Source organism: Novosphingobium sp. DS6-6, assembly GCF_057784975.1.
In genome coordinates this window covers 173,015-221,020 of the sequence record NZ_JBYNTS010000007.1, presented here as the reverse complement: position 1 = coordinate 221,020, position 48,006 = coordinate 173,015, and the positions used below count along the sequence as shown (strand labels likewise).

Annotated in this window: 53 protein-coding genes, 1 tRNA gene and 1 pseudogene (1 of these 55 running past the window's edge); 24 read left to right on the top strand and 31 right to left on the bottom strand. The window is 65.8% G+C overall.

Features of this window, described 5'->3' with window-relative positions:
• Nucleotides 1-105, top strand: a pseudogene (locus AC3EDY_RS10930) (IS630 family transposase); the annotation flags it as partial.
• 336 nt (nt 106-441) lie between these two features.
• Here AC3EDY_RS10930 and AC3EDY_RS10925 read toward each other — a convergent pair.
• The 7 genes from AC3EDY_RS10925 to AC3EDY_RS10895 all read right to left on the bottom strand — a co-directional run bounded on the left by AC3EDY_RS10925 (nt 442) and on the right by AC3EDY_RS10895 (nt 6,308).
• Complete coding sequence (locus AC3EDY_RS10925) at nt 442-792, bottom strand: hypothetical protein (protein WP_488572523.1); 351 nt, start codon at nt 790-792, stop codon at nt 442-444.
• A 131-nt stretch (nt 793-923) separates the two neighbouring features.
• Nucleotides 924-1,310 carry a type II toxin-antitoxin system VapC family toxin gene (locus AC3EDY_RS10920; RefSeq protein ID WP_488572522.1) on the bottom strand — a complete coding sequence of 129 codons (387 nt, stop codon included), beginning with the start codon at nt 1,308-1,310 and terminating at the stop codon, nt 924-926.
• Entirely contained in the window at nt 1,307-1,540 is a 234-nt protein-coding gene (locus tag AC3EDY_RS10915; RefSeq protein WP_488572521.1) for a type II toxin-antitoxin system Phd/YefM family antitoxin, read from the bottom strand. Before AC3EDY_RS10915 ends, AC3EDY_RS10920 begins: the two co-directional genes overlap by 4 nt.
• A gap of 125 nt (nt 1,541-1,665) precedes the next feature.
• Nucleotides 1,666-4,683, bottom strand: coding sequence for a MobF family relaxase (gene mobF / locus AC3EDY_RS10910; protein ID WP_488572520.1), 3,018 nt, complete (start codon nt 4,681-4,683; stop codon nt 1,666-1,668).
• Nucleotides 4,680-5,444, bottom strand: coding sequence for a hypothetical protein (locus tag AC3EDY_RS10905; protein WP_488572519.1), 765 nt, complete (start codon nt 5,442-5,444; stop codon nt 4,680-4,682). The genes mobF and AC3EDY_RS10905 overlap by 4 nt, the downstream gene beginning before the upstream one ends.
• A gap of 355 nt (nt 5,445-5,799) precedes the next feature.
• A complete protein-coding gene (locus AC3EDY_RS10900; protein ID WP_488572518.1) occupies nt 5,800-6,066 on the bottom strand; it encodes a hypothetical protein in 267 nt (88 codons plus the stop codon).
• Nucleotides 6,066-6,308, bottom strand: coding sequence for a helix-turn-helix transcriptional regulator (locus AC3EDY_RS10895; RefSeq protein ID WP_488572517.1), 243 nt, complete (start codon nt 6,306-6,308; stop codon nt 6,066-6,068). The genes AC3EDY_RS10900 and AC3EDY_RS10895 overlap by 1 nt, the downstream gene beginning before the upstream one ends.
• Before the next feature lie 185 nt (nt 6,309-6,493).
• Between AC3EDY_RS10895 and parS the strand changes: the two genes are divergently transcribed.
• Nucleotides 6,494-7,015: a type II RES/Xre toxin-antitoxin system antitoxin gene (parS, locus tag AC3EDY_RS10890; RefSeq protein ID WP_483660875.1), complete on the top strand. Its 522-nt coding sequence runs from the start codon at nt 6,494-6,496 to the stop codon at nt 7,013-7,015.
• A complete protein-coding gene (locus AC3EDY_RS10885) occupies nt 7,012-7,497 on the top strand; it encodes an RES family NAD+ phosphorylase (RefSeq protein ID WP_483660878.1) in 486 nt (161 codons plus the stop codon). The genes parS and AC3EDY_RS10885 overlap by 4 nt, the downstream gene beginning before the upstream one ends.
• 1 nt (nt 7,498) lies before the next feature.
• Here AC3EDY_RS10885 and AC3EDY_RS10880 read toward each other — a convergent pair whose 3' ends face one another.
• From AC3EDY_RS10880 to AC3EDY_RS10870, 3 genes are all read right to left on the bottom strand, one after another.
• Nucleotides 7,499-8,491, bottom strand: coding sequence for a hypothetical protein (locus tag AC3EDY_RS10880; RefSeq protein ID WP_488572516.1), 993 nt, complete (start codon nt 8,489-8,491; stop codon nt 7,499-7,501).
• A 29-nt stretch (nt 8,492-8,520) separates the two neighbouring features.
• Nucleotides 8,521-9,672: a tyrosine-type recombinase/integrase gene (locus tag AC3EDY_RS10875; protein ID WP_488572515.1), complete on the bottom strand. Its 1,152-nt coding sequence runs from the start codon at nt 9,670-9,672 to the stop codon at nt 8,521-8,523.
• Nucleotides 9,673-9,811: 139 nt separating this feature from the next.
• Nucleotides 9,812-9,904, bottom strand: a tRNA-Ser gene (locus AC3EDY_RS10870).
• Between the two features lie 239 nt (nt 9,905-10,143).
• Here AC3EDY_RS10870 and AC3EDY_RS10865 point away from each other — a divergent pair.
• The 3 genes from AC3EDY_RS10865 to AC3EDY_RS10855 all read left to right on the top strand — a co-directional run bounded on the left by AC3EDY_RS10865 (nt 10,144) and on the right by AC3EDY_RS10855 (nt 13,286).
• The gene (locus AC3EDY_RS10865; protein WP_488572514.1) at nt 10,144-10,923 is read left to right on the top strand and encodes a DUF1134 domain-containing protein; all 780 of its coding nucleotides are present in this window, start codon (nt 10,144-10,146) and stop codon (nt 10,921-10,923) included.
• Between the two features lie 121 nt (nt 10,924-11,044).
• Entirely contained in the window at nt 11,045-12,220 is a 1,176-nt protein-coding gene (locus AC3EDY_RS10860) for an amino acid aminotransferase (RefSeq protein WP_488572513.1), read from the top strand.
• Between the two features lie 22 nt (nt 12,221-12,242).
• Complete coding sequence (locus AC3EDY_RS10855; protein WP_488572512.1) at nt 12,243-13,286, top strand: NAD(P)H-dependent flavin oxidoreductase; 1,044 nt, start codon at nt 12,243-12,245, stop codon at nt 13,284-13,286.
• 21 nt (nt 13,287-13,307) lie between these two features.
• Here AC3EDY_RS10855 and AC3EDY_RS10850 read toward each other — a convergent pair whose 3' ends face one another.
• The 6 genes from AC3EDY_RS10850 to AC3EDY_RS10825 all read right to left on the bottom strand — a co-directional run bounded on the left by AC3EDY_RS10850 (nt 13,308) and on the right by AC3EDY_RS10825 (nt 17,505).
• Nucleotides 13,308-13,931, bottom strand: a complete 624-nt coding sequence (locus AC3EDY_RS10850) for a riboflavin synthase (protein ID WP_488572511.1) — start codon at nt 13,929-13,931, stop codon at nt 13,308-13,310.
• A 39-nt stretch (nt 13,932-13,970) separates the two neighbouring features.
• Entirely contained in the window at nt 13,971-14,960 is a 990-nt protein-coding gene (ribD, locus tag AC3EDY_RS10845) for a bifunctional diaminohydroxyphosphoribosylaminopyrimidine deaminase/5-amino-6-(5-phosphoribosylamino)uracil reductase RibD (protein ID WP_488572510.1), read from the bottom strand.
• On the bottom strand, nt 14,944-15,432 hold the full coding sequence (locus AC3EDY_RS10840) for a hypothetical protein (RefSeq protein ID WP_488572509.1): 489 nt from the start codon (nt 15,430-15,432) through the stop codon (nt 14,944-14,946). The genes ribD and AC3EDY_RS10840 overlap by 17 nt, the downstream gene beginning before the upstream one ends.
• Before the next feature lie 98 nt (nt 15,433-15,530).
• A complete protein-coding gene (locus AC3EDY_RS10835) occupies nt 15,531-16,268 on the bottom strand; it encodes a M48 family metallopeptidase (RefSeq protein ID WP_488572508.1) in 738 nt (245 codons plus the stop codon).
• Entirely contained in the window at nt 16,265-16,819 is a 555-nt protein-coding gene (locus AC3EDY_RS10830; RefSeq protein WP_488572507.1) for a YcgN family cysteine cluster protein, read from the bottom strand. Before AC3EDY_RS10830 ends, AC3EDY_RS10835 begins: the two co-directional genes overlap by 4 nt.
• Nucleotides 16,816-17,505 (bottom strand): SCO family protein, encoded by a 690-nt coding sequence (locus AC3EDY_RS10825; RefSeq protein ID WP_488572506.1) that lies wholly within the window; start codon nt 17,503-17,505, stop codon nt 16,816-16,818. Before AC3EDY_RS10825 ends, AC3EDY_RS10830 begins: the two co-directional genes overlap by 4 nt.
• 163 nt (nt 17,506-17,668) lie before the next feature.
• Between AC3EDY_RS10825 and AC3EDY_RS10820 the strand changes: the two genes are divergently transcribed.
• From AC3EDY_RS10820 to ssb, 5 genes are all read left to right on the top strand, one after another.
• Complete coding sequence (locus AC3EDY_RS10820; RefSeq protein ID WP_488572505.1) at nt 17,669-18,229, top strand: ankyrin repeat domain-containing protein; 561 nt, start codon at nt 17,669-17,671, stop codon at nt 18,227-18,229.
• Nucleotides 18,230-18,251: 22 nt separating this feature from the next.
• Nucleotides 18,252-18,941, top strand: coding sequence for a COQ9 family protein (locus AC3EDY_RS10815; protein WP_488572504.1), 690 nt, complete (start codon nt 18,252-18,254; stop codon nt 18,939-18,941).
• A gap of 74 nt (nt 18,942-19,015) precedes the next feature.
• Nucleotides 19,016-19,261 carry a FeoA family protein gene (locus AC3EDY_RS10810; RefSeq protein WP_488572529.1) on the top strand — a complete coding sequence of 82 codons (246 nt, stop codon included), beginning with the start codon at nt 19,016-19,018 and terminating at the stop codon, nt 19,259-19,261.
• Entirely contained in the window at nt 19,258-21,117 is a 1,860-nt protein-coding gene (feoB, locus tag AC3EDY_RS10805; protein WP_488572503.1) for a ferrous iron transporter B, read from the top strand. The genes AC3EDY_RS10810 and feoB overlap by 4 nt, the downstream gene beginning before the upstream one ends.
• Before the next feature lie 86 nt (nt 21,118-21,203).
• A complete protein-coding gene (gene ssb / locus AC3EDY_RS10800) occupies nt 21,204-21,743 on the top strand; it encodes a single-stranded DNA-binding protein (RefSeq protein ID WP_488572502.1) in 540 nt (179 codons plus the stop codon).
• Between the two features lie 58 nt (nt 21,744-21,801).
• On the opposite strand, the gene AC3EDY_RS10795 is transcribed toward ssb, so the two are convergent.
• Nucleotides 21,802-24,051, bottom strand: coding sequence for an LPS-assembly protein LptD (locus AC3EDY_RS10795; protein ID WP_488572501.1), 2,250 nt, complete (start codon nt 24,049-24,051; stop codon nt 21,802-21,804).
• 195 nt (nt 24,052-24,246) lie between these two features.
• Between AC3EDY_RS10795 and AC3EDY_RS10790 the strand changes: the two genes are divergently transcribed.
• The 4 genes from AC3EDY_RS10790 to ndk all read left to right on the top strand — a co-directional run bounded on the left by AC3EDY_RS10790 (nt 24,247) and on the right by ndk (nt 26,885).
• Entirely contained in the window at nt 24,247-25,716 is a 1,470-nt protein-coding gene (locus tag AC3EDY_RS10790; protein ID WP_488572500.1) for a leucyl aminopeptidase, read from the top strand.
• A gap of 3 nt (nt 25,717-25,719) precedes the next feature.
• Nucleotides 25,720-25,881 carry a DUF2256 domain-containing protein gene (locus AC3EDY_RS10785; protein WP_488572499.1) on the top strand — a complete coding sequence of 54 codons (162 nt, stop codon included), beginning with the start codon at nt 25,720-25,722 and terminating at the stop codon, nt 25,879-25,881.
• 66 nt (nt 25,882-25,947) lie between these two features.
• The gene (locus tag AC3EDY_RS10780) at nt 25,948-26,379 is read left to right on the top strand and encodes a DNA polymerase III subunit chi (protein ID WP_488572528.1); all 432 of its coding nucleotides are present in this window, start codon (nt 25,948-25,950) and stop codon (nt 26,377-26,379) included.
• A gap of 83 nt (nt 26,380-26,462) precedes the next feature.
• Nucleotides 26,463-26,885: a nucleoside-diphosphate kinase gene (gene ndk, locus AC3EDY_RS10775; protein WP_488572498.1), complete on the top strand. Its 423-nt coding sequence runs from the start codon at nt 26,463-26,465 to the stop codon at nt 26,883-26,885.
• A gap of 102 nt (nt 26,886-26,987) precedes the next feature.
• On the opposite strand, the gene cls is transcribed toward ndk, so the two are convergent.
• The 3 genes from cls to purM all read right to left on the bottom strand — a co-directional run bounded on the left by cls (nt 26,988) and on the right by purM (nt 30,642).
• The gene (gene cls / locus AC3EDY_RS10770; RefSeq protein WP_488572497.1) at nt 26,988-28,421 is read right to left on the bottom strand and encodes a cardiolipin synthase; all 1,434 of its coding nucleotides are present in this window, start codon (nt 28,419-28,421) and stop codon (nt 26,988-26,990) included.
• Between the two features lie 49 nt (nt 28,422-28,470).
• A complete protein-coding gene (gene purN, locus AC3EDY_RS10765) occupies nt 28,471-29,472 on the bottom strand; it encodes a phosphoribosylglycinamide formyltransferase (protein ID WP_488572496.1) in 1,002 nt (333 codons plus the stop codon).
• A gap of 63 nt (nt 29,473-29,535) precedes the next feature.
• Complete coding sequence (gene purM, locus AC3EDY_RS10760; RefSeq protein WP_488572527.1) at nt 29,536-30,642, bottom strand: phosphoribosylformylglycinamidine cyclo-ligase; 1,107 nt, start codon at nt 30,640-30,642, stop codon at nt 29,536-29,538.
• A gap of 69 nt (nt 30,643-30,711) precedes the next feature.
• Between purM and AC3EDY_RS10755 the strand changes: the two genes are divergently transcribed.
• From AC3EDY_RS10755 to AC3EDY_RS10735, 5 genes are all read left to right on the top strand, one after another.
• On the top strand, nt 30,712-32,010 hold the full coding sequence (locus tag AC3EDY_RS10755; protein ID WP_488572495.1) for a heavy-metal-associated domain-containing protein: 1,299 nt from the start codon (nt 30,712-30,714) through the stop codon (nt 32,008-32,010).
• A 136-nt stretch (nt 32,011-32,146) separates the two neighbouring features.
• Complete coding sequence (locus tag AC3EDY_RS10750) at nt 32,147-32,758, top strand: HdaA/DnaA family protein (protein WP_488572494.1); 612 nt, start codon at nt 32,147-32,149, stop codon at nt 32,756-32,758.
• Nucleotides 32,759-32,789: 31 nt separating this feature from the next.
• A complete protein-coding gene (gene epsC, locus AC3EDY_RS10745; RefSeq protein ID WP_488572493.1) occupies nt 32,790-33,464 on the top strand; it encodes a serine O-acetyltransferase EpsC in 675 nt (224 codons plus the stop codon).
• A 26-nt stretch (nt 33,465-33,490) separates the two neighbouring features.
• A complete protein-coding gene (locus AC3EDY_RS10740) occupies nt 33,491-33,838 on the top strand; it encodes a DUF2794 domain-containing protein (RefSeq protein WP_488572492.1) in 348 nt (115 codons plus the stop codon).
• A gap of 124 nt (nt 33,839-33,962) precedes the next feature.
• Nucleotides 33,963-34,172 (top strand): hypothetical protein, encoded by a 210-nt coding sequence (locus AC3EDY_RS10735; protein WP_488572491.1) that lies wholly within the window; start codon nt 33,963-33,965, stop codon nt 34,170-34,172.
• Between the two features lie 12 nt (nt 34,173-34,184).
• Here AC3EDY_RS10735 and AC3EDY_RS10730 read toward each other — a convergent pair whose 3' ends face one another.
• The 6 genes from AC3EDY_RS10730 to AC3EDY_RS10705 form a co-directional block, all read right to left on the bottom strand.
• A complete protein-coding gene (locus tag AC3EDY_RS10730) occupies nt 34,185-35,579 on the bottom strand; it encodes an ABC1 kinase family protein (RefSeq protein ID WP_488572490.1) in 1,395 nt (464 codons plus the stop codon).
• Nucleotides 35,576-36,760, bottom strand: coding sequence for an FAD-binding domain-containing protein (locus AC3EDY_RS10725; protein WP_488572489.1), 1,185 nt, complete (start codon nt 36,758-36,760; stop codon nt 35,576-35,578). Before AC3EDY_RS10725 ends, AC3EDY_RS10730 begins: the two co-directional genes overlap by 4 nt.
• Before the next feature lie 55 nt (nt 36,761-36,815).
• A complete protein-coding gene (locus AC3EDY_RS10720) occupies nt 36,816-37,424 on the bottom strand; it encodes a DUF4328 domain-containing protein (protein ID WP_488572488.1) in 609 nt (202 codons plus the stop codon).
• 58 nt (nt 37,425-37,482) lie between these two features.
• Nucleotides 37,483-38,583, bottom strand: coding sequence for a branched-chain amino acid aminotransferase (locus AC3EDY_RS10715; RefSeq protein WP_488572487.1), 1,101 nt, complete (start codon nt 38,581-38,583; stop codon nt 37,483-37,485).
• A gap of 375 nt (nt 38,584-38,958) precedes the next feature.
• On the bottom strand, nt 38,959-39,084 hold the full coding sequence (locus AC3EDY_RS10710) for a hypothetical protein (protein WP_488572486.1): 126 nt from the start codon (nt 39,082-39,084) through the stop codon (nt 38,959-38,961).
• 29 nt (nt 39,085-39,113) lie between these two features.
• On the bottom strand, nt 39,114-39,665 hold the full coding sequence (locus AC3EDY_RS10705; protein ID WP_488572485.1) for a hypothetical protein: 552 nt from the start codon (nt 39,663-39,665) through the stop codon (nt 39,114-39,116).
• A 25-nt stretch (nt 39,666-39,690) separates the two neighbouring features.
• On the opposite strand from AC3EDY_RS10705, the gene AC3EDY_RS10700 reads away from it, so the two are divergent.
• The 3 genes from AC3EDY_RS10700 (at nt 39,691) to AC3EDY_RS10690 (ending at nt 41,550) form a co-directional block, all read left to right on the top strand.
• Nucleotides 39,691-40,518 carry a TlyA family RNA methyltransferase gene (locus AC3EDY_RS10700; protein ID WP_488572484.1) on the top strand — a complete coding sequence of 276 codons (828 nt, stop codon included), beginning with the start codon at nt 39,691-39,693 and terminating at the stop codon, nt 40,516-40,518.
• Nucleotides 40,519-40,621: 103 nt separating this feature from the next.
• Nucleotides 40,622-41,176, top strand: a complete 555-nt coding sequence (locus tag AC3EDY_RS10695) for a TspO/MBR family protein (protein WP_488572483.1) — start codon at nt 40,622-40,624, stop codon at nt 41,174-41,176.
• Between the two features lie 113 nt (nt 41,177-41,289).
• Entirely contained in the window at nt 41,290-41,550 is a 261-nt protein-coding gene (locus AC3EDY_RS10690) for an accessory factor UbiK family protein (protein ID WP_488572482.1), read from the top strand.
• Between the two features lie 43 nt (nt 41,551-41,593).
• On the opposite strand, the gene AC3EDY_RS10685 is transcribed toward AC3EDY_RS10690, so the two are convergent.
• Together AC3EDY_RS10685 and AC3EDY_RS10680 are read right to left on the bottom strand one after the other, a co-directional pair.
• The gene (locus AC3EDY_RS10685; RefSeq protein ID WP_488572481.1) at nt 41,594-42,928 is read right to left on the bottom strand and encodes a PAS domain S-box protein; all 1,335 of its coding nucleotides are present in this window, start codon (nt 42,926-42,928) and stop codon (nt 41,594-41,596) included.
• An 82-nt stretch (nt 42,929-43,010) separates the two neighbouring features.
• Nucleotides 43,011-44,219 (bottom strand): trans-sulfuration enzyme family protein, encoded by a 1,209-nt coding sequence (locus tag AC3EDY_RS10680; protein WP_488572480.1) that lies wholly within the window; start codon nt 44,217-44,219, stop codon nt 43,011-43,013.
• An 85-nt stretch (nt 44,220-44,304) separates the two neighbouring features.
• Between AC3EDY_RS10680 and AC3EDY_RS10675 the strand changes: the two genes are divergently transcribed.
• Entirely contained in the window at nt 44,305-45,663 is a 1,359-nt protein-coding gene (locus AC3EDY_RS10675) for a glycosyltransferase family 39 protein (RefSeq protein ID WP_488572479.1), read from the top strand.
• Nucleotides 45,664-45,718: 55 nt separating this feature from the next.
• Here the strand turns inward: AC3EDY_RS10675 and AC3EDY_RS10670 are convergent, their stop codons facing one another.
• The 3 genes in view from AC3EDY_RS10670 to recO are tightly spaced (at most 12 nt apart) and all read right to left on the bottom strand, a layout consistent with a single transcriptional unit that may run on beyond the window.
• A complete protein-coding gene (locus tag AC3EDY_RS10670) occupies nt 45,719-46,843 on the bottom strand; it encodes a glycosyltransferase (protein ID WP_488572478.1) in 1,125 nt (374 codons plus the stop codon).
• Nucleotides 46,844-46,855: 12 nt separating this feature from the next.
• Nucleotides 46,856-47,911 carry a 3-isopropylmalate dehydrogenase gene (gene leuB, locus AC3EDY_RS10665; protein WP_488572477.1) on the bottom strand — a complete coding sequence of 352 codons (1,056 nt, stop codon included), beginning with the start codon at nt 47,909-47,911 and terminating at the stop codon, nt 46,856-46,858.
• 12 nt (nt 47,912-47,923) lie between these two features.
• Nucleotides 47,924-48,006 carry the end of a DNA repair protein RecO gene (gene recO, locus AC3EDY_RS10660; RefSeq protein ID WP_488572476.1) on the bottom strand. Its footprint extends 535 nt past the window's final position, so the window shows 83 of its 618 coding nt (coding positions 536-618); the start codon falls outside the window, past its right edge — the gene reads right to left on this strand; the stop codon is at nt 47,924-47,926.

The window sequence follows — 48,006 nt, the reverse complement described above, 5'->3', positions numbered from 1 at the left end:
CGGACTGTCCCCGAACTCTGGGATGCCATTCGCGATGCGCTGCCACGCTTCACACCCCACGAATGCACAAATTACTTTATCGCAGCAGGTTATGAGCCAGAGTGATCGGAATCTGCTCTAGGGTGTTGGCTTGGAGCCGCTGGCATGGCGCATTCTCCTTTCGCAGCCAAGAATGGCGATATCTGCCAGATTGGCAAGATTTCCGGACCAGCGCTGGTGGTCAAAAAACCTCCCGCCCTTCGGCAATGTTGAGCAGCTCGGAAAAGACAAACGTTGCCGGCGCGCGTCCCGATGCTGGAACTAATTCGCGCAGCAGCCCAGTAGCTCATCATAGGCAGGTGGGCGATCCGCGTGCTGCGATTGATGATCATGGAACAAGGTTTTGCCTACATCAAACTGACTTGGTGTTCACAGACGATCATCAAACCCGATGGCTGGATGCTAGGCGTGAATGCCAGCGTCGACCGCGTCGATATAGATCAACACCTCGCCCGCCCGGTTGCTCTGGACCAGATGCATCGCGGTTTGGCCGGAGAAACCCGGCAGCGGTTCTGAGCGGTACCAGGCATAGGCCAGCAGGGGTGAACCAAGGCGGGGCTCGACCTTGCCAAGCACCTCGACCATATGGCGGATGCGGCGCTGGGTGCGGGCGGAGGTGATCCGGTCCTTGCGCTGGATGGCGTCCTTGCCGAGGCCGAGCGTGCTGGCGAGTTCATCGCTGGTGGTGCGCAGCGCTGCGGCAATCTTGCGCGGGGCAAAGGTGCCATTCTCTGTGTAGGCTTGGATCGACATCGCAATGCTCCGCTGCTTCTCGCTCAGTATAGTGCCTCAGCTGACGTGAACCAAGCTGCGGACGACCTGATCGTGGCGTTCACCGCCCGGCCCTTGGCCAAGCCAATCAGGGGCAGATCCTGATGCGGAGGTCACCACAGCCGCTTGATGGCAAACCCGTCAAACAGCGCCTCATTCGATACCAGCACCATGTCTTCCGCCTGCGCCTGAGCGATCAGCAGACGATCGAACGGGTCCTTGTGGGCGATGTTCATCTCGCCCGCGAGCCTCGCATGGTGGACGCTGATCGGCAGTTCGCCGAAGCCCTGTTCGGCGATGATCGCCTCGAAGTCCTGTGCCAGCACCGCCGCGCCGGGCAGCTTGCCGATCCGGAATTTGGTGGCGATCTCCATCGCCGAGGCGGCGCTGACAATGATCTCGTTGGCCTCATCGGCGATGGCATCGCGGGCGCGGCGGCTGAGAGCTTCGTCACCCGCCAGCCACCAGATCAGCGCGTGGGTATCGAGCAGAAGCCTCAAGCGAGGCCCCACCCTTCAAGCTCATCGTTGGGCAGCGGCTCATCGAACCGGGTGTCGACCGTGATCTTGCCCTTGAGCGCGCCGAAGCGGCGTTTGCCGCGCGGGTTCACCGGCACCAGACGCACGGCCGGCACATTGCCGCGTGCGATAACGACTTCACCGCCCGCCAGAGCATCGGCGATCAGGCGGGACAGGTTTGTCTTGGCATCGTGAACCGAGAACTGAGCCATGGGACTACTCCTTGGCTAAGTATATAGCTAAGCCAATGTCTGGAAGCAAGAAGGGTGTCGACAGGCACGGGACTGGTTCGCGCCCATGCTGCTCAAAGCATGTGGGATCATCGGGAAAGACGTTCTCACCGCCCCCGCTCCATATCGCGCTCGCGGTCCAGCTCACGCCCACCCGATCCGCGTCCGGGTTCGCTGCGGTCCAGACCTTTTTCCAGCGTGAGTTCGCGCTCCTTGTTGGTCAGGACCGCCCATACAAACTCGGGCCCGAGCGCCGCACCAAGTCGCCGTAGCTCGTCCGTCATAACGGGATCGCGCTTATCCGGTTCGTTCGCAACCGCTTGCCCGCGCGCAATTTCGATGGCGCTGGTCTTGTCGCCGGGGTTGCGCGCCACATCGCGCTCGATCTTGTGCGCGTCGTCGACGATCAGGATGGCGTCGCCCGTGAATCTCGTCGCGGCGACGAGGAATGAGCGCGTGCTGTTCAGCAGCCGCTCGCTCTCGCTCAGCACCATGATGCCATCCTTCGCGGTCATGCCCTGCGCAATGTGGGCGTTGACCGTGTAGGCGAGGTCGAGCCGTTCCAGCATCGGGTCGCCGTGCTTGAGGTCGATCGCCTCACCACCCTTGGTGGATACGGTAATGCCGTGTTGGCCGACGCTGTCGACCTTGGCCACGTCACTATTGGCGAGGCCGCGCGCATGATCATTGGTAGTCCAGCGGATCGGATCGCCCGCGTGCAGTGCAATGCGCTTTTCGGCAAAGACCGACACGGCATCGTGCGGCAGGTTATGGGGTAGACGCCCCGGGGTGAAAGTCTGCACCCGGCCATCCTGCATCTCGAGCCTGACCCGATCGCCATCATGGCCGAGCACGCGGCCGCGCTCGCCTCGTGCAATGTTCTGGGCGCGCAGGTTGCTGTTGAAGTTGACGATGTGTCCCTCACGGTAGGCCCGTATCTGGCGGGCGCCTTCCCTGGTGATCGTCACCCGATCGAGGACAGTCTGCACATGAGCCTGCTTGCCGAGCTCGCCCTTGTCGGCGCGTTGTTCCTGCACCGCGGTGTTGAGCGCACTGCGCATGGCACGGCTCAAGGTGAGAAGCAGCGTCTGCTCGCGCTCCTCCGGTGACCGGCTGACCCAAATCGCTGCAGCGGTTTCAACACCTTCAAGGCGCGGTAGTTCGAGCGTGCGATCCTTGAGGGCGGCGAAGGCGCCTGGCAGATCCTCGCGCTCAAGTGCCGCAGCAACTTCCTTCATCTGAGGCGAGGCAGCGCGAAGGTTTTCGGTAACGGGCGAGGTCGGAGTGCCGCGCTCCTGCGCTTGCTCGAAGGGCTTGCCGGCCGCAATCGCTTGCAATTGCTTTGTGTCACCGATCATCACTAGCCGCTCGGCTCCCGCGAGATTGGCGAGGCGGACCAGCTTTTCGAATTGCTCGGTGCCGACCAGTGAGGTTTCGTCGACCATGATCCAAGCGCCGCGCAGCTCCCTTGCCGTGTTCGCGGCTTGCTCCGGACTGGCGGTGCCATCCAGCACCGGACGGTGCCGTGCGAGGAATGCGGCGACCGATTTGCCTTCGACGCCAAGCTTTTCGCCGAAATCACGCGCCGTGCGGGTGGCAATCGCCAGCGCATGCACCTGTGTGCCCTCTTCGCGCAGGAGCGCCGCGACCGGCACCAGCGCCGCCGATTTGCCTGTGCCAGCCCCGCCTTGCACCAGATGGACTCGGTCATTGGTCGCAAGAACGTCAACAGCGGCGCGTAGCTGCCCCGTGTTGAGCGGCCGCATGCCGAGGTTCGCCGCCGCTTGCTGAGCGCGCAACGCGGCTGCCGGCCGGTCGGCGAGTGCTCCAACCGCTCCATGCCCTGCGGCGATCTCATGCGCGGCGCGTTGCTCCAGCGCCAGCATGCTGGCAGGCGTTACCATCCGCTCATTGCCGAGCAGCAGGCCTTTGTCCTGCAATTGCGCGATGCGCGCCTCCACGAGATCGGCATTGATCGGGCCGCGACGTTCGAGAGCCGCACGCACAAGATCGAGGCGGCTGAACCCGGCTTCGTTCTCGCCGAGATCGCGTATGGCAGAGGCCACGGCTTGCGCCGCCGCGAAGGCCTGCGGAACGAGGGCCCCCTTGCGCTCCGGCACCAGCGCATCCCCAGAGCGCGGGGTCAGGCCCATTGCCGCGGCCACCTCCAGCCCTTTTGCATGGATGCCGCGAACCCCCTCAACCATCCGCGACCAGAATGTTTCTCCGCGCGCCGACAGCTCAATCGCCGCCGCAATGATCGGCTGCAGATTGAGCCCCACCTGCGCCGCCTTCTCAGCCCATACCTTTCCGCGCTCGTCACGATCCATCGCGGGTTCCTTGTCCCGCCGCGTCGCCAGGGCGGCGATTTCCCGTTCTCGCGGGGAGGAGCGACCATCCTTGTCCAGCGCGGCGAGGATCTGCGCGCGGCGTTCCGAGAAGGCCTCGATCTGGGCGCGCGAGATGCCTGCGATCTCGAACTCTCCCAGCACGGGATTGTTGCCCGGCACGAGTTCGTAGCCGAGTTTCTCCAAGCCCTCGCGCAGATAGGCGTTGTGCACGGCACCGAGGGTGCGCTGATGCTGGTAGATCTCGTCATTCTTGAGCGCATGCCATTTGCCGTCGCTGGCCAGCGTTGCACCGGCCACCACCGCGTGGACGTGCAGTTGCGGGTCCAGTTGGCGGCTGACATCATGGGTGAAGGTGGCGACGAGAAGGTTGCCGGTGTTTTCGGTCACCTGCCGACCGTCCCGCCAGACGCGGGCCTGCGCGAGGTTCTTTTCCGCCCACACGAGCGTCTGGGCTACGGAAGCCCGAAACGCTTCCACCACCCGGTGATCCTTGCCGACGAGCGCGACGAGGCTGACCGATTTTGGCGCGCTGAAGGTCAGATCGAGGCCGGCGCGGTGCTCGCCGCGACTGGCATTGATTTCACTGCCGTCAGGCAATTTGCCTTCCAGAATGCGCTCGAAGGTGGCGGTTTCAACCTTGCCCTCAAGGCCCAGCGCCTGCGCGCCGCGTCCCTGCCAAAGGCTCTGATCGGTGCCATTCTCCAGCGAATAATAATTGTCCGAGGCGTAGTACTCGGCGGCACCGGCAGATGCGACGGGTCCGAGCGACATCATGGCTTCGGCTTGTCCACCATAGGCACGAGTACAGGGCAGGCTTTGGCACCATGCTTGGCCTTCCAGAGTTCGCACATGGCCTGATCAGCGCTGCCGTACATCGCGCGCGCCATCGGATTGGCGATCCAGGCATCTGGGGTGAGACGCGCGAGCGTTGTGATGACAACGGCTGCCGCGAAAAGCGCAGTGATGGCGCCGACGCAGAGTTGCCAGGCAGGCATGCGCCAATCTGGTGCAATCTCATATCTGTTGACGGTGCGCGGCGCCTTCGCAGCGGCTTCGATGACGTCGAGCTTTGCGTTGAACCCGGCGATCCAATCCGGCGAGATTGCCGCCGACATGACCTGTTTGTACAGGTCTTCGACCGCTTCCAGATGCCCATCCAACAATTCTGAAAAGGGCGTTGCGCCTTGCGCGAACCGGGCTGCCAGCATTTCGCCGAGCCTGTTCATGGCCTCCCGGTTAGCTTCGTCGGTCGCATGGAATGCTTCCACCAGTCTCTTCTCACGTCGCTCCGCCGCGCGCAGGATGCGATCGAGGTCGATGCTGACTTGCTCGACTTTCAAGGCCAGGGTTACGGCCGTGCCGGGGTCGATCGGCAGTTTCGGCGGCTCGAACATCGCTCTGCCCTGTTCGCCGGCGCGCACCGCCTCCTCCGCAATGGCGCGCAGCAGGTCGGGACGAGACAGGCCGCGACCTTCCGCGACCGCGTCGAGGTGGGCGAGCAACCGGTCCTCGTAGGCGACATTTACCTGTGCCACCGCACGCGCTCCCAGATCACTGAAATAGGCGAGAGATGGCGGAAATCCCGGCTTCTACGAGGGAAGTAGGCACAAGCTCTACGCCGCAGCCGCAAACCGCAGAGCTTTTGCGGGCAACCTAGAGTTCTACCTAGGCCGTAGAACCGCAGAATTCCAGGACTTTCTGCTTCCCTTGGAGCAGCTAGGCAGTAGCGTGGTGCGTGCAATTCACTTTGCTCACTCAAGCCATGTGAAGTTGGTCTTTGGAGGTCTTGGGAACGTCTGGATTTCCCGTGGGGGTCGCGGCGGCTATTACGCCGCAACACGCTGCCACCAGGCCAGCCCCCTTTGTTGCGAGGCCCGCTCATTGGCCCACTCATTGAATTGTCGGCTTTACGGGCAGGGGGAGCGTCCCCAGAATGGCCGCATCGATGGCCTCACGGATCCTTTCCGCCAGGTTCTGCGCATGGGTGCAGCTGAGCGCGACGGAGACATCACCGATCCGCAAGATTCCACCACGGCAGTCAGCCGGGCAGGCGATCTGTCGATCACAGACTACCGTCAGCGAAGCGACGTTTCCGATCAATATGATCGAATGCGTCGGGACGCTGAAAAGCGGCAACCGGGCAACTGGCTCCGTCATCACAGGAGCCTCCCGAAATCGCGCGGGCTTGGCGGCGGCGGTGGCGCGACAGGGTCACGCGTCGGGAGCTTTGCTACCCAGTCGTCAATGTCGCGCCGCTTCCAGCGCAACTGCCCGCCAAGTGCACAAGGTTTGGGGAAGCCCCCCGCCGCCCGCTTGCGCCAGATCGTGACCCTGCTCATGCGCAGGTGCCGGACGAGATCGTCCGTGGTCATCAGAGTGCTTGTTTCCTCGCGTTCCATCGCCGTTCCTCCACGTCGCAATGCGTGCAGAGGCTTTCACAGGGCGGGGAGCGGACGAAGCCGTTTCTGGGGATTCCTCAGAATTTCTGGGAATTCAGACGGGGCTCATGGGGCAGCATTTAGGTGATGTCCGCACATTGAATTCTGCGCTCAAATGCGCTATCTGAATGCTCAAAGGAGCAACCATGGCCACCTCTGCGACCTATAGCGACAACGTCAGAACAGCGCGTCCCAAGGCTGGAACCTCGCGCGGCAGCATACTTGCAAAGCCCAAGGCAGGCGGCGGCTATCGCGAGCTCTTCGCCGCGTCACCGCAGGCGCGGATTGCGATGATCCGGCAAGGCGTTCCCGCCATCGAGGCCAAGCGGCTGGTGCAGGCGCTCGGGGTCGAGCAGAAGGTGTTCTATCAGGCGCTCGGGCTGAAGACCGCGACGGTCAATCGCAAGATCACCCAGAGCGAGCAGCTCGCCAGTGATGAAAGTGAGCGCCTGCTCGGCGTTGCGCGGCTGATCGGGCAGGTCGAGGCGATCGTGGCGGAGTCTGGCGATCCCAAGGGCTTTGATGCGCCCGAATGGCTGTCGCGCTGGCTGCGTGAGCCGTTGCCCGCGCTTGGCGGGACCCCGCCGATGGCTCTGCTCGATACTATGGAGGGTCAGGCCATGGTCGCCGAGGCGCTCGCCCGCATCCAGAGCGGAGCCTATGCGTGAGCGTATCGGTCTGGCGGATCGCGACTGACACAAAGGACTACGAAGCGGACGATCTCAGCGGCAAGGGAGCGGAAATCACCGGCGGGCGCTGGAACGACAAGGGCGCGCCGCTGGTCTACACCTCGACAAACCGCGCGCTCGCCGCGCTTGAGACCATCGTGCACCTCAACTCGGGCGGCCTGCCGCTCAACCGCTATCTCGTCGAGATCGTCATCCCGGATGATGTCTGGAATGCGGCGGAAGAGATCGACCACACGACCGCGCCGGTGGGGTGGGACGCCGAACCGGCGAGCCGCACATCATCTGACTATGGCACCCGCTGGGCCAGAGCTGCGACCAGTCTGCTGCTGCGCGTCCCCTCGGTGATCGTGCCCGAGGAGAGCAATGTGCTGATCAACCCGCGCCATCCCGACATCGCGGCAATCAACGCCCGCAAGGTGCGCAAGTGGATCTATGATCCGAGGATCGTGCGGAGCATGTGACCTAGCGGACCAGACCCTGCTTGATCAGGAAGGCTTTGAACGCTCCATAGGTGCCACTGGCTGACCTGCCGACGATTTTCCCGAGCACGTCGTCGGTGTAGTCTATGTGACGACCGCGCTTCTCGGCACCTTCCCTGACCCTGGCGGCGATCTGACCGGTCTGGAGGCAAGGATCCCTCTGAAGGATTTTCCAGGTTTCCATGTTCACATAGCGGAACTGGTCCTTCTCGCTCAGTGATTTTGGCGCGGCCTCGACGTACGTATTCAGAGCTCTGGTGAATGCGCCTTCCGCGATGCCGGTAAAGGGGTGATCAGTTTCGCGAACCGGTGAAACATGGACAATGCCGAGGCCCAAGTCATGCTCGTCAGCGTGAGGCTGTGGCATCGGCGCTGGGGCGGTGTCTCGAGATTTCACCCGCTCGTTCAAGACCGCCCTCGGCACCTCGACGAACAATTCCTGCGCCTTCGCACGGGCGTCAATCGCCCCGCTGCGGACGATCAATCGCAGGCCGTTCAATCCTGCAAATTCTTCCTTCGCGATGACGGACGCGCCGTCACCACGCTGGCGCATGGCGCTGCTTTTGCCCGCTTCGAACTTTGCCCGGCAGGTTTCGAGGCGGACGAACCACTTATGCTGCTCGGACGTTTGCAAGCGTGCCTGAAGCTCCCGGTGGCTCGGTTTGCGCAGCCGCCGGTCACATTCCCACGCGGCCGCACCACTCAGGGCCGCCAGACACAGCCACGAGACGGGATTGCCGTCTCCGATCATCGTCAAAATCGTGAGGGCGGCGCCTACTACCGACAGACCAGCACTGGCCCATTTGCCCACATAGAGCCACGTCCACTCGCCTTGCTCAGGATCGAGCCGGTCAAGAAATGCGATGCCAAGGACCGCTTCGGGGGTCTTTTGGGGATCTTCACCGTGCTCTTGAATCAGGGCGGCCCACAGTGTGGGGAACCGCTCCTCGCCCGTCCGCAAATCGAATGTGGCCATCGATGACTGGTCCAAGGGCGCCTCCGGCTTCAGCTCCTCGTTACAACACAATAATCAGCCCAAAGATTCATCAACTTGCGCCGCTTTTGCAAGAGTTTTCCGCGCCGATAAGCCGCTTCAACTGGGTTCGCTATTGTGTGCGCCAGAGCCATCTCGGCAACGTCGCGGTCAAAATCGGTCTCTTCCGATACCCAGTCACGAAAGCTGCTGCGGAAACCGTGCGGGACAGCGTCGATCTCGGCGTCGCGGCAGATCTTCGTCAAGGTCATGTCAGACATTGGTTTGCCATGGCGGGTGCCTGGAAACACAAGGTCATTGCCATCTTCCTTGTGAACGCGCGCTCGCTTTAACACGTCCAGCGCGGCGTCGGACAAGGGCACGATGTGTTCCACGTCGGCTTTCATGCGCTCGGCAGGAATCGTCCATGTGCGCTCCGTGAGATCGATCTCCGACCAGAGCGCTCCGCGCACCTCGCCGGAGCGGGCCGCTGTGAGGATCAGGAACTCGAAAGCGAGGCGCCCGATGCTCTCGCGTTCGCGAAGTTTCCCGACGAAAGCTGCCACCTTGGAATAGTGCAAGGCCGCGAGGTGATTCTGGCGATTGCGCACTTTGGGAAGCGACTTATTGATCGCATTCATCGGCAAGGGGTGCGCGCGATAGTTCTTCGCGATCGCCCAATCGATCACCATCCCTATCCGCTGACGCACCCGGCGCGCGGTCTCGTTCTTTTCGAGCCATATTGCGATCAGCACATCGCGGACGTGCGAACTCTCGATGTCGCTGACAGCGACGTCGCCAATCTTCGGAAAAGCGTAGGTCTGAAGCGAGGTCAGCCACTGCCCGCGATGCTTCTTGTTCTTCCAGCTCTTTTTGTTCTCGGCATAGACGGCGGCGGCAGCCTCCCGGAAGGTCGGGATGCCTTCGGCCTTCTTCCGCTGAAGCACGGGGTCGATTCCTGCCTCCACCTGCGAGCGGACTTCGGCTGACCGCTGCCGGGCCTGGGCGAGACTCACTTTCTTCGCGCTGCCGAGTCCGATATCCCTGCGGCGGCCATTTTTCTGGACTCGGCAGATCCATGAACGGGCCCCGGTCGGGGTGACGTTCAGGAACAGCCCATCGCCGTCATGATGGCGTCCCGGCTCAAGCGATCCCCGGAGAATGTTGGCGGTGAGATTGCCCATTTTTCCTTCCCCACATCCTTACCCACACGAGATTGCAACGAACCGGATCGGACTGCAATAGCAGGAAACACAGGGGACGCCCTAAGACGCTGTTTTTGTGTGATTTTGAAGCGGGAAGAAACAGCCAGAAAGGGGCTGTTGGCGGAGACGGAGGGATTCGAACCCTCGGTACCGGATTTACCAGTACGACGGTTTAGCAAACCGTTGGTTTCAGCCACTCACCCACGTCTCCGGATCGCAGCGGCGAGGGCGGCCTATAACCGGGGTTGGGGGGCTGGGCAAGCGGTGTTGCACGATTTTTCGTGGCTTGCCGGGCGGCGCGCGGCGCGCCCTGTTGGGCGCAATTTCGATTCGGCTCATCGCTGGTTCATTGTCTTGGGGGAAACCTCCAGCCGAAGGAAACAAGCGGATTGTCGCGCCGTGCGTATGGCGCCATGTCCGGGTGGTGACGAAAGAGGGACGGGAAAGACAATGAAGCAGCATGCCATCGGTTACCGCCTGGCCATCGGCCTTGCCGGGCTGGCGCTGGTCGCCGTGCCGACGGCGCGGGCGCAAGTGCAGACGATCGATCCCAATCAGGCGATCGACAGCGATCTCGCGCCGCAGCCGGGAATGACGCCGGCCGCCCCGGCCGCAACCCCGGTGCAGCCGGCGCCCGCCGCGCCGCCACCTGCGGGTGCACCCTATGCGGCGCCCGCTCCCACCGCGTCCGCGCCGCCGGATGGAGCTGCGGCCGCGGATGCACAAGGCGCCGGCGCCGGCACCGGGCAGGCCTGGCGCGAGGACGATCTGATCGGCGCGGCCGAGGGCGTTTTCGGCAAAGGCGCCAAGGGCCTGGCCATGATGATCCGCGACATCCTGAAGAAGCAGGGCCAGCCGATCGGCTATATCACCGGCCGCGAGGCAGGCGGTGCGCTTGTGGTAGGCCTGCGTTATGGCTCTGGCACGCTGCATCATAAGATCGAGGGCGACGTCCCGGTATACTGGACCGGTCCCTCGGTCGGTTTCGATGCCGGGGCCAATGCCGCCAACACGTTCGTACTGGTCTATAACCTGTTCGATACGGCCGACATGTTTCACCGCTTCGGCGCGGGCGAGGGGCAGGCCTATCTGGTGGGTGGTTTCAACGTCAGCTATCTGCGCAAAGGCGATGTCGTGCTGATTCCGGTGCGCATGGGCGCGGGCCTGCGGCTTGGAGTCAATGCCGGCTACATGAAGTTCAGCCGCAAGCAGAACTGGATGCCGTTCTGATCGCGGCGCTTTGATCGGGCGGTCCTGTTCAGGCTGGGCGGGTGCAAACCCTCTTGCGCCCGGGCGCCGGCCCCGGCATGGGGGCGGCGTTCTCTGCAGTCAGCCTTGAAAGAAGAACCCGATGCTCGAAAACCTGGCTCCGCAACCGGCCGATGCCTTGCTGGCGCTGATCAAGCTGCACAATGCCGATCCGCGCGACACCAAGATCGATCTTGGCGTGGGCGTCTATCGCACGGCGGAGGGTGCGACGCCGGTTTTCAAGGCGATCAAGGCGGCCGAAGCGAGGCTTCTTGCGGGCCAAAGCTCCAAGTCCTACCTCGGTCCCGAAGGGGACATGGGCTATGTCAACGCGCTGATCCCTTATGTTTTCGGGCCCGATTTCGATACGGCCAAAGTGGAAGGCATGCAGGCGCCGGGGGGTACCGGCGCCGTGCGCCTGGCGATCGAGGTAGCCGCGCGCGCCGGGGTGAAGCGCGTGTGGATGGGCACGCCTTCGTGGCCCAACCATGCCCAGATCGTTGCGGCCACGGGCCTTGAACTCAAGACGTTCAAGCACACTGCCGCCGACGGGACGGCCGATCTTGCCGCGCTCAGGGCGGCGCTGGAAGAAGCCGGGCCGGGCGATCTGGTGCTGCTGCACGGTTGCTGTCACAATCCCACCGGCGTCGATTACACCCCCGCCCAGTGGGACGAGATCGCGCCCCTGCTGGCGGCAAGCGGCGCGCTGCCGCTGATCGATCTGGCCTATCAGGGGCTGGGCGACGGCATGGAGGCCGACGCCTATGGCCTGCGCAAGGTGCTGGCCACCGTGCCCGAAGCGCTGGTCGCCTATTCGTGCGACAAGAACTTCGGCCTCTATCGCGACCGTGTCGGTGCGTTCTATGCCGTAACCCCTGACAGAGAGGCGCTGACCCGCGCAATGGCGAACGGTTCTGCCCTTGCCCGCGCATCCTGGTCGATGCCGCCCGATCACGGCGCGGCGGCGGTCCGCCTCGTGCTGGCCGATGCGGAATTGACGGCCCAGTGGCTGGCAGAGCTTGACGAAATGCGCGCGCGCATGCGCCGGGTGCGCGATCGCCTGGCGGCCGCGCAGCAGATCGGGCCTATCGCCATGGCCCCACTTGGCATGCAGAAGGGGCTGTTTTCGATGTTGCCGCTGTCGGGCGAGCAGATCCTTGCCTTGCGTGAGGGCCACGGCGTCTACATGGCAGGATCGGGCCGGATCAACATTGCCGGGCTCACCAGCGGTAACATCGAACGCTTCATCGAAGCCCTGCGCGATACCGTCGCGGGCTGACGGCCGGCCATGCAGACCCGGGATGCTGCACGATCGCCTTCAGCATCTCGGGCTGCGTTATCCCTTGATCCAGGCACCGATGGCCGGGGTTTCCACCCCGGCGCTGGCCGCGGCGGTATCGAGCGCCGGGGCTCTGGGTTCGATCGCGGTGGGTGCGACCGACGCTGTCGGCGCGCGCGAGATGATCGCGGCGGTGCGGGCGGCAACGCCGGTGGCCTTCAATGTAAACGTCTTCGTTCATGCCCCGCCGCGCATCGATCCGGCGCGGGAGGCGGCGTGGTGTGCAGCCCTCGCGCCGCAATTCGCAGCATTTGGCGCAGATCCGCCTGCCATGCTGACAACGATCTATCGCACTTTTGCCGAGGACCGGGCCATGCAGGCTGCCTTGGTGGAACTGGCGCCGCCGATGGTCAGTTTTCATTTCGGGTTGCCCGGGGCGGGCGTTGTGGCCGCCTTGCGCCGCGCCGGTTGCGTTCTGGCCGCCACCGCCACCAATCCGCACGAAGCCCGGGCGATCGCTGCGGCGGGGCTGGACCTGATCGTGGCCCAGGGCTGGGAAGCGGGCGGCCATCGCGGCCAGTTCGATCCTCAGGCGCCCGATCCGTGCACACCGACGCTGGAACTGGTGCGTCAGCTTGTCAACGAAACGCCGCTGCCGGTGGTGGCCGCGGGCGGCATCATGGACGGCGCGGGCGTCGCTGCCGCGCTGAACGCCGGGGCCGTGGCCGCACAATTGGGAACCGCGTTCATCGCTTGCCCGGAAAGCGCCGCCCGGCCAGGCTATCGCGCCGCGCTGGTGCAGGCTGAAGGAACGGTGATGACCAGCGCCATATCCGGGCGCCCGGCGCGGTGCCTTGCCAACCGTTTCACCGCCCTTGCAGGTCTGCCGCCGGTTCCCGATTATCCGCGCGCCTATGCCGCGGGCAAGGCGTTGGATGCCGCGGCCATGGCCCGGGGCGAAGATGGCTTTGGCGCACAATGGGCCGGAACCGGGGCGCGGCTGGCACGTAGCCTGCCTGCCGCCCAACTGGTCGCGCGGCTGATGCGGGAAATGGATTTCGTCTGACCAGGATCTGGCCGAAAACGTTCAGGCCTGGCGCGCCAGGCTCTGCATGCGGTGCAGATACCGGGCGATCACATCGATCTCGAGATTGACTTTGCGCCCGACGGCCAGCGTGCCGAGCGTGGTGACCTGAGCCGTATGGGGGATGATGTTGAGCGCGAAATGGCACGATCCGTCGGCCTGGTCGGCCACGTCGTTGACCGTCAGCGACACGCCGTCGACCGTGATCGATCCCTTGGCGGCAATATAGGGCGCCAGCGCCGCGGGCGCGGCCACGCCCACGCGCAGGCTGCCGCCTTCGGGGCACAGGCCGACCACTTCGCCAAGGGCATCGACATGGCCGGTCACGATGTGGCCGCCCAGTTCATCGCCCAGGCGCATGGCCGGCTCCAGATTTACCGGAGCGCCCGTCTGCCATTGCGCCGGCGCCGTGCGCGCGATCGTTTCGGCCGAAACGTCCACAGCGAACCAGGCTTCGCCCGCGACGCCGCCTTTTTCCACCACGGTGAGGCACACGCCCGAACAGGCTATGGACGCGCCGATGGCGATCCGCGCCGGGTCCATCGCGCAGGAGATGGTCACGCGCTTGTCGCCTTTGTCGACAATGGCGATCACATTGCCCACTTCCGTGACGATCCCGGTAAACATCGCGCGTTCTTTCCCTTTGCGTCGGCTTCGTGCGCCGCTTCAACGGCGGCGGTGGTAGACGGTGAGCATATCGCTGCCAAGCCGGCATGCGCGTTCGAGATCCCAACGGCCATGTGCGGCCTCAAGGTTGTCCAGCCCCAGCGGACCGACGCCGTTCAGCCCCGGCCCCAACACGATCGGCGCGCGGTACAGCAGCAGGCGATCGACCAGATCGGCTTTGAGGAACGTTGCGGCCGCGCCCGCGCCCCCTTCGACGAACAGCCACTGCGTCGGGCCGAAGGCATGCGGCGCCACAATGTCGGATATTGCGCGCCAGCCAGCGGGCGCGGTGCCGCGCGTCAGCACCCAGCGCGCGGGGCTGCGTGTTTCCAGCCCGGGAAGGCGCACGTCGAGCCGGGGCGCATCGGCGCGCAAGGTGCCGCCGCCCACCAGAATGGCATCCGCCCGCGCCCGTTCGGCGTGGCAATGCGCGCGCGCCTGCGGCCCGGTGATCCAGCGGCTTTGCCCGTTGGGCAGCGCAATCGCGCCATCGAGGCTCAATGCCAGTTTGAGCGTGACGTGCGGGCGGCCCGCCGTGGCGCGCAGACGAAACCCGGCCGATGCCCGTTCGCAGGGCGGGGAGGGGATGCAATCGGCGGCAATGCCGGCGGCGCGCAGCCGGGCTAGGCCGGCACCCGCGGTGCGCGGGTCGGGATCGATGCAGCCGGCCACCACGCGCGCCGGCTGTGCCTGGGCGAGAAGGTCCGCGCAGCAGGGGCCGCGCGCCGAGGCATGGGCGCAAGGCTCGAGGCTGGTATAGACGGTGGCGCCACCGATCCCGCTGCCGATCCCGCTGCTCGCGGCCGCCAGCGCCATCGCCTCGGCATGGGGGCGGCCGCCGGGCTGTGTCCATCCCCGCGCAATCACGCGGCCTTCGCGCACGATCACGCAGCCCACGGCGGGGTTGGGGGAACTCAGCGGTCGGGCACGCAGAGAAAGCGCGGCGGCTGCGGCCAGCCAGCGCCGGTCTTCCTCAGGGTTTGGCATCATCGGCTGTGATCGACGGCGCGGTTGGCGCCGGCTTGCCGGTGATCTGGCGATAGAGCGCCGCGTTCCGTTCCGCCTCGGCCTTCTTGGCGGCGATCCGTTCGATCGTGCCCTGATCGTACATCGTCTGCGTATCCATGCCGGTGGCCGCGCCCACCGCCTTGTACATCCTGCGGATGTCTTCCTGGCGCGCTTCCTCGGCGGCGGCCTCGGCATCGGCTTTGTTCTGGGCGGCGATATTGCCGGCGATGATTTCCTTGTCGCTGCGGTCGGCCTTCCATGATTCGAAATAGATGATCGTCGGCGGTTTGGGCAGGCCGCGCCCTTCCTGTTGGGCCATCAGGTAGAAAATGCCGGTTGTCACCAGGCCGGCCATGATCAGCGCCCGCCCGCGAAATTCATTCGGCGCGCCGAGCACCTGCCAGAGATCGAGCGCCGCGCGGCGCGGCGAGACATTGCGGAAGAAGCCTTTCATCGCGCCTGAGATAGGGACGGGCGCAGCCGATGGCAAATGAGTCGCGATCTTTGTCGGCGGCGCTTTTCACCGCAGGCCGGAGAGGAGCATTGCGTGCTCTAGCCGAACAGCCGGTAAAGCCCGCGTCCTTCGGTCTTGAGCCAGCGGTTGGTGGCCGCGACGCTGCCTTCGAACAGCTGGCCGAGCAGGGCATGGAACGCCGGGCTGTGGTTGAAATGGACAAGGTGAGCCACTTCGTGCGCCACCACCGCGCGGCGCACCGCATCAGGCGCCATGATCAGCCGCCAGTTGATGCGGATCGCGCCATCGACACCGCAACTGCCCCAGCGGCGTCTGGCGCTGGACAGGGCGAGCGGCGGGACCGCCACCTCTGCCCGCGCGCAATAGTGTGCAAGGTCGAGCGTGCACAGCCGCAGCGCTTCGCCCGCCAGCCAGCGCTGCACGCGTCCGGGCAATTGCGCGCGCGGGCCGCCCACCACCAGTTGGCCGTCGTCCGCGACCGGACGACGGGGGTGGCACAGGTCCCAGGCGATCACCAGCCGGTCGCCGCGAAACGGCAGGGCGCTTCCGGGTGACAGCTCTGTCGGCGGGGGGACACGCTCCAGCTGGGCGGCCAGCCAATCGTGGCGTTCGCGCACAAAGGCCAGCGCATCGGCCGTGCGCGCCCAGGTGGGGATGGAAACGCGCGCGGCGCTGCCGTCCGGGGCCAGGCGCAAGGTCATTCGCCGCGCTTGCGACAGGCGGCGCACTTCAACGGCGAGATGGCGGCCGGCGATCGTTACCGTTGGCGGGGCGTCCGCCACGGGTGCGGCAGCGCGGCGCAGCGGGCCGATCACGGCAGGCGGAAGCCCGCCGGCTCGCGACGGCCGGGGCGCGCCGCTTCGCCGTCATCCCGGCCCACCACATCCGCGCCCGGGCCGATGTCCCATTCCAGATCGCTGACGATGTGGTTTTCCAGCGGCCCTGCCACCACTTCGCTGATGGCCTTGCCCACCACCGACAGCCCTGCACGATGCACCGCCGCGCGATCGCCGCATTCCAGATAATGCCAATCGGGCAGGGGCTCTCCCGCTGCGCGCAGGCGATAGGCGCACGTGGTTGGCAGCCACGCCACTTGCGCCACCAGGCGGGGCGTGAGGCGCAGGCAATCGGGCACCATCGCGCGGCGATGGCGATAATCGGCACAGCGTGCGGTCTTGATGTCGAGCAGCCGGCAAGCGACGTTGGTATGATAGACTGCGCCGGTGTCTTCATCTTCCAGCTTGTGCAGGCAGCACTTGCCGCAGCCGTCGCACAGGGCTTCCCATTCGTCGCGCGAAAGCGTCTCGATGGGCTTGTCCCAGAAACGGTGGGCGAAACCTTGGGGTGGGGGCGCGGTCACGCTCAACGCACCCAGCGCGCCAGTTCGCCTGCCACGGCCTGGCCGTTCTGTTCGACGGGCAGCAGCGCGATCGGCTTGCCGTCCGGCCCCATCAAATAGGCGGCGCGGCTGTGATCCATCAGATAGGCCTCGGGCGGCGATCCGGGGGGCGCGGCGCGCCTCTGGTAATAGACCGCAAATTCCTTGGCCACGGCGGCAATCTGCTGTGGCGTTCCGGTCAGCCCTACCAGCTCCTTGCCGAAATTGCCGGTGAACTGCGCCAGCACCTGGGGCGTATCCCGCGCCGGATCGACCGAAATGAAAATCGGCACCAGCCGCGCTGCCGGCTGCGGGTGCGCCTTGGCGAAAGCGTGATAGCCCTGCATCAGATTGGCCGTGTCGAGCGGGCACACGTCCGGGCAATAGGTATAGCCGAAATAGAACACGGTATACTTTCCGGCAAAGTCGGCTGCGCGCACTGTCTTCCCGGCGGTATCGACCAGCGTGAAGTCACCGCCCAGTTGCGCCCCGGCGAGCGGCGCATCGGAAGCGGGCGCATCGGCAGCGGGGGCATCGGCACGGCAAGCGCCAAGCGAAAGGCATCCCAGCGACAGGCACCCCACCGACAGGCACAAGGCGAACCCCGGCGCCGCCAGGTACCTGCGGGCAATATTCGGCAAGAACGAAAGGTGATCCATGGCGTGGCGGTTCATGCTCTGCTAACAGCGCGCTTGCAAGGGCCTAGCTGCAACGTGCCCTGCATGGCGTTCATGCCAGAGGAGGAATGCACCCGTGACATTCAAGTGGCCCAATCCACGCCGCCCAGCCTTTGCCCCGGCCATTGCGGCATGTATCGCGGCCCTCTCCCTCGCGCTCATGCCATCCTCGCCGGCGCTTGCCCAATTTTCGGAAAGCTACAAATTCCTTGACGCCGTCCGCAAGAAAGAGGGCGACAAGGTGAACGAGGCGCTGCAGAATCCGGCCAGCCAGATCGTCAACACCAAGGACGTTTCAACCGGCGAAACCGCGCTGCACATCGTGACGCAGCGGCGTGATGCGGTCTGGATGAAATTCCTGGTGGGCAAGGGGGCCAACGTCAATGTGCGCGACAGCAAGGGGATCACGCCCCTCGTCATAGCCACCAACCTCGGTTATCTGGAAGGCGTCGATTTCCTCCTGTCGGTGGGCGCGCGGGTGGATGAGCCCAGCGACACGGGCGAAACGCCACTGATCTCTGCGGTCCATGGCCGCAACCTGGCGCTGGTGCGCGCGCTGCTCAATGCCGGCGCCAATCCCGATCGGCCCGACAATTCCGGTCGTTCCGCGCGCGATTACGCCGCGCTCGATCATTCCCAGTCGATTGCCGACGAACTGGAAGCTGCCGCCAAGAAGCGCCAGAGCGGCAAGGCAGCGAAAATCTATGGCCCCACGTTCTGATTGCTGATGCAGGAGACTACCCATGATCGCCATGCCCGATCTGGCAACGCTCGAAACGCTCGATCTTGATCAACTGCGCATCGAACTGGCGCCGCTGGTGGCCGAAGCGGCGATGTTCGATGGCTGGACCTCGGCTGCGGTGGATAGCGCGGCGCAGGCCGTCGGGTTCGATCTGGCGGTGGCGCGCCTTGCCTATGGCGTGGGCGAAAGCGGCGCGGCGATGACCATGATCGCCGCCTGGATTGCGCGGATCGATGCCGACATGGCCCGCGCCCTTCCGGCCGCCGAGCTTGCCGGCTTGCCGATTCGCGAGCGTATCCGCCGCCTGGTGCAGTTTCGCCTCGATGCCCTGGTGGGTATAGAAGAGGCGTTGCGCCGGGCGCTGATCGAAATGGCCTGGCCGCGTCATACGGCGCAGGCGCTCAGGTTGGGGTGGCAAAGCGCCGATGCGATGTGGCGCCTGGCGGGCGATACTGCCACCGACCTCAACCACTACAGCAAGCGTGCCACGCTGGCAGCGCTCTATGCCGCCACGCTGGCCGTCTTTGCCGAGGATCGCAGCGACGATCATGCCGATACCCGCGCGTTCCTGGATCGGCGGATCGAAGGCGTGATGCGCTTTGAAAAGCTGAAAGCCGGGCTGTTCAGGCAGAAGGGCGAGCGTTTCAGCCCGGTGCGGCTTCTGGGCCGGCTGCGCTATCCCGCGCGCTAGGCGATTCCCCTCGATCTCCTGATCTACTTGCGAACGACTTGCATAAGCGCTTGCGCTATGGCAGCGGGTCATTGGTGACGCTCGATGAACTCCCGCTGGGCCGCGACGCCCGAATCGCTTCGGTCGATTGGGCCATGCTCGTGCCCGAAGAGGCGCAACGCCTGCGCGCGCTGGGTTTCGACGAAGGCGCGCAGGTCCGTCTTGCCTATCGCGGCGTATTCCTGGGCCGCGATCCGCTGGCGATCGAAATCGGGCGGATGACCGTGGCCCTGCGCCGCATGCATGCCCGCGCGATGCAGGTGGAAGAATTCGCCGCATGAGCCGGGGGCCGTTCGTGGCCGCGCTCGTCGGCAACCCGAATGCTGGAAAGTCTGCGCTGTTCAACGCGTTGACCGGTGCGCGGCAGAAGATCGCCAACTATCCCGGCGTGACGGTGGAACGCAAGGCCGGCCGCCTCCTGCTGCCGAGCGGGAAACCGGTGGAACTGGTGGATCTGCCCGGGTCCTATGGCTTTGCCGCGACCAGCCCGGACGAGGAAGTGACGCGCAAAGTCATCATGGGCGAACAGGCGGGGCAGGTCCGCCCCGATGTGCTGGTGATCGTGCTCGATGCGTCCAACCTGGAACAACACCTGGTTTTTGCTCAGGAAGTGCTGGAACTGGGCCGGCCCACCGTTGTGGCGCTCAACATGGTCGATCTGGCCGGGCGCGACGGACTGGTGATCGATGCGGCGGCGCTGGCCGCGGAACTGGGCGTGCCGGTGATCGAAACGGTGGCCGTGCGGCGCAAGGGGCTGGGCGACCTTGCCGCCGCGATCGCTGCCGCGCGCGATCATGCCGCCAGCCAAACTGTGCCCCCGCCCCGCCCGCACGTCACGCTGCCCGAACGGCGGCTGCTCGCTCGCCAGATGGCGCAGGGGGCCACGCTTTCGGAAAGCGCGCGTCATCGTATCCATGCGCGGATCGACAAGGTGCTGCTGCATCCCTGGGCCGGGCCGCCATTCCTGTTCGCTTTGCTGTTCGTGGTGTTCCAGGCGGTCTTTTCGTGGGCCAAGCCGTTTCAGGACCTGCTCGATGGCGGCGCCGGCGCCTTGCAGGATCTGGCGCGGGCGCACTTGCCCGCCTCGCTGCTGCGCGATCTGCTGACCGACGGCGTGATCGGCGGTGTGGGGGCTGTGGTCGTGTTCCTGCCGCAGATCCTTATCCTGTTCTTTTTCATCCTGGTGATGGAAGCTACCGGCTACATGGCCCGCGCGGCGTTCCTGATGGACCGGTTGATGGCCGGCGTCGGTCTTTCCGGGCGCAGTTTCATTCCGCTCTTGTCCAGCTTTGCCTGCGCCATTCCCGGCATCATGGCCACGCGCAGCATCGCCGATCCCAGGGATCGGCTGACCACGATCCTGATCGCCCCGCTGATGACCTGCTCGGCGCGTCTGCCGGTCTATGCAGTGATCATCGCGGCGTTCATTCCCGATACCCGCGTCCTGCCCGGGGTCGGGCTGCAGGGTCTCGTGCTGTTCGGGCTCTATGTCGCCGGCATTGTCGGCGCGATGGCGGTGGCGCTGGTGCTGCGTCGCACGGTGACCAAAGGGGCGGCGTCGGGCTTCATCATGGAATTGCCCAAGTATCAGTTGCCCACCGCAAAGGATCTGGCGCTCGGCCTGTGGCAACGGGCCTGGGTGTTCCTGCGCCGGGCGGGCACGATGATCTTTACGGTCACCTTGGTGCTTTGGCTGCTGCTCAATTTTCCCCGCGCGGAACCGGGCAGGAGCCAGGTCGATGCTTCGATCGCCGGGCGGATCGCCAATGGTCTTGCCGTGGTGGTGCAGCCGATCGGCTTCAACCGCGATATTGCCCTGGCCCTGATCCCCTCGATGGCGGCGCGCGAAGTGGCGGTATCGTCGCTCGCCACCAGCTATGCGGTCGATGCCGCCGACGAAACCGCGCAGGGCCGCGCATTGGGCGATCAGCTCAAGCATCACTGGAGCCTGGCCACCGCGCTCGCGTTTCTCGCCTGGTTCGTGTTCGCGCCGCAATGCATGTCGACCATCGCTGTCACCCGCCGCGAAACCAACGGGTGGAAATGGCCGGGCTTCATGCTCGTCTACCTGTTCGGCCTCGCCTACGTCTTTGCCGGAATCACCTATTGGACGGCCCTGGCGTTCGGCCTGGGGTGAACGCCATTTTGATGGTGATAGTGGACTGGTCCGATGCATCGGCGATGCGCTACCAAGCGCGTCCGTAAGGCAAGAGGCACGATTCGATGGCAGGCAGCGTCAACAAGGTCATTCTGGTGGGCAACCTCGGGGCCGATCCGGAAGTGAAGTCGTTCCAGAACGGCGGCAAGATCTGCAACTTGCGCATCGCCACTTCGGAGAACTGGAAAGACCGCAACACCGGCGAGCGCAAGGAACGCACTGAGTGGCACAATGTCGCCATCAGTTCCGAAGGGCTCGTCGGCGTTGCCGAGCGTTACCTGCGCAAGGGCAGCAAGGTCTATATCGAAGGGCAGCTGCGCACCCGCAAGTGGCAGGATCAAAGCGGTAACGACCGCTATACCACCGAAATCGTGGTGGCCGGGATGAGCGGCAATCTCACCATGCTCGACGGGCCGCAGGGCGGCGGCGGGCAGCGTTCGGGTGGCGGCGGCTGGAATGAAGGCGGCGCGCGCGGTGGCAGTGGCAGTGGCAGTGGGGGCGGCAGTGGCGGCGGCGGCGACAGCGGTGGCGGCCAGTCGTCGGGCGGCTGGAACCAGGGCGGCGGCGGCTTTGCCGACGATCTCGACGACGACATCCCGTTCTGACCGGCCCATTCTAACCGGCTCATTCTGACCGGCAGCACCCGATCGAGCGGCGCTGCGCTCAGCGCGTTCCCAGTCCGCGCAGCGAGATGTTGAACAGGAAAGAGTTGCCCGCCGTCGCGTCACCAGTCGTGACATAGTCGCGCCGCCAGGTGACCGACACTTCGAAGCAATCGTCGCTGTAGTTGACGCCCACGCGGTGGCGCAGCATCTGGAAACCGTCGGAACCATAGACCAGATCGTCGGTCTTGGTCGTCAGGTTGACCACGCCCGAGGCAAAGATCGAGAAATAGCGGGCAAAGCCCACACGCCCCGCCGCGCGCAATTCCTCGCGATCGCGCAGATCCTCGAACGTGGCGGGAATGTTGCGGTTCAGCCGCAGATAGCCGATCTCGGCATAAGTACGGTGGTTGCCGACCGTGGCATCGATCTCGTTCCGCCGCAGGACGAAGCCGTCCTTGTCCAGGCGATAGCGATGCGTGAACTTGACGATGTCCCTGATGCGCAGCTCGGTGCGGCCGACGATGTCCGACAGGCGATCCGACAGGCCGGTTCCCGGGGGCAGCAGGCCCTGTTCGTCAGACAAGCGATAGCTTTGCCCGACGGTGGAGGAAACGCGCCAGCCCGGCCGCGTCATCTGCCAGTCGAAGCCATAGGTCATCCGCACGCCGTCTTCATAGCGGTCGTAGCCGTTGAAGCGGTTGAGCGAGAACAGGTTGGAATCGTCAAGGTCAACCGCGCGCGAATCCTCGTTCGGGATAGCCCGGTTGCGCACATGCGGGGTGGCAATCAGTTGCACCCGCGGCGTCAGCACCTGGGTGCCGCCCAGCAGCGCGCCCACCAGCGGCCATTTCAGGTCCACCGCCGCGGTGGCGATGGCGCGGGCCTGCCAACCCGAATTCCCGCGATAGATGTCAACTCTGGTCAAGGCGTTGGCATCGCTGTGATAGACATCGCCGCGCATCAGCGCGGTGACGGTCAGTTCCTGCCCCATGCCGGTGATCGTGCGTATATCCCATTGCGCCCGGGCAAAGGCGCGCTGGGTATCCTGCCCGGCGGAACGGCCGATCGCCAGGCTGTTGGCCTGCAGTTCCAGATTTCCCCCGATGCCCGGCGTCGCCACGCGATAGCGCCAGTCCACCGTGGGCAAGGCAATGGGCACCTGGCCTTGCGTATCGCCCACGCGCAGCGTCTGCACCGCCCAGCCGGCAAGGCTGAAATAGCTTTCGTTGCCCACCCGTTCCAGATTGACCGATGAGCGCAGCCGGTCGTCGCGGCTGATGTCGTAACGGCGCAGGAACGTGCGGTCGCTGGCATAGCGGCCATAGGCCGTCAGGCTCCAGTTCTCGTCGAACTGCAATTTGCCGTTGGCTTCCAGATAGCTGCGCCACTGGCTGGTTCCCACGCCCGAGCCGGCATCGATCGACGAATAGACCGGAATAGCCGAGGATCGCGTCAGATAGCCGGTGATCTGGAACGCGCCCACGCCGGTCAGCTGACGGTAGGTTCCCGATGCCATCGGCAGGGCGCCGGTGAAGAGATGGCCGGTAACCGCCAGATCCTTGTCGTCCGCGATCCGCCAGTAGAACGTATCGGCGAATTCCACCCCGTTGGCGGCGGTCGACCGGATATCGGGAATCAACAGGCCGGTTTCTGCCCGGAAATCGCTGGTATGGGCAAGACCGGGCAGCGGAAGCAGCGGAATGCCGAACAGCCGCAGAGTCGCGCCGGAATAGCGCACTTTCTTCGTCCGCTCGTTCCAGGTCACTTTGACGGCCGTGACTTCCCAGCTCGGCTTCTTGGGGCAACCATCCTCAGTTTCCACCGCGCAGCCGGTGAAAGCGGCATCGCGCAGAGTGAGGTTGCCATCGGCATCGCGCGTGCCTTCGCGCGCGGCCAGGCGCCCGCCTTCGCGCAGCACCACCAGCAGATCCTGCATGGCGCCGGCTTTCAATTCGTCGGTCAGTTCGACCTTGTCGGTATAGAGACTGTTCCCGCCTTCATCGACCGCGCGAACGTTCCCGTTGGCTTCGATCTCGCCGGTCTTGCGGTTCCAGGTCACCCTATCGGCACGCACGCTCTGCTCGTCGCGTCGCAGCAGGACATTGCCCATCGCCGTCACCAGGTCCGGATCGCTCGCGTATTCGACCTTGTCCGCCTCGAAATGTACCTGATCGGTCTGCTGGTCGGCGACAGGTGCCGGATCTGGCACCGGTGCCGGGCCTGCGGCAGCATCCCGCGCGCCGCTGTCCTGGGCCGTTGCCGGCACGGCCCAGACGTTGGCCCCGAGCCCCAAGGCCCCAGCCAGCATGGCGAGGCGGATACCGGTAAAGGAAGGATGGTGAGAAAACAGGCGCCGATTTCGAGCAGGCAACAAGACGGAAAGCGGCATAGCGGGGGACATGCGGTTGCCTATCGCACTGGTCGGTCGTAACTGCAAACCCACAATTGCCGCCCGGTTTCCCCTGCAGGCGATCCGTGCCGGCATTCGGACAGGAGTTTGCTGATGAACATCGTATTTGCCCCCAGTCGCGCCGACCTGCCGCGCCTGATTGGCCGGATCGTGGGCGAAGGGCCGTTGCCCGGGGGCACGCCGCCGCTGGTCGTGGAAAGCGCGACGGCGGCCCGCTTTGCCGGCAAGGCCGGGCAGACTTTCGAAGCTTTTGTTGACGGTCCGGCCGGGCTCTCCCGCTTCGCTTTCGCGGGCCTCGGCGATCTCGCGGCCAGTGGCCCGGGCGGGGAGCGCCGCGCTGCGCTGGAGCGCGCTGCCGGCGCGCTCGTTGCCAAGTATCTTACCTCTGGCGAGGAAACGCTGGCGATCGATTTTGCCGATAGCGGCTTTTCGGCCGAAGACGCCACGGCCGTGCTGTTGGCCGCGCGCCTGCGGGCTTGGCAATATCTGGTCTATCGCACGCGGCTGAAAGACGATCAGAAGCCTTCGCTCAAGACCATTCTTGCCGTTTCCGCGCCCGAAGGCACCGAAAGCGCCTGGTCCGTGGAAAGCGCGGTGGCCGAAGGCGTGGAATTCACGCGCGAACTGGTCACCGAACCGGCCAACATCATCTATCCTGAAAGTTTCGTTGCCCGTTGCCGGGAACGCCTGGCAGGAACGGGCGTGGAAATCGTCGTGCTCGATGAAACGGAAATGGCACAACTGGGCATGGGCGCGCTGCTGGGCGTAGCGCAAGGGTCGGTCAAGCAGCCGCGCCTTCTTGCCATGCGCTGGAAAGGCAAGGCGGGCGTCCGGCCGACGGCGTTCGTAGGCAAGGGCGTCTGTTTCGATACGGGCGGCATCAGCATCAAGCCGGCGGGCGGCATGGAAGACATGAAGTGGGACATGGGCGGCGCGGCGGCGGTTGCCGGCACGATGCTTACTCTGGCGCGCCGCAAGGCGGAAGCTGACGTAATCGGCGTCTGCGGCCTGGTCGAAAATATGGTTGACGGCAATGCCCAGCGCCCTGGCGACGTCGTCACCAGCATGAATGGCCAGACGATCGAAGTCATCAATACCGATGCCGAAGGCCGCCTTGTGCTGGGCGATGCGATCACTTGGGTGCAAAAGGAGTACCAGCCCGCCACGGTGATCGACGTGGCCACGCTGACCGGCGCCATGATCGTTTCCCTGGGCCACGAGTATGCCGGCCTGTTCGCCAACGACGATCTCCTGGCCAACCAGCTCGCCGCGGCGGGCAAGGCCAGCGGCGACGCGCTGTGGCGCATGCCGATGGGCCCGGCTTACGACAAGCTGATCGACAGCCCGATTGCCGACATGAAGAATGTCGGGCCGCGGTTCGGCGGCTCGATCACCGCGGCGCAGTTCATCGCCCGCTTCGTCGACAAGGGCGTTGCCTGGGCCCATCTCGACATTGCCGGCACCGTGTGGGTCGACAAGCCAGGCGCCACGCATGACAAGGGTGCCACGGGCTTCGGCGTGCGCCTGCTCGATCGCTATGTGCGCGACGTGCTGGAAGGCTGAACGATGGCCCGGATGCGGCGCAAGTCCGATCTGCCGAGCAAGACTTGCGCCGCCTGCGGGCTGCCGTTCACGTGGCGCAAGAAATGGGAGCGCGACTGGGACAACGTGCGCTATTGTTCCGACCGCTGCCGCAAAGGAAAGGGCGCGGCGGCCGGCCAAGCCTAAGGCGGCGTTGCGGAATTTGTCCACGCCGCCTGACGTCACCACCTCGATCCATGAAGGACCCTGACGATACGCGTCGATTTCTATCAGCTGTCCCGCGATCCGGCCGAATGGGTCGTTCCGCTGATCGCGCGCAATACGCTGGGTGCGGGCGAGCGGCTGCTCGTCGTGTCGGACGACGACGAGCAACTGGCCCGCATCGGCGAGGCACTGTGGACGCGGCTGCCCGATACGTTCCTGGCCAACGGCCGCGCCGGTGGCCCGCACGATGCGCGCCAGCCGATCCTGCTGTCCACGGCGGCCGAGCCGGCCAACGGCGCGCGCTTCGTGGCGCTGGCCGACGGTAGCTGGCGCGAAAGCGCCGCCGCGCGCGTGTTCCTGCTTTTCCCGCCCGAGCGGACCGGCGAAGCGCGCGCCACCTGGCGCCTGCTGGGCCAGCGCGAAGGGGTGGAGCGCAGATACTGGCGGCAGGACGGGGGCAAGTGGCGCGAGGGGCCGTGACGACCCTCGCCCTTGCGGCAAGGCGCCTTTCGGGCTAGGGGCGCGCCCAACAAAACCAAGCTTTTTCTCGCAAGGAACGCATCATGGCGGTTACCCGCACCTTTTCGATCATCAAGCCCGACGCCACGCGCCGCAATCTGACCGGCGCCGTCACCAAGATGCTGGAAGAAGCCGGCCTGCGGGTGGTTGCTTCCAAGCGCATCCAGATGACCAGGGAACAGGCCGAAGGATTTTACGGCGTGCACCGCGAGCGTCCGTTCTTCGCCGATCTGGTTTCGTTCATGACCAGCGGCCCGGTGGTGGTCCAGGTGCTTGAAGGCGAAGATGCCGTGAAGCGCAACCGCGATATCATGGGCGCCACCAACCCGGCCAATGCCGAACCCGGCACGATTCGCAAGGAACTGGCCGAATCGATCGAAGCCAATACCGTGCACGGGTCGGACTCCGACGAAAACGCCGCGATCGAAATCGTCTTCTTCTTCCGGCCCGAAGAAATCGTCGGCTGACGAGGCCATCCGTCCTCTAGCCAAGGGGGGCGGCGCGCCGGCCGGCCGTCAGCGGTGCGCGTTACCGCCAGAAACCTCCCGCCGTCGGCCGGGAGGTTTTTGTCACAACAGCGGGCTCATCATCGCCAGAAGATTGCGCCACAGCCGCTTGGACAGCGGTGTGCGTGCAGCCATGGCCGGGGTGATCGCCACGCAATCCTGCAGCCAGGCATTCTGCCGTGCCGCCAGGGCGCGGGCGAATGCCGGATCGGCAAACAGGATCGTGTTCTCGAAACTCAGCTCGAAACTGCGCCGGTCGAGATTGGCCGAACCGATCATCGCGGCGTTTTCGTCGGCCACCATCGTCTTGGCATGCAGCAGACCTGGCACGAATTCGAAAATCGCGACGCCGGCGTCGAGCAGGGCGGAATAATGGCTGCGGCTGGCAGCCGCCACGAAGCGGCTGTCGTTACGGCGCGGCACGATCAGCGTGACGGCAACACCGCGCCGGGCGGCGCTCGCCAGCGCGCCCAGCACTTCTTCGCCGGGCACGAAATACGGGGTGGTGATCGTCAGGCTGCGCCGCGCGGCATGGATAAGCGCGGCAAAGCAGGCCATCATCGCGCCATAGGTCACCGTCGGCCCGGTGCCGATCGCCTGGGCGACAATCTCCCCTGCCGGCGACAATGGCTGATCTGCAAGAAGTGGCGAAAGATCGTCGCCCCCCTCGGCCATCCAGTCTGCCGCGAACAGGAACTGCCATTGGCGGGCGATCGGGCCCTCCCAGCGGGTCATCACGTCAACCCAAGGGGCGAAGCGGAGCTTGATGCGGAATTCCGGATCGGCGGCGTTCTGGCTGCCGCACCAGGCTATGGCATTGTCCACGATCAGCGCTTTGCGGTGGTTGCGCAGGTCCACCCGTCCGCGGATCAAGGTCCATAGCAGGTTGCCCACAGGCAGCGCCTCGCGCGCCATCACGCCGGCCTGCCGCATTGCCTGCCAGTGCGCCGAGCGCAGGAAACGGCGCGAACCCAGCGCATCGGCCAGCACGCGCACCGCAAGGCCGCGCTCCGCGGCGCGGGATAGCGCCTGCGCCAGCCGCACTCCGCTTTCATCGTCGAGCCAGATGTAGAAGCACGCGTGCACGCTCGATCGGGCCGCGTCGATATCGGCGATCATCCCGGCGATGGCGGCACGGTTATCGGCGGCGATCGTCGCGCCGTTGCCGGTCGTGGCGGAAAGGCCGTTGACCGAGGCCGCCAGCGCGAACGGCGGTTGCCAAGGCGTCGCTGCCACGGTCGTGGCCCCGGCGGGATCGGCGAGTGGGCGGGGCAGGGCCGCTTCCACCCCGACGCCGTGCCGCCGGCGGCGGCGAATGAGGCGCGTGTCCCCCCACAGGATATAGGCCGGGATGCCGAGCAGCGGCAGCGCCATGACCGCCACGAGCCACGCCAGGCGCGAGGCGGGATCGCGGTGTGGCCGCAGGATCACGTGCAACAGCGTGATCGCTTCGGCCAGCGTCGCCAGAGTCAGAACGATCCAGTGGGCCGTGCTCATGCCGGCGCCGCGGGCCGCGCTCGCGCGATAGGGCCGGCCCGCACGGCGATCAGAACTCCATCATGGCGGCAAGGCGCCGCGGGGCGACCATGGACCAGCTGCGTCGCAGCCAGGCGGCGATGTCGTCCCAATCGACGCCGTCCCCGCTCTCGCCCCCGCCCGCGCGACCGCCGTCGCCCCCGCCGTCGCCCCTGCCTTTGCCGTCGCCGTCCAGCCGGATGGCGATCCAGCCATCGCCGAAATAGGCCGGCCGGTAGAAACGCGCGGGATCGTTCTCGATCAGCTGGGCCTGTTCGTCCGGCCCGCTGATCTTCGTCAGCAGTGCAATGCATCCGTCGCCATGGTGATCGACGCTGACATAAGCGAATTTCCTGCCTTTCTTCACGCCGAAGCAAGCCATGCCGTGGCTGGTCACCTCGTCGGTTTCGGGCAGGGCCAGTGCGCGCTGGCGCACCTGCGCGGTCAGCCAGGCGGGGCTGGTTTCGCGCATGACGAGCTGCGCCAGGCAGCGGGCATAGAGCTGATGTTCGGCAAACAGTACCCGCGCGGCCAGCGTTTCGGGGGTATCGCCTGGCAGGATCGCCACCCGGGTCTGCCCAAGGATCGGCCCGTCATCCAGTTCGGGGGTTACCAGATGCACGGTGCAGCCGCCGTGGCTGTCGCCGGCGGCGATCGCGCGCGCGTGGGTGTGCAGCCCCTTGTAAAGCGGCAGCAGCGACGGGTGAATGTTGACCATGCGCCCGTCCCAGCGGGTCACGAACTCTGGCGAGAGGATGCGCATATAGCCCGCCAGCGCGATATAGCGCGCGCCGTGAGCCAGGACCTGCGCTTCCATCAGGGCGTCATGATCGGCGCGGGACAAGCCCTTGTGCGGCAGGGCAAAGGTCGGCACCCCTTCGGCCGCTGCCAGCGCGAGCCCCCCGGCAGCGGGGTCGTTGGAAAGCACCAGCACGATCTCGTAGGGGCAATCGGGCGCACGGCTGGCATAGAGCAGGGCCGCCATGTTGGTCCCGCTGCCCGAGATGAAAACCGCTACTTTTGCCTTGGCCACTGTTGTCTGTCCTTTGGCGGGGACGGCACGGGCCGCTGCTGCCCGCCCTCGAGCGCCAGCCTGTCAGCCGATATGCGTCGCTTCCCAGGCTTCGCGGGCAGACCAGGCTTCGGCGCTGCCGAATACCGTGCAGCCCTTTTCACCGTCCGTCACCGTGCCGATGCGGAACACAGTTTCGCCTGCCGCCGCCAGGTCTGCCGAAAGCCTCCCGGCTTCTGCGGCTTCGACCGCCAGTACCATGCCGATCCCGCAGTTGAACGTGCGGGCCATTTCGCCAGGCTCGATGTGCCCCTGCGCCTGCAGGAAAGCCATCAGGCGCGGCTGTTCCCAGCTATCGGCATCGATGCGGGCGTGCAGGCCGCGCGGCAGCACGCGCGGCACGTTTTCCAGAAGGCCGCCACCGGTAATGTGGGCCAGCGCATTGATCCGGCCCGCGCGGATGAACGGCAGCAGTGTCTTGACATAGATGCGCGTCGGCTCGATCAGCACGTCGATCAGCAGCCGCTCGTTGTCGAACAGCGCAGGGCGGTCAAGCTTCCAGCCCTTGTCAGCCGCCAGGCGCCGCACCAGCGAATAGCCGTTGGAATGCACGCCCGACGCGGCAAGGCCGAGGAGGACGTTACCGGCCGCCACTTTTTCGCCAGTCAGCTGTTCGCCGCGTTCCACGGCCCCGACGCAAAAGCCCGCGAGGTCGTAATCGCCATCGGCATACATGCCGGGCATTTCGGCGGTTTCGCCGCCGATCAGCGCGCAGCCGGCCTGCTTGCAGCCATCGGCGATGCCCGCCACGACTCGCTGGGCCACGCCGTTATCCAGCCGGCCCGTGGCGAAGTAATCGAGGAAGAACAGCGGCTCTGCCCCTTGCACGATCAGATCGTTGACGCACATCGCCACCAGATCTATCCCGATCGTATCGTGGCGATCGTGATCGATCGCCAGCTTGACCTTGGTGCCCACGCCGTCGTTGCCGGCCACCAGCAACGGATCGTTGTATCCGGCTGCCTTCAAATCGAAAAAACCGCCAAAACCGCCGAGTTCGGCATCGGCGCCGGCGCGCGCCGTGGCCTTTGCCAACGGCCCGATCGCCTTGACCAGGGCATTGCCGGCGGCAATGTTGACGCCGGCCTGTTCATAGGAATAGCGCTGGGGCTTGGAAGTGTCGTTGGCCATCATGATCGGCGCCTAGCGGTTTCCGGCTTGGATTTCCACTTGCCTTTGGGCAAAAGCGCCCGGCATCCTTTGACCGGAGTTCTCTTGGCCGTCCTGCGCCTGTCCCTGCCACCCCGCTTTCCCCGCTCGCTGCTGGCTTTCGGCGCCGGAAGCGCCGCCCTGGCCGCGGCAACCATCCTGGCAGGGCCGGCGATCCTTGCCCAGATCGAAGGCGATCGCGGCATCGCGCCGATCGCCAGCACCGGCGATTTCGAAGTGAGCGGGATCGAGGTCAATGTCACTGGCAGCTCCGCCGCGGATGCGCGGGCCAGGGGCTGGCAGGAAGCGCAAAAGCTCGCCTGGCAAAAGCTTTGGAAAACCAACGGTCTGGGCGGTGGCGATGCGCCCGCGCTGGATGCCGCGACGCTTGATGGCATGGTTGCCGCCGTGGTGGTGGAACGCGAGCAGATCGGCCCGCATCGCTATATCGCACGGCTTGGCGTCACTTTCGATCGTGCGCGCACGGGCGGTTACCTGGGCATGCATGGCCAGATCGCCCGTTCTGCCCCATTGCTGATCGTGCCCGTGCTTTATGAAGGGGGCGTGGCGTCTGTCTATGAAACGCGTACGCCGTGGCAGCGCGCCTGGGCCGAATTCCACACCGGGGAAAGCGCGATCGATTATGTGCGTCCCAACGGCGGCGGAGCTGATTCGCTGTTGCTGACCGAAGGGCAGCTTACCCGCCGCAGCCGCAACTGGTGGCGGCTGGTGCTCGACGAATTCGGCGCGGCCGACGTGATCATGCCGATCGCGCGGTTGACGCGGATCTTTCCGGGCGGGCCGATCCACGGCACGTTCACCGCGCGACACGGCCCGGACAACCGCTTCATCGGCCAGTTCGAATTGACGGCACCGGGTGACGAACAATTGCCGCAGATGCTGGCCGATGCCGTTCACCGCCTGGACGGGCTCTATACCCAGGCCCTGCAGCAGGGGCAGCTTGCGCCCGACCGCTCACTCACGATCGCGCCCCAGATCGATCCCAAGCTGATCAACCAGATTCTCGATTCGCTGGGGCCGGTCCAGCAGACGGCGACCGGTGCGGTGCCTGCCGCTGGCGCGTCCGCGCCTGGCGCGGCGCCGGCGGCGCCCGCCGCCACGTTCACCGTGCAGGTCGCCACGGCCGATGGCGCGGCGCTCGATGCCGGGCTTGCCGCCCTGCGCGCGGTGCCAGGCGTGCAGGGCGCGGCCACCAGCAGCATCGCCATCGGCGGGACGTCGGTATTGCGGGTGACCTATGCCGGCGATCTTGAAAGCCTGGCGACCGCGCTTCGGGCGCAGGGCTGGAAAGTGACGGCGGGCGCCAATGCCCTTTCGATCCGCAGATAGGCATATTCGCAGGTAGGCTTTCCTGGCACCGCCGGGGCGCGCGATCCACAGAACAACCCACGGCTTTGCGCGAACGGCGCGGGTTGCCCGTGCTTTGCCCGTTCACTTGCCGTTCCCGCGTTCCTATATGCCGGGCATGACCAGCCAGATCGCGCTTCCTCTCTCCCCGGCCCATGGCGCCGAAAACATCGTGGTCGGCCTCTCGTTGCAGCCGGTGATCGATGGCCTGGCGGCCGCGCGGGACTGGCCGTTCCGCAGCGGCATTCTTGTCGGCCCCGCGCGTTCCGGCAAAAGCCTGCTGGGGCGCTGGTTTGCGGCCGCGGATCTGGGCGACGTGCTCGATGGCGCCGATCGCCTGCCCGAAGACGTGGTGTTCCATGCCTGGAACCGTGCCCAGGCCAGCGGCCGCCCCCTGCTGCTGATCAGCGATGCCGGGCCGGGGCAATGGCAGGTGAAGCTGCCTGACCTGGCCTCGCGCCTGGGCGGTTCGATGACGCTTTCCATTCCCGCGCCCGACGAGGATCTGCTGGCCCGGCTGCTGCAGGAGCATGCCACGCGGCGCGGGCTGGTGCTGGGCGATGGCGTTCTGGCTTTCCTGCTGCCCCGCATCGAACGCAGCCATGCCGCTGCCGAAATCCTGGTGGAAACGATCGACCGGTTGAGCCTGGAACGCAAGGCACCCGTCACGCTGTCGCTGGCGCGCGAGGCCCTCGCACAGGAGCATGGCCAGGGGCAGGGCGCGAATTGACCGGCGCCACCACCATGAGAGATAGAAGGCAATGGTGTCAGGACTGATCGCCTATCTCGATTCGATCCGCGCCCGCGATCCGTCGCCACGCTCGCGCTGGGAAATCCTGCTCTATCCCGGCCTCTGGGCCGTGGCCGTGCACCGCGTGGCGCACAGCTTGTACAGGGCGCGACTGTTTTTCCTGGCCCGCCTGATCAATCACCTTTCGCGCTGGTATACGGGCATAGACATTCACCCGGGCGCGGTGATCGGCCGGCGGCTGTTTATCGATCACGGCTTTTCGGTAATCGGGGAGACGGCGCAGATCGGTGATGACGTTACCATCTACCAGTGCGTGACGCTGGGCGGGACAAACCCGGCCAACGGCATTCCCGGCAAGCGCCATCCCACCCTGGCCGATGGCGTGATCGTGGGATCGGGGGCGCAGATCCTGGGCCCGATCACCGTGGGCACCGGGGCACGCGTCGGGGCCAATGCCGTCGTGACCGAAGATGTGGCCCCCGGCACCACTATGGTCGGATGGAAAGCGCGGCCCACTCATGTGTCGATGGAGACCTGGCTGCGCGATTTCATCCCTTACGGCACGCCTTCCGAAGAACCGTGCGAACCGGCCGACCAGACGCGGGTGGCGGCACTCGAGGCCGAAGTCGCCGCGCTCAAGGCCCAGGTGGCGGCGCTTGTCGCCCAGCGCGCGGTGAAGCCCTGAGTGCGCCCGTCAACGGGCCCGGCGAGGTGCCGGGCAACGTGGTGCCGCTGGTGCCGGCGCTGCGTCCGGCGTTGCCGGTTGCGTTCGACCGGCTGGAACTGCTGCGCATTCTCGATCTTTACGGCCGCATGGTGGCGGCGGGGCTGTGGCGCGATTATGCGATGGATTTCGGCAAGGAAGCGGCCAGTTTTTCCGCCTTTCGGCGTACGGCGGAACGGCCGACCGCCCGCATCGAAAAGCGTCCCGCCCTGCGCGGGCGGCAGGGCATGTGGGCGCTTTATGGCGAAGCCGGACAGGTGCTCAAGCGCGGGCACGAACTGGCCGGCGTGCTTTCACCGCTCGAACGCCGCCTGCTCAAGGTGGTGGAGGATTAGCGCGATCCTCGCGCTCGCGGCGCTTGCTGCCTGCGGCGATGGCCCGACAGGAGGTGGCCCGACAGGAGGTGGCCGGGCAGGAGGTGGCCCGGCAAGGGGTCATGACGGGCGGCCCGGCACTCCCGTGGTCCGCGCGCTCTATCGCGACGGTCGCGACGGCATGCTGCTCACGCTGCCGCGCGATGGCCGGCCGATGCCGGATGACGAATGCCGCGCAGCGCTGCTGATCGACGGGCAGACCGGTGCCGCCCGCCGCCTTTCGCCCCATGAAGCGACCGTGCGCACCAGAACGATGCAACTGGTGAGCGCGACCGACGGCGAGTGCCCCGGCTGACCGCGCGCGCCGTTATCGCGGGGCGATGGCGGACTGGGCCAGTTCCCGGATCGGCACGCGGGCTTTCATGCGCACGGCCAGCAGCGCCGTGCCGCTGACCTTGCGCTGCACCAGCAGCGTCTGCACCGGCGGCACGTGCCATGCCGCGCGGTCTTCCAGGATGGGGCGGCCCAGCACGCGCAGATCGTCGACAAAACGGCGGTCTGAAAAATCGAGCGGCCCCGGCTGCGAGAGATGCGCCATAAGGACCGCGATCATCCCGTCGATCCGCTCGCCATGCCGATCGAGCAGCGTGGGCGAAACGAAACCGGCGCCTAGGATCGCGCTGCGCAGTGCGGCGGCATCGTCGGCCAGCCCGGCTTCCACCACCGCGCGATAGGCTGACGCCGTTTCCTGCGGAACAGGCCGCGCCGCGCCGAAATCGAGCAGGACCAGGTGGCCGCTGTCCGGTTGCCAGCGATAATTGGCAAAGTTGGGATCGGTCTGCATGAAGCCGAATACGAACAGTTCGTGCAGTACCAGATCGAGCAGCGCTGCCAGCATCGCATCGCGTTCGTCCTGCGATGCCTGCGCCAGCGTGTCGATCGGCCTGCCCGCCACGTAATCCATAGCCAATACGCGCGTGGTGGTCAGGTCCTCTACCGGCGAGGGCACCACGAAGCGCGGATCGCTGGCCAGAAGATCGCGATAGTGGCGCATCTGGGCCGCTTCGCGCACATAGTCGGCCTCTTCGTGCAACTGGCGCTTGGCTTCGGCCAGCAGCGGCGCGATGTCGAGCGAGGCGGGCAACAGGCTGGAAAGGCGCAGCAGCGTGGCGACGTTGTCGACATCGGCATCGATGCTAGCGGCAACGCCGGGATATTGCACCTTGATCGCCAGTTCGCGCCCGTCGGGCAGGCGCGCGCGATGTACCTGCCCGATCGAGGCGGCGGCCAGCGGCCGCGGATCGAAATGGGCAAAGCGGCGGCGCCAGTCCGCGCCCCATTCGCCGTTCAGCACCTTTTGCAGCTGCGCAGGGGGCATATGATGCGCGGAGTCGCGCAAGCGTGCCAGAATGGCGGTCAATTCGTCGGGCAGCATGTCGCCGGCGTCGAGCGAAAGCATCTGCCCCAGCTTCATCGCCGCGCCACGCAGGCGGGAAAGCTGCTCGGTCACGCGCAGCGCGTTGGCCGGTGTCAGCACCAGATCGCCCAATTGCGGGCGTTCGCCCCTGGCAAGGCGCCGCGCACCTTCGGCCATGATGCCACCGGCCACCCCGCCCGCCAACTGGCCGAACGCCGCAAGCCGGGACAGCCGCCCGCTGGGCACCTTGCGCCCGCCCGGTTTGCCATGGGCCGGCTTGCCCTGTCCGGGATCGCCCTGTCCCGGATCGCCCTGTCCCCGATCCCCCTCTCCCGGATCGCTCATGCCAGATCCTTCAGCAATGCAGGAATCTCCTGTTTCAGGGCAAAGAAGCCGCGCCGGCAATGCGGCCAGACAGCCTTGTCCCACGCGCGCAAATGCTCGGCCAGCAGCAGTCCCTGGGCCTGCAATCCCGCGTGGATCGCCGGTAGGGCATCGGCCAGCGGGCCTACGGGAATGAAACCGGTCACGATCTGGGCGGTTCCGGCAGACCGCGCTGCATCGGCAAGACCGGCCGTATCGTCGAGCCAACGCGCGGGGGCCTGCCAGCGCGCCGAGGCGCGCTGCAAGGCGTCGTCAAGCGCGGCGATGTCGGCGGCCGTGACGGCCTGGGCGCGGCAGGCGACGACCGCGCGCACGGGCAGGGCGGCCAGCGCGGTTTCCTGCTCCAGCCCGGCATCCTCGGGAGTGATCCAGATCAGCGTGGGCCGCGCCGGATCGGGCGGGGTGGCGGCGCGCCAGGGCGCGGCGGGGGGCAGGGCGGGTTCCGCCGGAATGGCGGCGTGGCTCGCCAGGCCCTGGGGGGCAAAGCGCCCGTCGGTCATCGCGGCGATGCGCGCGCCGTCGGCAAGATAGGCCTTGCCCGCCGTGTGCAGCCCGGCCACCCACCGCCACGACAGGGTGTTCGACGCCGGATCGCCATCGCGCAAGTGCGCCAGCATGTGCCCTGAGCCCAATTCCCACGGCAGGCCCAGCGTGAAGATCCAGATCGAAGCCACCTGCATGCGCGCCCAGTTGTGCAGGTAGCCGGTCTGCGCCAGTTCGCCCATCCAGTGATCGAACGCGTCAATCCCGGTCTGCCCGCCGATCGCCCTGGCATGGCGCGCGGCCAGGCCGGGATCGTTCTGCAGATCCTGCATCGCGGCATTGCATCGGGCCAGATAGCGCGTCCAGGCGGCGGGGCGCTGTTCCAGCCAGCCTTTCCAGTAAGTGCGCCAGAAAACTTCGCTGATAAAGCTCGCCGCGTCATCCGGGCCATGCGCGCCAAGCACGGCCTGCACAACCTCGCGCTCGCTCACCGTGCGCCGGCGCAGGGCGGCGGAAAGCCGCGAAACGCCATCATGGCGGCCCGGCCCCTTGTCGAAATTGCGCCCCTTGGCATAGCCGTGCCCGGCCAGCGGCACGAACGCCGCAAGGCGTGCCAGCGCCTGCGCGCGGGTGACAGGAAAATCGGGGGCGCTTGCCATGCCCGGCCTATCGGAGTGAAAGCGCTGGCCGGCGAGCCGTCTCTTAGGTCAGGCTTCAGGCAAAAACCGCGGCATGGGCCAGCCCCTGCTGCGCCCGGTTGACGTCACGCACCAAAGTCCGGAACCTCAGGCACGCGGCAAAGCCGGCTATCGCCGCCAGCGGTGTCAGCACGAAGTGGTTGAAATCGGTCTTTTCGACATGGGCGTTGCCGCTCATGTTCAAAGCGAGCGTCGCGACCAGCCACGCCCCCCACCATTGTGGCAGCAGCGGCGTCGTCCGGCCGCCGGCTTCCCGGGTGCGATCCATGCTCTCCCGCCAGATTTCGCGCATGACCTGGTATGGCTTGAACAGCGAGGCAACAGGCACGAAAACCCACAGCCAGGCCATGACCGGCCCATGCTGCAACAAAATCCCGGCGGCGCGCAGGTTGGCATTGGCCCGCGAGAGCCACATGCACGACATCGCGATGCCCAGCAGCACCCCGATCACCCCGATGATGCCGGCCGGCCCCATGATCGAGGGCAGCACGGCGATGGCATCGAACGTGCTGGCGCCCACCAGCACCAAGCCCATCCAGGCGCCGCTCGCCGGCAATAGCCACGACAACACGCGTGTCAGCCGGTCAAGCCGGAAAAGCCCTTGTTCCAGTGTCAGCTTGGCCATCGTGCCCCCACCCGTTTCCGCGCTGGATAAGCGGGGGCCGGCGAAACGGCAAGCCGGATCAGGCGATGCGCCTGACCCAGCCATGCGTGTCGGGCGCTTCGCCGCGCTGGATGGCCACCAGGCGCTGGCGCAGCTTCTGCGTCAACTGGCCCGGGCCTCCCGAACCGATCACGAATTCGCCATCGTGGCCCACCACCTTGCCCACCGGCGTGACAACCGCCGCCGTGCCGCACGCAAAGGCTTCGACCAGCTTGCCCGAAGCGGCATCGGCGCGCCACTGGTCCAGGCTATAACGCTCCTCGCGCACGGTGAGGCCTTCCCCGCGTGCCAGCGTCAGCAGGCTTTCACGCGTGATTCCGGGCAGAATCGTGCCGGAAAGCGGCGGCGTGAGGATCGAGCCGTCGTCGAAGGCGAAAAACAGGTTCATGCCGCCCAGCTCCTCGATCCACTTGCGCTCGGCCGCGTCGAGAAACAGGACCTGATCGTGCCCACGGGCAAAGGCTTCGGCCGTGGGCACGAGGCTGGCGGCATAGTTGCCGCCGCACTTGGCCGCACCCGTGCCGCCTGGGGCCGCCCGGGTATAGTCGCTCACCCAGATCGAAACGGCAGGCACGCCGGATTTGAAATAGTTGCCCGCCGGGCTGGCGATCACCATGAAGCGATAGGCAGTGGCCGCCCGCACGCCCAGGAACGCTTCGGTCGCGAACATGAACGGGCGCAGGTACAGCGAGCCGCCGTCGATCGTCGGAAACCATGCGCGATCGGTCAGCACCAGTTGCTCCACCGCGTCCACGAACAGCGTTTCGGGCAACTCGGGCATGGCCAGGCGGCGGGCCGATGCGTTGAAACGCGCGGCGTTGGCTTCGGGCCGGAACAGCGCGATGCCCTGGTCGGGAAGGCGATAGGCCTTGAGGCCTTCGAATATTTCCTGCGCATAATGCAGGACCGACGCGGCAGGATCGAGCGCAATCGGGCCATAGGGCAGGATTTCCGCATCGTGCCAGCCCTTGGCCTCGGTCCAGGCGATCGATACCATATGATCGGAAAAGCGCGTGCCGAAACCCGGATCGGCCAGCACCTGCGCACGCACATCGGCCGGAACGGGCGCGGGATGGGCAATGCGGGTAAAGGTCAAGGCAGGCGCGGCAGTGGTCGCCATGGCACGATCATCCTAACTGGGGAATGCGAAGTGATTCGCCCGTTGAACGATTGTTGCGCAAATAGCAAGCAAAAAGAAATAATGTGAAGGGCCGCATCCGGCAGTCCCGAAGCGGCCCTTCGCATGGTCAGCGGCCGGAAGTGCCGCTCACGAAGCCTTTATCGCTGTGCTGGTATCAGCGATAATGCCTCGCGCTGCGGAATGCCGACCTCTCTGCTGAACCATGAGACATCGGATCACCTCCTTTCGCGCTGTTGAGCCAAGTCGCTGCCCGGGGCGTTCCGGACAGCTGGATCGGGAGTGTTCTGAAAACCGCTCACCGCCCTGCGCACGTATTTGCGCAATCGCCGGCCAAACAACAAGACTTGCATTCATTTAATTTGCCGTCACAATCGACGCTTCGCGCTCGGAAAACCGCGGTTGCGGATCGGATTGCCGCCCCCAATCCAGGCCCATCACGTCCAGGCCCATCACGTCCAGGCCGACGATAGCGATGCCCATGACGTTGCGCCGCGATTTCCGCGGTCACTTCACCGGCAGTCTTCCACAACCCGGCCTACTTCGGCCCAGGCGGGCACGATCAGCACCGGCAGACCGTTGATTTCGATCATGAACCGCCCGCGGCTGAACGCCATGGCATCAAGCAGGCCATCCCGCGCGGGCAGGGTGATCGTCAACGTTCCCGCGCCCGCCGGCATGGCGCTCAGCGCGCGCTGCTGGCTGGTGGTGGTGATGGCTGCGGGAATCGGTTGGGATGCATTGCCTGGAATCGTGAGCACGACCTGGCCCGGCCGGCATTCCATCGCCAGGGCCGGCGCCCCGCCCGCCACGCCGAACTGCGCGCGGCCGCCGGCATAGCGCCACGTGCCCGGGGTCTGCGGCTGATCGCGCCAGTCGGCCGGTGCCGCCACCCTGGGCAGCGCAGCAGGCGGCGGCGGTGGCGGCGGGGCCTGGCGCACGGGCGCGGGCGGGATCACCGCCTGGGGTGCGCAGGCCGTGGCGAGCGCCGCCAGCAACGGCGCCATGCCGAAATATCGCTGCGGAGAATTGCGCCCTGGCCGGGCTGCCCGGTTGATCTTCATGGCCGGCTTATGGAAGGAAGCGTGCGTGAGCTCAACCCGAACGCCTTCATCTTCTGATCCGGCGCATCCCGCACCAGCCGCCGCACGGGCAAAACCCGTGGCAAAACTGCGCATCGATCAACTGCTGGTCGAACGCGGCCTGGCCGAAAGCCGGGCGCGAGCCCAGGCACTGATCCTGGCCGGGCTGGTCTATGCAGGACAGGCCAAGGTGGCCAAGGCGGGGCAGGCGGTGGCGGCCGATGCCGCGATCGAGGTGCGGGGGCGTGATCACCCCTGGGTTTCGCGCGGGGGAATCAAGCTTGCTCATGCGATCGATCATTTCGGGCTCGACCCGGCCGGCGTTGTCGCCATGGACATCGGCAGTTCCACCGGCGGGTTCACCGATGTCCTGCTGCAAAAGGGTGCGGCTCATGTCTTCGCGGTCGATTCCGGCACCAACCAGCTGGCCTGGAAGTTGCGGCAGGATCCGCGTGTCACGGTTCTCGAGCAGACCAGCGCCCGCATTCTGACGCCAGCGCACATCGACAGGCCCGCCACCTGGGTGGTGTGCGATGCCAGCTTCATTGCCCTGTCCAAAGTGCTGGAGGTGCCGTTGGCCCTGGCGGCGCGGCCGACGCGGCTGGTCGCGCTGATCAAGCCGCAATTCGAAGTAGGCCGTGCCGAAGTGGGCAAAGGCGGCGTCGTGCGCGATCCGGCCTTGCATGCGCGGGTCTGCGCCGATGTGCGGGCCTGGCTGGAAGGGGATGGCTGGGCGGTGCAGGGCATCGTCGAAAGCCCGATCACCGGGCCGGAAGGCAACGTGGAATTCCTCATCGCGGCGTATCGGAATGAGATTCGCTGGCCGATTGCCTAGCGGCGCGACACTTGCCATACCCGTCATGGCAACCGGCGTTTCGTAACCATTGGCCGGAACCATTTGCCGGAACCAATTGCTTGAGGCAGACGTAAAACCGATCATGCGTTATCTCGCTTCGCCCGCGCAACTTCGTGCCAGCCTTGCCCGCTGGGCGCTTTTCACGATTCCCCTGGTGCTGGGCCTTGGCTTCCTGTCGGGCCGCGCGGCCGGCAGCGGGGCGGACAATCCATGGTTTGCCACGCTCGTCAAACCGGCGATCTATCCGCCGCCCGCCACCTTCGGCGTGGTGTGGAGCGTGCTCTACGTGCTGATGGGCCTTGCGCTGGCCATGGTGCTGGCCGCGCGCGGCGCACCCGGGCGGCCGGGTGCGGTGGCGGCCTTCGTGGTGCAACTGCTGTTCAACCTGGCGTGGAGCCCGGTGTTTTTCGGGCTGCATCGCATGATGGTGGCGCAGGGGATCATTCTTGCCATGATCCCGCTTGTCGCCTTGACGATTTTCCTGTTCGCGCGGGTGCGCCCTGCGGCCGGGTGGCTGCTCGTGCCCTACCTGGCATGGATATGTTTTGCCGCTGTTCTCAATTTCCAGTTCATCCGGCTCAATCCTGGCGCTGATGCCGTCGCGCCGCCGCAGGCCGCGGTGCGGATGGCGATCTGACGCGCCCTGACGCCCATTGTCGTGATACCTGCATAATCGCGCCGCATGCTTGCGGTTTGCGCCTGCCGGCACCATGTAGACCGGTACGTTGATCAACCCCAGGATGGGCCGCCATGCAGACCGAAAACCCGATTATCGCCGATTTCGTCAAGGTGCTCAACAGTGCGGCCGGCACGCTTGCCGGGCTGGGCCGCGAGGCTGGCGAAAATGCGCGCGAGAAAGCGCGCGAGGTGCTGGGCGGGCTGGATTTCGTCAGCCGCGAGGAATTTGCCGCCGTCAAGGAACTGGCGGCAACGGCGCGGGAAGAAGCCGAAGCACTCAAAGCGCGGGTTGCCGCGCTGGAAGCGCGCCTCGCCGGCGAAACGCAGGGCTGACGCCTCCGGCTGATCCGCGCGTTCGCTGCCCGCTTTCGGGTTGTTACGACGCCAGCGTTCCCGCCAGGGTTGCATCGCAATCGAGCCGCCAGACCAGCCCATCGTGCGCATAGTCGAGCGTCACGTCCGCTTTCAGGCTGCGTTCGGGAATGTGGCGGATCAAGGTGGTGCCAAACCCTGATCGTTCTGGCGGGGTTACCAGGGGGCCACCCCGTTCGTGCCACTGCACGATGAACCGGTCTTTCTCTTTTTCCCAATAGAGCCAGACATGGCCGCTGCGCCGCGACAGGGCACCGTACTTCAAGGCATTGGTGGCCAACTCGTGCAGCGCCATGCCGATGATTTCGGCCGTGCGCGGCGAGAGCAGCATTTCCGGCCCCGACACTTTGACCGAGGCCCGGCTTCTGCGATCGAGAATGGCCAGTTGTGCATCGGCCAGTTCTGCCATCGGAATATGCTGCCACCCGCGCCGCACCAGCAGATCCTGATTGGCCGAAAGGCTGCCCAGCCGGCTTTCGAAGCGGCGCAGGAAATCGGGATCGACCCCGCCCGACCGGCGCGCCAATGCCTGGACCACGGCCAGCATGTTCTTCGAACGGTGGTTCACTTCCATCAGCAGAAGACGGATCTGCTCCTCTTTCTCCATCATTTCGGTGACATCGGTATTGGTGCCGAACCAGTTGACGATGTGCCCCGCGCTGTCGCAGATCGGCTTGGCGCGCGAAAGGAACCAGCGATAGTTGCCGTCGCGGCCGCGCAGGGGAAACGTGTCTTCCCATTCGCGCCCTGCCGCCACGTCTGCGTAATACTTGTTTACGACGCGGTCGAAGTGATCGGGATGATGGATCGGCCAAACCCCTACGGTCGATTCCATCTCCGTCAATCCGGTATAATCGTACCAGCGCTTGTTGAGCCATAAGACATAGCCCTGGCGATCGGTTACCCATGCCAGCTGCGAGATGTTGTCGGCCAGCATGCGCAGGCGGTGTTCGTGTTGCGCCAGTGCCGCCTGGGCTTCATGGCGTTCGCTCACGTCGCGGGCAATCTTGCTGGCGCCCACCACGCTGCCATCGGGCGCCAGGATCGGCGATACCGTCAACGACACCTGGAAAAAAGTGCCGTCCTTGCGCTGGCGGATGGTCTCGAAGCTTTTGACCCTTTCGCCGCGGGCGATGCGGTCGATGATGGCATTCTCTTCGGCCTGGCGGTCTTCGGGAATCAGGCGGCGGATCGAACGCCCGATCATTTCCTTTTCGGTGAACCCGAAGATCCGGGTAGCCGCGGGATTCCAGCTCAGAACGATGCCATCCAGCGATTTGCTGATGATGGCATCATCCGATGATTGCACAATGGCCGAAAGATGCGCTTCAGCCAGCACGGCCCGCTCCGGTCTATTTCAGTGGCTCACAATAGGCTGCTGTCAAGGCATTGGATAGACCGGATATCGGCATTTCGGTTCTTCAAAGACCGATTGCCCGCAGCGCCTGGTCCAGATCCTCGATCACGTCCTCGGGATCTTCGAGCCCCACGTTGAGGCGCAGCATGCCGTCGCTCACGCCCATGTCGGCGCGCCCTTCCGGGCCGACGCCGTGGTGCGTGGAGGTGGCCGGATGGCACATCAACGAGCGGGAGTCTCCGATATTGTTCGAAATGTCGATCAGCCTGAGCGCGTCGAGCAGGCCATGCGCCTGCGTCCTGCCGCCATCCAGCACGATGGAAAAAATCGTGCCGCCCGCGCGCATCTGCCGCATCGCCAGATCGTGCTGCGGATGGCTGGCAAGCCCCGGATAGAGGATCACCGGCACCCGCGCTTCCAGGAATTCGGCCACTTTCTGGGCATTGGCACTCTGGCGCTGGATGCGCAGGTCCAGCGTTTCCAGCCCTTTGAGCACGACCCAGGCGTTGAACGGCGCGCAATTCGGCCCGGTATTGCGCTGGAACGGCAGCAGCACGTTGTCGATGAAATCCTTGCTGCCGCAGACGGCGCCGGCCAGCACCCGGCCCTGGCCGTCCATCATCTTGGTGGCCGAATAGGCGACGACGTCGGCCCCGAATTCCATCGGCCGCTGCAGGGCACAGGTGGCAAAGGCATTGTCCACCACCGTGGTGATGCCATGCGCCTTGGCGATGCCGCATGCATGTTCCATGTCGACGATGCCCATCGTGGGATTGGCGGGCGTTTCGAAAAAGAACACTTTGGTGTTGGGCCGGATCGCCGCTTCCCATGCGGCATTGTCCGACGCGTCGATCAGCGTGCCTTCCACGCCAAAGCGCGGCAGCAGGTTTTCCACCAGCCAGCGGCACGAACCGAACGCGGCCTTGGCCGCGACGATGTGATCCCCCGCCGAAAGCTGGCAGAGCAGGGCCGTGGTCATCGCCGCCATGCCGCTTGCCTGGGTGCGGCAGGCCTGTGCCCCTTCCATCAGCGCGATGCGCTCTTCCAGCATGGCCACGGTCGGGTTCTGCAGGCGGGAATAGGTCATCCCGTCCTGTTCGCCGGCAAAGCGCGCGGCGACAGTGGCGGCATCGTCATAGGCAAAGCCAGAGGTCAGAAACAGCGCTTCCGACGTTTCACCCATTTCCGAACGCCAGGTGCCACCGCGCACGGCCTTGGTGGCCGGGCGCCAGGATTGGGTGATCGAGCGGTCTTGTCCGGTGGTGCGTTTCATGGCCCGCAGCCTTAGTTGCGCCGGCTCGCGCGCGCAAGGCATGCCATTGCGCCGATGCCGCGATCTGGCGTATCGCGCCCGACCAATGACCCAGCCGACCACGCTGCCGCCGCGCGCTTGCGAACCCGATCCGATCCATGGCGTGCTGGCCATCGTGGCGGTCTTTGCGGTGCTGGTGTTCTGGCGCCTGGGCACGCCATCGAAAATCATGTTCGACGAAGTGCATTACCTGCCTGCGGCGCGTCACCTGATCGCCTTGTCCAGCCGCCTCAATCCCGAACATCCGCTGCTGGGCAAGGAACTGATCGCGCTGGGCATGATGACCTGGGGAGACAATCCGTTCGGCTGGCGGTTCTTCAACGCGCTGTACGGCACGATCGGCCTCTATGCCGCGATCCGCGCTTTCTGGTGGGCCAGCCTGTCGCGGCCGGGCACGCTGCTCTTCGGCCTGTTTTTGGCCACGAACTTCATCTGGTTCGTGCTGGCGCGCATTGCCATTCTCGACATGGCGATGGCTGCCTCGCTCGCACTTGCCTTCTGGCAATGGACGTTGGCGGCGCGCAAGGGCCGGCGGCGGCATCTGGTGCTGTGCGGGCTGTTCATGGGCCTGTCCATTGCAGGCAAGTGGAACGGGGTGCCGTTGATGATCCTTCCCGGCTTGTGGTTTGCCCACGCGCGCTGGCGGGCCGGTGCCGGCATGCCGCGGCGCGTGCCGGCCTTGCTGGCCGGGCGCGGCGGCGGGCCGGTGCCGGGCGTTTGCCTGACGGAAGCCTTCGTATGGCTTGGGCTCTGGCCGGTGCTGGTCTATTTCGCCACGTTCACCCCGGCGATGTTCTACGCGGTCAATCCGCTCAGCCCCTGGCACCTGATCGAGTGGCAGCAGACGATGCTGAGACTGCAGGACAGCGTGATCAAGCCGCACCGCTATATGAGCCATTGGTATCAATGGATGCTCAATGCCCGGCCGATCTGGTTCTTCTATGAAAAGTGGGACGGGGCGCAGCGCGGGGTGCTGATGATCGGCAATCCCTACACGATGTGGGCGGGGCTGGCCGCCTTGCTGTGGTGCGCGGCGGATGGTGTCCAGGCATTGACGGGCCGCACCCTGGCGCTGCCGGGCCATTGGTGGCCGACCGGGCGTAACCGGCTATCGACCCTGTCAGGCGGGGTTGCACTGCTCTATGCCGGCGCGCTGTTCTTCTGGGCGCTCAATGGCAAGCCGGTGCAGTTCTATTACCACTACCAGCTTGCCGCCGTGTTCCTCGATGCGGCGCTCGCGCTGGCTTTGACGCAGCTATGGCAGCGCGGCCTGCGCTGGCCGGCCTGGGCCAGCGTGGCGCTGGCACTTGTCGGCTTTGCCTATTTCTTCCCGATCCTGGCCGCCCTGCCGCTGCCGGGGGTGAAATCCTTCCGCCTGTTCACCTGGCTGCCGGTGTGGAAATAACCGGGCACCGCATCGTCAAGCCCGGTGACGCCAACACCGTTCTTGCCTCGCACGTTCAGCCATATTTGCCCCAGACGAACTTGCTCGACAGCGCGAAGTTCCACACCGAGGCCAGCACGATGCCTACCATCGCGGCCGAGATCGAATGGAAGCCGATGCGCACCAGGGCGGTGGAAACGCCGATGTTGGCGAGCATGCCGAACGCGCAGGTGGCGGCAAACTTCAGCCAGCCGCGCATCAGCGGCAGGAAGCCACGCAGGCGCTTGTCGGCATAGGTCAACTCGTTGTTTAGCACGAAGTTGAACGTCATCGCGGTGATCGCGGCCAGAGTCTGGCCGACGATGAACGCTGCTTCCTTGGGATAGTGGCTCAGCGCGAATTTGGCGCCGAACAGGTTCAGCACCACATACAGCACGGTGAGGTGGACCAGTGCGCCGAGCGCCCCCACGGTGCCGAAAAGAGCAAAGCGGGTGGGAACGATGCGGCCGAGCCACTTGTCGTAAAGGCCGATGAGAAATTCAAACACGACGGTACGATCCAGTTTCGATTCGCCTTCGGCCCGCGCGGCGAAGTGCAGGGGAAATTCTTTCACCCGCAGCGGCGCGTCAACCGTGGCGAGAATGTCGAGCAGGATCTTGAAACCCACGCCCGAAAGACGATGCGCGTCGGCCCGCAGGATCGCCGCGGGCAGCATGAAAAAGCCGCTCATCGGGTCCGACAGCTGCACGCCGGTAACCTTGCGGGCAATGGCATTGGCAAGGCCCGAGACCTTGACGCGGTCGGGCCGGCCCCATGCCTCGGTGCTGGCGCCTTCGGCAAAGCGCGAGGCATAGGACACGTCGCACTCGCCGCGCTCGATCGCGGCCAGCATCGCGGGCAGCAGGGCGGGATCATGCTGATGGTCGCTGTCCATCACCGCCACGATCGGCGCGGCGGTGGCGCACATGCCCTCGATCGCCGCAGAGGCGAGGCCCCGCCGCCCGATGCGTTCGATCACTCTGATGCGCGGATCGTCCCGTCCTATGGTGCGCGCCACATCGGCGGTGCCATCGGGGCTGTTGTCGTCGACGAAAATCGCCTCCCAGGCGATGCCGGTCAGCGCCTTGTCGAGCCGATCGACCATCGAGGCGATGTTCCGGCTCTCGTTGTAGGTCGGAAGAATGACTGCCAGTTGCAACATGGGGCGCAGCGCTTACAGCTTTGCAAGCACGGCGTCACCAATTTCCGCTGTGCCGGCCACCCCGCCCAGATCGCGGCCCAGCACGCCCTCGGCCAGCGTGGCCGCCACGGCCGCCTCGATCCTGTCGGCGGCATCGGCCATGCCCAGCGAATGGCGCAGCAGCATGGCGGCAGAAAGGATCGTCGCCATCGGATTGGCCAGGCCCTGGCCGGCGATGTCGGGCGCCGAGCCGTGGATCGGCTCATAAAGCCCGAACGTGCCGTGCGCGGTCTGCCGTTCGCCGAGCGAGGCCGAAGCCAGCAGGCCGATCGAGCCGACGCACATGCTCGCCTGGTCCGACAGGATATCGCCGAACAGATTGCCGGTCACCACCACGTCGAACTTGCCCGGCGCGCGCACCAGCTGCATCGCGGCATTGTCGACATACATGTGTTCGAGCACGACCTCGGGATAATCCCGGGCCACTTCCACGATCACGTCACGCCACAACTGCGAGGTTTCCAGCACGTTGGCCTTGTCCACCGAGCACAGGCGCCGGCCCCGGCCCATCGCGGCGCGGAAAGCGACATGGGCGATGCGGCGCACTTCGCTTTCGCTGTATGACATGATGTCATAGCCTTCGCGCTCGCCGCCGGCGGTCTGGCGAAAGCCCTTTTCCCCGAAATAGACGTCACCGTTCAATTCCCGCACGATCAGCAGGTCGATCGTGCCGGCCACTTCCGGGCGCAGCGCGGAATGGCGTTCCAGGCCGGGAAAGACCCGGGCCGGGCGCAGATTGGCAAAAAGGGTCAGTGCCTTGCGCAGGCCCAGGATCGCCTGTTCGGGGCGCAGGTGACGGTCGAGCGCATCGCATTCGGGATCGCCCACCGCACCGAACAGGATCGCGTCGGCAGCTTCGGCCAGCGCCAGCGTCGCGGGCGGCAGGGGATGGCCGGCGGCCTTGTAGGCGCAGCCGCCGACCGGCGCTTCTTCCATGGCGATGCCAAGATCCAGCGCTTCGATCACGCGCACCGCTTCACGCGTCACTTCCGGGCCGATGCCGTCGCCAGGCAAAACCGCAATTTTCATGGTGGAGCCTTCTCAATCCGATCCGATGCGTTTCAGCCGTTCCAGCAGAATCGCGCGCGCCGCCATAACATCGCGCTGCCGTTCGGCAAGCAGCT

What these genes read in the sequence shown, in the direction of transcription:
- AC3EDY_RS10690 (WP_488572482.1), top strand. Translation starts at nt 41,290, where the DNA reads ATGCAGACCGAAAACCCGATTATCGCCGATTTCGTCAAGGTGCTCAAC.
- AC3EDY_RS10815 (WP_488572504.1), top strand. Translation starts at nt 18,252, where the DNA reads ATGATCGCCATGCCCGATCTGGCAACGCTCGAAACGCTCGATCTTGAT.
- feoB (WP_488572503.1), top strand. Translation starts at nt 19,258, where the DNA reads ATGAGCCGGGGGCCGTTCGTGGCCGCGCTCGTCGGCAACCCGAATGCT.
- mobF (WP_488572520.1), bottom strand. Translation starts at nt 4,683, where the DNA reads ATGATGTCGCTCGGACCCGTCGCATCTGCCGGTGCCGCCGAGTACTAC.
- epsC (WP_488572493.1), top strand. Translation starts at nt 32,790, where the DNA reads ATGGTGTCAGGACTGATCGCCTATCTCGATTCGATCCGCGCCCGCGAT.
- AC3EDY_RS10840 (WP_488572509.1), bottom strand. Translation starts at nt 15,432, where the DNA reads ATGAAAGGCTTCTTCCGCAATGTCTCGCCGCGCCGCGCGGCGCTCGAT.
- ribD (WP_488572510.1), bottom strand. Translation starts at nt 14,960, where the DNA reads ATGATGCCAAACCCTGAGGAAGACCGGCGCTGGCTGGCCGCAGCCGCC.
- AC3EDY_RS10720 (WP_488572488.1), bottom strand. Translation starts at nt 37,424, where the DNA reads ATGGCCAAGCTGACACTGGAACAAGGGCTTTTCCGGCTTGACCGGCTG.
- purM (WP_488572527.1), bottom strand. Translation starts at nt 30,642, where the DNA reads ATGGCCAACGACACTTCCAAGCCCCAGCGCTATTCCTATGAACAGGCC.
- AC3EDY_RS10790 (WP_488572500.1), top strand. Translation starts at nt 24,247, where the DNA reads ATGAACATCGTATTTGCCCCCAGTCGCGCCGACCTGCCGCGCCTGATT.
- AC3EDY_RS10795 (WP_488572501.1), bottom strand. Translation starts at nt 24,051, where the DNA reads ATGCTGGCTGGGGCCTTGGGGCTCGGGGCCAACGTCTGGGCCGTGCCG.
- AC3EDY_RS10855 (WP_488572512.1), top strand. Translation starts at nt 12,243, where the DNA reads ATGCTGCACGATCGCCTTCAGCATCTCGGGCTGCGTTATCCCTTGATC.
- cls (WP_488572497.1), bottom strand. Translation starts at nt 28,421, where the DNA reads ATGAGCACGGCCCACTGGATCGTTCTGACTCTGGCGACGCTGGCCGAA.
- AC3EDY_RS10705 (WP_488572485.1), bottom strand. Translation starts at nt 39,665, where the DNA reads ATGAAGATCAACCGGGCAGCCCGGCCAGGGCGCAATTCTCCGCAGCGA.
- AC3EDY_RS10865 (WP_488572514.1), top strand. Translation starts at nt 10,144, where the DNA reads ATGAAGCAGCATGCCATCGGTTACCGCCTGGCCATCGGCCTTGCCGGG.
- AC3EDY_RS10895 (WP_488572517.1), bottom strand. Translation starts at nt 6,308, where the DNA reads ATGGAACGCGAGGAAACAAGCACTCTGATGACCACGGACGATCTCGTC.
- AC3EDY_RS10900 (WP_488572518.1), bottom strand. Translation starts at nt 6,066, where the DNA reads ATGACGGAGCCAGTTGCCCGGTTGCCGCTTTTCAGCGTCCCGACGCAT.
- AC3EDY_RS10725 (WP_488572489.1), bottom strand. Translation starts at nt 36,760, where the DNA reads ATGGCAAGCGCCCCCGATTTTCCTGTCACCCGCGCGCAGGCGCTGGCA.
- AC3EDY_RS10670 (WP_488572478.1), bottom strand. Translation starts at nt 46,843, where the DNA reads ATGTTGCAACTGGCAGTCATTCTTCCGACCTACAACGAGAGCCGGAAC.
- AC3EDY_RS10820 (WP_488572505.1), top strand. Translation starts at nt 17,669, where the DNA reads ATGCCATCCTCGCCGGCGCTTGCCCAATTTTCGGAAAGCTACAAATTC.
- AC3EDY_RS10850 (WP_488572511.1), bottom strand. Translation starts at nt 13,931, where the DNA reads ATGTTTACCGGGATCGTCACGGAAGTGGGCAATGTGATCGCCATTGTC.
- AC3EDY_RS10785 (WP_488572499.1), top strand. Translation starts at nt 25,720, where the DNA reads ATGGCCCGGATGCGGCGCAAGTCCGATCTGCCGAGCAAGACTTGCGCC.
- AC3EDY_RS10695 (WP_488572483.1), top strand. Translation starts at nt 40,622, where the DNA reads ATGCGTTATCTCGCTTCGCCCGCGCAACTTCGTGCCAGCCTTGCCCGC.
- AC3EDY_RS10730 (WP_488572490.1), bottom strand. Translation starts at nt 35,579, where the DNA reads ATGAGCGATCCGGGAGAGGGGGATCGGGGACAGGGCGATCCGGGACAG.
- AC3EDY_RS10715 (WP_488572487.1), bottom strand. Translation starts at nt 38,583, where the DNA reads ATGGCGACCACTGCCGCGCCTGCCTTGACCTTTACCCGCATTGCCCAT.
- ndk (WP_488572498.1), top strand. Translation starts at nt 26,463, where the DNA reads ATGGCGGTTACCCGCACCTTTTCGATCATCAAGCCCGACGCCACGCGC.
- AC3EDY_RS10750 (WP_488572494.1), top strand. Translation starts at nt 32,147, where the DNA reads ATGACCAGCCAGATCGCGCTTCCTCTCTCCCCGGCCCATGGCGCCGAA.
- AC3EDY_RS10915 (WP_488572521.1), bottom strand. Translation starts at nt 1,540, where the DNA reads ATGGCTCAGTTCTCGGTTCACGATGCCAAGACAAACCTGTCCCGCCTG.
- AC3EDY_RS10875 (WP_488572515.1), bottom strand. Translation starts at nt 9,672, where the DNA reads ATGGGCAATCTCACCGCCAACATTCTCCGGGGATCGCTTGAGCCGGGA.
- ssb (WP_488572502.1), top strand. Translation starts at nt 21,204, where the DNA reads ATGGCAGGCAGCGTCAACAAGGTCATTCTGGTGGGCAACCTCGGGGCC.
- AC3EDY_RS10680 (WP_488572480.1), bottom strand. Translation starts at nt 44,219, where the DNA reads ATGAAACGCACCACCGGACAAGACCGCTCGATCACCCAATCCTGGCGC.
- AC3EDY_RS10925 (WP_488572523.1), bottom strand. Translation starts at nt 792, where the DNA reads ATGTCGATCCAAGCCTACACAGAGAATGGCACCTTTGCCCCGCGCAAG.
- leuB (WP_488572477.1), bottom strand. Translation starts at nt 47,911, where the DNA reads ATGAAAATTGCGGTTTTGCCTGGCGACGGCATCGGCCCGGAAGTGACG.
- AC3EDY_RS10675 (WP_488572479.1), top strand. Translation starts at nt 44,305, where the DNA reads ATGACCCAGCCGACCACGCTGCCGCCGCGCGCTTGCGAACCCGATCCG.
- AC3EDY_RS10880 (WP_488572516.1), bottom strand. Translation starts at nt 8,491, where the DNA reads ATGGCCACATTCGATTTGCGGACGGGCGAGGAGCGGTTCCCCACACTG.
- AC3EDY_RS10860 (WP_488572513.1), top strand. Translation starts at nt 11,045, where the DNA reads ATGCTCGAAAACCTGGCTCCGCAACCGGCCGATGCCTTGCTGGCGCTG.
- parS (WP_483660875.1), top strand. Translation starts at nt 6,494, where the DNA reads ATGGCCACCTCTGCGACCTATAGCGACAACGTCAGAACAGCGCGTCCC.
- AC3EDY_RS10825 (WP_488572506.1), bottom strand. Translation starts at nt 17,505, where the DNA reads ATGAACCGCCACGCCATGGATCACCTTTCGTTCTTGCCGAATATTGCC.
- AC3EDY_RS10710 (WP_488572486.1), bottom strand. Translation starts at nt 39,084, where the DNA reads ATGGGCATCGCTATCGTCGGCCTGGACGTGATGGGCCTGGACGTGATG.